The following is a 57,671-nucleotide window of genomic DNA, read 5'->3' as shown; positions in this document are numbered from 1 at the left end:
AGTTCCTGTCGTCAGATTCTCCCATTTGGCTGCGTTCCATATAATGATGCCGGGCTGGCTGCGTTCAAAAGCAATTTTGGCGCCGTCAGATTCTCCGTAGCCCTCGAATGGAACTGGAATGCCTAGCACCTCTGAGTAGAATGCCGCCAGTGCCGCCGGATTTTTGCTGTACAGATTGATGCCGTCAAATGTTGTGATCATAATGATATCCTTCCCTTCACTCGCTTGTGATGTGTCCGGGCTGGTGTCAGCCGTTCTATCCTCATTGTAATTCTGTCTGCATGGCTTGTATTGCAAAAAAACGACATCAGCGCCGGGCATGGCTCAGCGCATCCAGCGGAGTTTTGCCCGCGAATTTCTTGAAATTGTTGATCAAATGGGACTGGTGACTGTACCCGTAGGTGAACACTATATCCTGCATTACGCCCTTCGTCTGCGGTGAACGGTACAGATCCAGCCAGACATTCTGAAAGCGGATCAGATCGGCCACCTTTTTGGGCGGAAGGCCGATATGCTGCCGGAACAGCCGTTCAAGCTGGCGGCTGCTTAAGCCCGAGCTGCTCTCCAGCGCCCCTGCTGTCATGATTCCGCGTGAAGTAAGCAGCCTGTGGACTGCATTCATCATCCCGTCACTGGTACGGTTTCCCCGTTCCAATCTCCGCAGAAGGAAGTCTTCAGCAGCAGCGATGCGCTCCGTCATGGTACGGATATGCTGGAGCCTGTCTCCCAGCTCCTTACGGAAGGTCCGGAAATAATACTCCACCGGAACATGCACATTCAGCACCTCCGTCAGCGGCTCGTCTACGAACAGATGAACGGCCCAGAAATGAAACCGGATGGCGAACCGCTGCACCGGCACAGGCTGTGCTGCTTGTCCTGTCTCGAACGGAGTGTCGTTAATCCCGCAGAAAATCCCGCTGGACTCCCCTGTCCGCTCATCCCATTCCCATATGATGTCCATGCAGCTGTCTGGTATGATGGTCTCCGTCCGCTGCGGCGGCGGCTGTGCTCCTGATCCCCAGTAGCAGCGGATATAAGGCTGAAGCAGCCTGCCCGGCAGATACTCGCCGCCTCCGGCCGGATTGGCCGTAATCGGATGATACAGCGCCGAAAGATTATACATCCGAGTGCAGCCTCCTTCCTTTGCTGTAACCTTGTATTCAGATCATACACAATCTCTGTAGGAAGTGCCAGAACGCATGCTTTTCCAAGTGGACTACGCCCCATGCTTATCGAATGATTATGTTGCAAAATGATCTGTCCTGCGTTTCCTGGTAATATTATACGCCTGCTGCTTGTTGGCTACACTGGGAATAGTCGCAGCTTTGCAACCATTTTGTTTGTAGCTGCGGGCTTAAATGTTGTACAATAAAGGCTAAATGACTTTTTGAAGGATGGATTAATAATGTATATAGCCAGTGATTGGAAAGACTATGAAGTGATCGATACCGGGGGCGGGGAGAAGCTCGAACGGTGGGGCGATATTATCCTGCGCCGTCCGGACCCGCAGATCATCTGGCCGCTGGCCAGCGAGAGCGCCAAGTGGCGGGATGTGCACGGACATTATCACCGCAGCTCCGCCGGAGGCGGTCAGTGGGAGATGAAGAAGACGATACCGGAGGACTGGAAGATCAGCTACGGCAAGCTGAAGTTCCACCTCCGCCCGACGAACTTCAAGCATACCGGACTGTTCCCGGAGCAGGCGGCCAACTGGCGCTGGATGATGGACAAGATCGCTGCGGCTAACCGGCCGATCTCCGTACTTAACCTGTTCGCATATACCGGCGGAGCCACTGTTGCGGCAGCAAGTGCCGGAGCCTCTGTCGTGCATGTCGATGCAGCCAAAGGCATGGTTCAATGGGCCAAGGAGAATATAGCTCTGTCCGGTCTGGCTGACAAGCCGCTACGCTTCATTACCGATGATGTATTCAAATTCGTCCAGCGCGAACAGCGCCGCGGCAGCAAATATGATGCCATTATTATGGACCCGCCGTCCTATGGAAGAGGGCCGGGCGGAGAAATGTGGAAGCTCGAATCCAGCCTCTATCCGTTCCTGGAGAGCTGTATGGAGATTATGAGCGACCGTCCGTTATTCATGCTGATTAACTCCTACACGACCGGCATCTCGCCAACCGTACTGCGCAACATGCTGTCGATGACCATGGGCAAGCGCTATGGCGGCAAGCTGAATTCCGGTGAGATCGGCTTGCCGATTACAGCCTCCGGCATGAATCTGCCTTGCGGGATTCTGGGCCGCTGGGAGGCGTGAGCCATGACCGCAGCGAATAACGGCGCAGCAGGAGAGTCCGGCAGCAGCCCCTCCCGGTTCGAGATTCTATATGAGGACAACCATCTGCTCGGGATTGTGAAGCCTGTCAATATCCCCGTTCAGGAGGATGCTACAGGCGACCCGGATCTCCTGACCCTCCTGAAGGAGGATGTGAAGGAACGCTATGCGAAGCCGGGCAACGTCTTCATGGGACTGGTTCACCGGCTGGACCGGCCTGTAGGCGGTGCGATGATCTTCGCCAAGACCTCGAAGGCAGCTTCCCGGCTATCCGAGAGCGTCCGCACCCACGCCTTCCAGAAGGTCTACCTGACGGTGGTGCATGGTCAGCTTCCGGGCGCAGAGGGCCGGCTGGAGCATACCCTGCTGAAGGACCCTAAGAGCAATACCGTCCAGGCAGTCCGGGAGGGAACGCCGGGCGGCAAGCAAGCGATCCTTGATTATACCGTGATTGGTACCGCAGAAGGCTATTCGCTGGTGAGGATTGACCTGCTGACCGGCCGCTCCCACCAGATCCGCGTTCAGCTCAGCAACGTTGGCTGTCCGCTCTATGGAGATCAGAAGTACGGCGCGGCCGTGAACAGACCGGGGCAGCAGATTGCCTTATGGTCTGCACTCACACGGTTCCCGCATCCGGTGACCAAAGAGGAAGTCGAGCTGCTCTCCCTGCCTCCCCGTTGCTATCCGTGGAATCTATGGACTCCGCAAATTCAAAAGCAGGCTATCCTTTAACGGACAGCCTGCTTTTTTGCGTTATCCTATATATAGGTTCTCAGTTGGTGCTTATACGGACTGTACCGAAGCTGCATCATCCACGGCCGGGGCAACCGCCATCTTCCCCATTAGGTACAGCAGCAGCTGCTGGTTATGGGAGGAAATGGGGTCCAGCGCTTCTGCAAAAAAGTCACTGCGGACCTTGAGTCCGCGCAGCGTCTCCCGCTGGCCAGTCTCGGTGATGCTCACCCAGACAATTCTGCGGTCCGAGGCATCGCGTTCACGGACAATCAGATTATGCTTCTCCATCCGGTCAAGCAGCATCGTCACGGCCGCCGGGCTGGTCGCCAGATGAGGGGCCAAATCAGAAGGCTTCATCGCATCACGCTCCTGCAGCAATTCCAGTACGGTTAGCTGGGCATCAGTCAGTGTAGGGGCAAGCTTGCTGTCCATATGTAGCTTATAGTCCTTTAATATCTTATGCCAGATTTTACTGAATTCAGTGGAGTGCACACTTATTCCTTCCTTTCCTGCGGATCTCTATCCGGTATATTTACTTTTTCGCCAGAAAAATTCCAAATCCTTCAAGGACGAAAAATAAAATCTTATCTGCAGCTATTCCCCCCTAAATAAAAGCGCGGGCAGCCCGTCACTCCAGAGCTGCCCGCGCCATTCCATGCGGTATTATGTTTTTACTTGACGGCCTGAAAAAGAATCGCGATCTCGTCCTTCTTCTCGACAGCAACCAGCTGCTTGCCTGTAGAACGGCGTTCAGCAATCGGCGCGGACTCGGAAGAGAAGGAATGTACCGCGCCGCTCTGGGTGATGGCGGTCACTTCCAGCGGCTCCTTGCAATAGAATGCGCCTGCCAGTCTGCTGCCGTTCGGGCGGACACGCTTGCCTTCCTTGAACTCGAAGGTTGGCATCCCTTTGCCTCCGCGGCTCTGGGAAGGATAATCCACCAGCAGGGAACGCTTGGCATAGCCGATGTCGGATATAGCCAGAATCTCGCCTTCATCCTCACTGACCCAGAAGCAGGAGACGACCTCATCGCCTTCACGAAGCTGTATTCCCCTAACTCCTGTGGCCACCCGGCCCATAGGATTCACTTCATTCTCGCGGAAACGGATGCTCATACCTTCACGGGTGACCAGCACGATGTCCTTGTCACCCCTGCTCAGCGCCACTGTAATGATCTCATCGCCTTCAGCCACCTTACAGGCGGCAACGGCGCCGGAACGGCTTGTAGAGTACTCCTTGAGCTCGGTACGCTTCACCTGGCCCTTGCGGGTGATGAAGACCAGACTGGCCAGCGGGTCCTCCAGATTGGTGACCGGCAGCACACTGACGACACTGTCTCCCTTATTCAGTCCGATGACGTTGACGATGGCCGTCCCCGGCTCTTTCCATTTGAACTCTGGAATCTGATGCACGGGAAGCAGGAAGTATTGACCCTTGCGGGTGAAGACGAGCAAGCTCTCCCGGGTATTCAGATCCAGCAGCTTGACGATATGATCGCCATCCTTAACCCCTGAAGAGTGGCGCTCCCCGCCTGAGCGGGTGAAGGACAGCATGCCGGTCCGCTTGATATAGCCGTCCGCAGAGAGTGCAACCAGTACATCCTCCGCATTGACCAGAACCTCCATGTTGACCTTAAGCTCCTCCACCTCGCCCTGGATCAGGGAACGGCGGTCCATCCCGTATTTATCACGAATCTCCAGCAGCTCCTTGCGGATGACTGCGATCAGCTTCTTGTCGCTGTCCAGAATCCCCTGGAGCACAGCAATCCGGGCCAGCATCTCATCCAGCTCCTTCTGCAGCGAATGAATCTCCAGATTGGTGAGACGGTAGAGCTGCAAGGTAAGAATGGAATCCGCCTGCCGTTCGCTGAAGCCGAACATCCAGACCAGATTATTCTGGGCATCCTGGCGGTTCTTCGAGGCCTTGATGGCGGCGATCACTTCATCCAGAATGTTCAGCGCCTTAACCAGTCCCTCCAGGACATGGGCACGGTCCTCTGCCCGTTCCAGATCGAACCGTGTACGGTGGGTAACCACTTCACGCTGGTGGGCAATGTAGGCTTCAAGGATCGCTTTAAGCCCGAGCTGCTGTGGAGCCTTATTAACAATCGCAACCATGTTGAAGTTGTAGGTGATTTGCAGGTCGGTTTTTTTGAGCAGGTAGGCTAAGACGCCTTGTGCATCTGCCTCCTTCTTCAGCTCCACCACGATGCGCAGGCCCTCACGGCCGCTCTCATCGCGGACCTCCGCGATCCCTTCGATCTTTTTCTCCAGACGGATGTTCTCCATGGAGGTTACCAGCCGTGATTTCACGATCTGGAAAGGCACCTCGGTAATCACGATCTGCTGCTTCCCGCCGCGCAGGTTCTCAATCTCCGTCTTGGAACGCAGATAAATACGGCCTTTGCCGCTGCGGTAAGCATCCATAATGCCGTCACCGCCCATAATGGTTCCGCCTGTCGGGAAATCCGGCCCCTTGATGAAGGTCATGATATCCTCCAGGGCAATGTCCGGCTTCTGCATGACAGCGATACAAGCGTCAATGACTTCCCGCAGGTTATGCGGCGGTATCTCCGTGGCGAACCCGGCCGAGATCCCGCTCGTCCCGTTCACCAGCAGGTTCGGATAACGGGAGGGAACCACCACCGGCTCCTTGGCCGTATTATCGAAGTTGTCCTTGAACAGAACGGTGCGCTTCTCAATATCGCGCATCATTTCCATGGCAATCGGAGACAGACGCGCTTCGGTATAACGCATCGCTGCTGCCGGATCATCATCCATGGAACCCCAGTTTCCGTGTCCGTCGACCAGCACATGCCCCATCTTCCACGGCTGTGCCATCCGCACCATCCCGTCGTAGATTGAGGAGTCTCCGTGGGGATGGTAGTTACCCATGACATCACCGACGGTTTTGGCTGACTTGCGGTATGGCTTATCCGGCGTATTACCGGAATCGTACATGGCATACAGAATCCGGCGCTGCACGGGCTTCAGCCCGTCGCGCACATCGGGGATCGCCCGGTCCTGAATGATATATTTGGAATACCGGCCAAACCGGTCACCCACGACCTCTTCCAGAAAAGCCGGCAAAAACTGCTCTGATAAACTGCTCATATCCTCTTCACCTTCTGTTCCTCATTCTGTCCGCGTTTTTAAAGATTGATGTTCTGACGCTTGGCGCTGAGATATTCAACCAATTTGCTTCAAAACGAGATCGTAATCTGAATAGAAGGGATGAGCGTAACTGCGGTGATTTTGGACTTCCGGCCGCTGTTGTATTTAGATTTCTAATTCATACGCTTTAGCGGATGAAATCTAAATACAAAGGCGGACGCTGACGCTCCTCCAGTTCCAAAATCCCCTCCGTTACTTCCCCTTCTATTCGATTAACAATTCTTACTTCAGCATACCGTGAGTAACCCAACCGCTTCGCTTATACAGATCATCAAAAAATTAAAAACGCGGAAGGTATCGTCACTTCCCATTTCACTTGCTCTACTCCTACTCCACGATTTCCGTGAAGTCGACGTTCTCGACAATCCAGCGCTTACGCGGATCGACTTTATCGCCCATCAGGGTGGAAACGCGGCGTTCCGCCTTGGCGGCATCCTCAATCTGCACCTGAAGCAGCGTACGCGAATCGGGATTCATCGTAGTCTCCCACAGCTGGTCCGGATTCATCTCACCCAGTCCCTTGTACCGCTGCAGCTCGAAATTCTTCCCGAATTCCTTCAGATAATTCTGCAACTCCTCATCGCTCCAGGCATAACGGACCGTCTCCAGCTTGCCCGATTTGCGTGTCAGCTTATACAGCGGCGGCTGGGCGATATAGACCTTGCCGGCATCGATCAGAGGCTTCATGTAGCGGTAGAAGAAGGTCAGCAGCAGCACCTGGATATGCGCACCGTCCGTATCGGCATCGGTCATAATGATGATTTTGGAATAATTGCTGTCCTCCACGGCAAAATCAGGCCCGATTCCCGCACCGATTGCCGAAATGATCGCCTTGTATTCGTCATTCTTCAGGATATCCAGCAGCTTGGCCTTCTCGGGGTTCATCGGCTTGCCCTTCAGCGGCAGGATGGCCTGAATCTTGGAATCCCGCCCCTGCTTCGCGGAGCCACCGGCCGAATCGCCCTCTACGATGAAGATCTCGGTACGTGTAACATCCTTGGACTGTGCAGGCGACAGCTTGCCGCCCAGATTCGAGCTCTCACTGCGCTTCTTGCCGCTGCGGATCTCATCCCGGGCTTTGCGGGCCGCTTCACGGGCCTTGGAGGCCTGAATCGACTTCTTCAGCAGGCTCTGTGCGACCTGAGGGTTCTCTTCCAGGAACCGCGCCATCCGCTCGGAGACAATGAAGTCCACCGCGCTGCGGGCAGATGCGCTTCCGAGCTGATCCTTCGTCTGTCCGACAAATTCCACATCCGACATCTTGATGCTGATGACCGCCATCATGCCCTCACGCAGATCGTTTCCTTCCAGATTCTTGTCCTTCTCCTTAAGCAGCTGCGTCCGGCGGGCATAATCATTCAGCACACGGGTATAGGCTGTCTTGAAGCCTGTCTCGTGTGTTCCCCCGCTGCGGGTAGGAATGGAGTTGACAAAAGAAGCGATCGTCTCCGTATACCCCGCATTATACTGCAGCGCGATTTCCACCTCGATCTCGTCCTTCTCGGAGCTGAAATGGATCACATCGTGCAGGACGTCCTTGCCTTCGTTCAGGAATTGCACGAACTGGCTGGCGCCGCCTTCGTAGAAGAATTCATCCTGGCGTCCGCTGCGCTCATCGGTCAGGACGATCCGCAGGCCGGAATTCAGGAAAGCAATCTCCTGGACCCGCTCTGCCAGCGTATCATAATTAAGCGAAATGCCTGCGGAGAAGACGCGAATATCCGGCTTGAAGGTAATCTTCGAACCGGTTTTATTCGTATTTCCCAGTATCTCAAGACCGGTTACAGGCTCACCGACATGCTCTTTACCGTTCTTGTCGATCCAGTATTCAAAGCGCTGGCGGTGGATTTTACCTTCCCGGTAGATCTCAACTTCCAGCCACTCGGACAACGCATTGGTTACCGAAGCACCGACACCGTGCAGGCCGCCCGATTTCTTGTAGCCGGAGCCGCCGAATTTGCCGCCTGCGTGCAGAATAGTGAATACCACCTGCGGCGTTGGGACTCCAGTCTTGTGCATTCCAGTTGGTATTCCGCGTCCGTTGTCAATTACGGTCACCGATCCGTCTTTACGGAGGGTGATATCAATCTTCGAGCAAAACTTCGCCAAATGCTCATCTACGGCATTATCTACTATTTCCCATACTAAATGGTGCAGACCCGAGGAACTCGTACTGCCAATATACATGCCGGGCCGTTTGCGGACCGCAACCAGACCTTCGAGCACCTGAATGTCGTCAGCATCGTATCCAGTCCGGCCTGCTTCGCCGTTCTTAGAGACTTTTGCAAACATATCGATCTGTTCGAGCATTCATGCTCCTCCTTCACTTGTCTTCCTGTCTCTCTAAAAATGCAAACAAACGTTTTCGTTCACTTTGTACATTCTAATTCAAAATATCCCGTTTCGTAAAGACGGCGAATGAAATGATTACGGCCGCAAGCCCCCAAACGCCCAGAACCGCCATCGAAAAGCCCAGCGTCATGCCCTCAATCGGCGCGGGAGTGCCCGCTAAATAAGTCGTCAGCTCCATGTTGACCATAAATAAATATTTGGCCGCCGTCCAGGCTGAAGCCATATTGGTCAGGATCGTTCCGGCAATCAGCGCCGCCATCATCACTACAATGCTCGCAGCCGTGCTGCGGACCAGCACCGACACCATGAAGGCCAGCAGGGCCACCACGATGCTGACATACCAGATCAGCCCGCCCTGCATCAGCAGATACTTCCACTGCTCCACGGCATGAACCTTAGACATATCTACAGTGTCACCGTTTAGCTGAAAGCCTGTGAACACCGGAACGTTGAACCCCTTATAGCCAAAAGCCAGCCCCGAGACCAGATAACTGATTACAAATACAGACAGGACGATCAGCGAGACGAACATCAGCAGCGCTGCCATTTTGCTGAACAACACCTTCCAGCGCCTTACAGGGCGGGTCAGCAGCATTTTAATCGTGCCTGTCGTCCGCTCCCCGGAGACCAGGTCGGAGGCAACCGCCATGATCAGCAGCGGAATGAAGAGGGAGACAGAATTATTGACAAACTCCCGGGTGAACGTTACTCCGCTCGGCTCCTTCGGATTCACATCATGATCCAGATAATACTGCAATTGCTGGAGAAAAATCCGCCGGTACGACTTCCATTCCTCCGGAATCCGGTCGCTGCCGAGCGAGTTCTGATTGTCGGTAATCTGCTGCTGGATCTCCAGTCTCCAGTCAGAGTTAAATTTGTCACGGCTACGCTCGGCTATGCGCATTTGCGCATAGGTAAATATTGGAACCAGCACGAGCAGGATCAGCAGGATGATATAGAAACGTTTCTTTTTAATAATCTTCAGGCACTCATTTCGGATGAGCGGCAGCAGGTTAATCAATGGCTTCACCCTCCGTTAGCTTCAAGAATAGCTGTTCCAGTGTAGGGTTGATTTTATGCACAGCCCGGACTTCCACCTCTTGTGCAACCAGCACGGCGACAATCTCCGGGATCAGCTCCTCATCCATTGCCGTAACCAGGGAATTAATGCCCATGCCTGCGATGACCGAGTCATCCAGGGTAACCTCGTCCAGATGAAGCAGCGCGATATCCGGCCGCCCGGCCATGATGTCTCTTGCCCGCTGAAGCGGCTCCAGCTCCCACAGGACATACGGTGAGTTACGGGCAACCAGTTCGTCTACAGCGCCTACAGCGAGTACGCGGCCTTTGCTGATTATGGCTACGCGGTCGCACAGCAGCTGGATTTCGCTCAGCAGATGACTGGACACAAAAACCGCCAGCCCTTCGTCTGCCAGCTTGCGGATGAATTCACGCAGTTCCTTGATCCCCTTCGGATCCAGGCCGTTGGTCGGCTCATCGAGAATCAGCAGCCGGGGCCGGCCGAGAAGGGCTTGGGCAATACCGAGCCGCTGGCGCATCCCGAGTGAATACGTGCTGACTTTATCTTGAATGCGCTGATCGAGCCGCACGATCTCAACAACCTCGGCAATCCGCTGCGCGTCTACTCCGGGCTGCATACGGGCAAAGTGCTGCAGGTTCTCCCAACCGGTCAGATACGTGTAGACCTCGGGATTCTCGACGATGGAACCGACGTATTGCAGCGCTTTTTCCGGATTCCGGTTCACATTGAAGCCGCAGACGGTAATCGTCCCTTCGCTCGGGCGGATCAGGTCCACCAGCATGCGGATGGTTGTGGTTTTGCCGGCTCCATTCGGACCGAGAAAGCCGAAGATCTCGCCTTTTTTCACATCAAACGTAACATCATCTATAATCCACTTGCGGCCGATTTTTTTGCGAACTCCCCGGGCGGACAGGACGACTTCTTCCCCTGGTGTCTCATGAATAGTTCTCGCCATCATATACAGCTCCTTGCCACAGTCATTTCTGTTCCAAAAATCCTCTGATCAACGAACGGCTTGTACAATCCGCTCGCTCATCCGCTGATAACCGTCCCCGTTCGGGTGAAAATGATCGCTTGACAGGTATTTCGCCAAATGGCGGTCAAACAGGTCAAAGGTCGGGACCAGTGTCATGTTCTGATGTCTGTTGATGATATCCATCGCCGCATTATTCCAAGCCGTCACCGCCTGATTACCGGGAATTAGCAGCCCCTCAATATCTCCGAAGGGATTATAAAGTCCGATGTAATAGACCTGGGCCTGCGGATTCACTTCTGCAACGGTATCCAGTATGCTTCCCAGCCGTTTAGCAGCCCCTGGCAGAGCAGAGAGGAGCGATTCCGGAGTCAGATCGCCGGCAGATGCGGTTGGAACCGGCGCCACGCCTTCTACTTTGTTATTCGCAGGGACTTCTGTGCTCTGAGGTGCCGCCTGCTCCGAAGGCTTCGCTGAAGCGGCTGCTTGTCCGCTGCTCCCGCCTGTGCCCATAATATCCGAGCCCCGGAACAGATCGTTCCCGCCGATGGAGATCAGGATCACATTCGCCTGACGCAGCGCGTACTGCACCCCTTCCTCCTGAAGCTTGCTCTGCAAGGCAGCTGTAGTCAGGCCGTTAATGCCCATATTGCCCAGCAGCTCTGCCTTTCCTCCATTGGCCGACAAGGCATCGACGGTCCGCTTAACAAACCCCTGCCCGGAGTTGTCGCCGGTCCCTTTGGCCAGAGAATCGCCAAGCGCCAGGATCTTGTATTCATCACTTGCCGCGGCTGTCGGTGCCGCCGTCTCCTGCTGAAGGGAGGAGAGGAATTGCTCCCCCTTCGGGTTCATAATATCGCCTACTGCATACACAAATCCTGTAATCAAAAGTAAAGTTGCCAGGATGGACACCAGGCTCACTGTCCTCCAGGTCCATTTGGAATCCTTCAAAGCTATCCCTCCATCTGCCGTACTCTTCTGCTTAGCCCATCATTCACAGCATTATTAACTATGTAGATAAACATAATTCTTCTTTGGAGAATTTGCAAACGGAAAGGGTTTGTTTAGGTGAGGGGCGCGGCTGCGGTGATTTTGGACTTACGGCCGCTGTTGTCTTTGGATTTCCTGATTCAAACCGCTACTCGCGGTAGAAATCCAAAGACAAAGGCGGACGCTACCGCTCCTACAGTTCCAAAATCCCCTCCGCCGCTTCACACCTAAACGGTGAAAGCAGCAAAGGCGGCACGATAGCGCTGCGCTGATCGTGCAAAGACCGCGTACTGCGGCAAGATAGCGCTGCGCTGATCGTGCAAGAACGCGTACTGCGTGCGGCACGATGGCGCTACGCTGATCCTGCAGGAGCAATATTACTTTTAGCTACTTTGGCTGAACTTCATTCGCAGCATAAGATTCGTCCTTTGTGCTAAAAACATAAAAACGCCCCCCGGCAATGCCGGAGGGCGGAGTTAATGTTACTTACTTTGAATTACATTAAGTTACTTACCGATGAATTCCTGGACCCAGTAGTTATTATCGAAGCCAACGCCGATGTAGTTGAAATTGGCGCTCAGGATGTTAGCCTTATGACCCGGGCTGTTCATCCATGCGGTCATGACTTCCTGAGGAGTCTTCTGGCCCATAGCGATATTCTCGCCAGCCGCCTTATACGTAATGCCGAAGGCCGACATCATATCGAAAGGTGATCCGTAGGTCGGAGAAGTGTGTGAGAAATAGTTGTTCGAGCGCATATCCGTAGCCTTCGCCGCAGCCACTTTGTTCAGGCTGTCCAGTGCAGAGACAGGGGCTAGTCCAGCTGCAGCGCGCTCTTTATTCACCAGTGCAACTACTTGCTGTGTGTAGCTGGAGGCGTTGTTACCAACCGCAGGCACTGCAGATGGAGCCGGGGTTGCCACAGGTTTTGCAGTGGCAACGGGTGCCGGTGCTGGCTTAGCAGTGGCTACCGGTGCAGCCGTAGCCACTGGTGCTGCTGTAGCAACCGGCTTAGCTGATGCTACAGGCTGTGCTGCCGGGGCAGCTGCAGCTGGCGTTGTGTATACAAAGGTTTTAGTGACAGTGTACGTATTGCCACCAAGTACGAAAGTCTTCGAATTGTTCTGTGTGAAATATTCCATGAGCTGTGCGAAATTCATATCTGATCCGGTTGCCGCTGGGGCTCCGGCTGCTGCTGCGTTTGCTTGTAATGGAAGAGAAATGCCAAGCGCCATAACAGCGGCTACGCTTCCACCTATCATTCTTCTCAAAGTCTTGCTTTTCATTCTGCCATCTCCTTAATCTTCGTTGTGGTCTATCGTGCTGCCAGGGGTGCCCATCTACAAATGTTACAAAGTTGTAATTTGTTCCTACGTCATTGTAACATAAAACTATCAGCTGTGCGCTTCTAAATTCTGTAATTTTTGTAGATTGAGAGGCTTGTCCCCTCCAGCAGCGGCACAAGAAACAGCATTGCCGTCCTTTTCAGGACGGCTGTGTCTATACTATATATCGGCGCTTCTATAGAGATTGAACATAGAAAATGGCCAAACATTCTCTGGAGTCACGCCCACCCCTATAAGAAAACTTCAAAGTACAATCGATATAATATTTACTTTAATGAAAAGACTGCCAGAACTCCCCTTCGGTCGAAATCAGGCCCATAATCTCTGCATAGGGAATGCGGAAGGTTGGAAATCCTGCTGAATAAGGAGCAATCTCATAAGGGGCAAAATACAGGTAAAGCGCCTGCGCATCCACATAAAAGGGCTGATCCGCTGTAATGCCTTTATACGTGTCAGGGAAAACATAGGAATACTGCGGATCATTCTTAATCTGCTTGCCGACGATGTCACTGAGCTTCTGCACATATTTGCTGCCGGGCTTGAACAGATCACTGAGCGTGTAGAATTTACCGGTGCGCAGGTTGATATGCTCATAGATCCGGGTAGGCATGCCGTGCGCAGCGCCGAACGGAAAATGATAACCGCTAAGCTCAAGCACCAGCAGATTCTTACGGAAGAAGGAGACGGCGAAATCCCCCGTATAGCTGAAATCCTGTGTGCCTCCTCCCGTCCCCGCCCCGTATGGGAGCGACAGAATGCGCAGCTTGTCATTTACCGCCTTCGAGACCTCGGCAACCGCAATCCCTTCCACGACCGGATAATAGACCAGATAGTCCCGGTTCGGCTTGTATTTCTTCTCCAGCACAGAGTATGGCGGTCTGAGCGGAATGACTCCGTTTTGCCGCCAGACCTGCTTGCCTTTACGGTCATAATAGGAGGTGCGCAGATCAATATCCGCGCGGATCAGGCTGCCGCTGAAGGACAGTGATCCAGAGCCTGCGATGACCGGAGGCTGGGCAGCCTTTTTCCCGCTGGTGTCAATAAAATACGTATCCTTGGCATCATACACCGACGCGAGTCCCTGCTGATAATTGTTCACGCCCAGCAGCGGGTGGGTGCTGAGAATTCGTCCGGTCAGCGCATCAGCTATGACGTAGCTGGAGCCTCTATAGGGCTGATCCGCATACAGCGGGGTTCCCAGCGCCACACGGTTCTCTCCCAGCTGCTGCACCTCATAATAGACGGCGGGAATAATCATTTTACCCTGCTTGTCGATCAGACCGTAGGCGTTGCCATAATCCGCAGCTGTGTTAATCACCGCACGGCCCTCTGAGAACGGAAGTGCTGCCGTATACTGTGGCTGGATAGCAATCGTGCCGTCCGTGTGGAGATAACCGTATTTTCCATCCTCCGTTGCCTGAAAGGCCAGCAGCCCATCCCCCGGATACCCGACAAAAGGATGTTTGTACGTATGCAGCACCGCGCCATGAACATCAATCAGCGCATATTCCCCTTCGGCTATTTTGACCAGTGCAGTCCCGTTCGAGAAATCCCCGGCATCCAAATAGACGGCTGGCAGCACCTCTTTGCCCTGGGCATCCAGGTAACCATACAGCGAGTTCCCCCCGGTAGTATTCTGCTTGGAGAACAGCGCACGGCCTTCGTGCAGCGAATTCAGATAGTCATAGCGCGCGGACGTCACTTCTTTGCCTTTTTCATCAATAAAAGTGTAGCCCTTCGCATCCGATACCACGGCCCGCCCCTCGGAAAAAGGACCAATGAAAGAATAGACCGGTTTGACCCGCTCCCGCCCGGAGCTGTCAATCAGCCCGCTAACATCCCCCCGCTGCACCACCGCCAGGCCATTCTCCTGAAACTCCTCCGCATAATCATATCTCGGCTCTATCACAATCCGGCCGTCGTTGTTGATATATCCCCACAGCGTCCCGTCCTTGAGTTTAAAAGGAGCCGGATGCAGCAGCTCCGCCCGCAGGCCTATGCCGTCCTCCGGGAACACAATGAGCGCCTCCAGCGGCTTTTTGGAATAGTCTACGCGGTATAAGCCCGCCTCTGCCGGGATCGTCACGAACAGGTCTTCTTCCGCCCGGATGAAATCCTCCTCCTGCTGCGGAATACACTCATTCCAGCCGATGCCGTCCCACCGCCATACCTCTGTGTGAATCAGACCGTTGTCATTCCCTTTTCCCAGCTCGTTCAGCTTAATCCTCAGCATGCTGTCGTTCTCCTTTACAAAGGCTTTTGCCTATAGGATATGAATGTGAGGGGGAAAGGGTGTGTCTGTGCTTAGGAACGGCGGCTGAAGTTGAGGACTGGAGGCGTTTAGGGATTAAAAATTATAAAGGCGATGTCGTAACTGCGGTGAGTTTTGGACTTCCGGCCGCTGCCCAGTTTGGATTTCCTGATTCGGACCGCTGCTCGCGGTAGAAATCCAAACCAAGCCTATGCTTTCGAAGCGAGCTTTCCTGCGGAAAGCTTTCAGGCGGACGCTCCCGCTCCTCCAGTTCCAAAATCCCCTCCGTTACTGCTGCCTTTCTGTTGGTAACCTTAAGGGCAACACAAACACACCCTTTCGGAGGGTGTGTACCGGAGATACAAGGGCTGCTTCGCCTGCCCTTGAAGAATGAGAATAACCCTTCTGCTGGGCGGGCAAAAGTTTATTTAAAATCTATAAAAGAAAAACATAAAACTCTATTCAGCGGACTGGATAAATACGTCCGCAAATAACCGTGCTAAATCTGTCTGTTGCCTATTATCTGATGGTAACTGCTTACCACCTGCTCTCTGCCACTAACTGCTAATTGCTGCCTACCGCCTGCTGAACTACTTACCTACGCTGTCAGTTACCTAATTGCAAGCTGCTTGACTCCTGCTGCCTGCTGCTTCCCTTCTACCACCTCGGGAACAGAATAAAAACTATTAATTGGTAACGGGTAGCTGCGAAATCCTGCCTAAAATGCAACATTCGGCTACCGGCACTGACTTTAAACTAACATTGTTGTATTAAATGCAGCATTTTACCGCCCACAAGCCAATTAGAAGAGAAAATGTTGTAATTCGTGCAACATTCACCCTGAGTTACCCTGTTCCAGCTCGTCGGAGTTGCATTTATTGCAACAAACCATGATCACCTGTCCGAGTAGCGGAGGGAATTCGAGAACTGGAAGAGCAATAGAGCCCAAAAGTCCCCAAATTCATAGCAGGTGCAGGTACTCACATCATTTGGAGCAACGCTGCGACAAATCCGGGGCAGCCAAAAAACGTTTGCGGGATACCGCAAACGCTCTTTGGCTGCCTACCCCACCCTTGGTGAGGTGATAGGAGTACCGGAGGGGATTTTGGAACTGTAGGAGCGATAGCGTCCGCCTTTGTCTCCGAATTTTAACCATATAACGGTTCATTCAATAAATTTGGAGACAACAGCGGCCGGAAGTCCAAAATCCCCGCAGGTACGGCTAATCACCGAACCTTATTTCTTCGATGAATATTTCCGCATATCAAACGACACCGCAGCGATAATGATCAAGCCTTTGATAATCAGCTGGTAGTACGGGCTAATTCCGATGAAGGTCAGGCCGTAGTTGATCAGGGTGAAGATAATCACGCCGACCAGGACGCCTGGAACGGTACCGATTCCGCCTGTGGTGGATACGCCGCCGACGACGCAGGCTGCGATGGCATCAAGCTCGTACATGTTCCCGTAGTTATTGGTGGCACCGCCGGTTCTTGCCGCTTCAAGCACACCGGCCAGACCGTACAGGGCACCAGCGATGGCGTAGATGTAGATCAGGTTCTTGGAGACATTGATCCCGGATACCTTGGCTGCCTGCATGTTGCCGCCGATGGCGTACATGTTTTTGCCCAGCTTGGTTTTGTTGAACAGCACCCAGACGATCGCCGCGATTCCGAGGGCTATGAGTACGATGTAAGGAATGGAATATTGGCCGCTGCCGATGAAACCGGAGCCGATGTTGGTGAAGTCCTGGCGCAGACCGCCGATGGGCTGGGATTGGTTAGGGTCCATATCGAAGTACAGGGAGTTCAGGCCATATACAATCAGCATCGTGCCCAGGGTGGCAATAAACGGCGGAACGTTCAGCTTGGAGACGATAATTCCGTTGACGAGACCGCAGAGCAGACCGGCCACAATGGCGATCAGAATCGGCAGCCAGACCTGCACCTGCGGCAGATCAGGGAAGAAGCGGCGGGAGTAATCGGGTATCTGCAGCATGGAAGCTGAGATCACCGCTGTGAAGCCGACCACCCGGCCTGCCGACAAGTCGGTCCCGGCGGTGATCAGGATAAAGGCTACCCCGAGCGCAATAATAACGCGTGTGGAGGACTGGATCAGTACATCCCGCAAGGTGTTAATGGACATGAAGCTTGGCTCGTATATGATAATCCCCATAATCAGCAGGACCAGCACGATGTAGATTGCGTTTTGAGTCACGAAGGACTGCGCTCTTTTAATAGTCATAATTGTGTTCCTCCTTAATTGTTACGCGAAGTTTAAGCATTCATTGCTAAGCTTCTTCAGCCTTGCAGCTGCCTTATGGTCTTCGCCGTCCTGTGAGTGTAGCTCCTGATTAATGCTGTGCGGCGAGACGCATCACTTCGGTTTCCGTAGCCTGCGCACCTTCTAATATTCCTGTCAGCCGTCCTTCGGACATCACCATAACACGGTCGGACATCCCCAGCAGCTCGGGCATCTCCGAGGAGATCATAATGATGCTCTTCCCCTGCTTCGCCAGGTCGGCAATGATCGTATAGATCTCGAACTTCGCACCGACGTCAATCCCGCGTGTCGGCTCATCGAGCAACAGCACCTCAGGCTCAGTAAGCAGCCATCTGGCCAGCAGCACCTTCTGCTGATTCCCGCCGGAGAGATTCATAATCTGCGTTTTGGTCGTTGGCGTTTTGGTGCGCAGCTTTTCAATCATTTTATCCACTTCAACCTTCTTCTTGCGGCCGTTCAGCAGCAGATAAGGCGTCTTGTAGCGGTCCAGGTTGGCGATAGCTCCATTCTCATGCACAGACAGCACAGGGAAAATCCCCGTCACGCGGCGCTCCTCAGTCAACAGGGCCAGTCCGTGTTTTTTGGCATCCTGCGGAGAGTTGATCTTCACATTCTTGCCGTCAAGCGAGATGGAGCCGGATTTCACCGCGCGCAGTCCGAACAGCGCCTCAATAACCTCGGTTCGCTGTGCGCCGACCAGACCGCCGACACCCAGAATCTCCCCGCGTCTTAACTCGAAGGAGACATCCTTGAAGGATCTGGGCTCGGGTGAGGTCAGGCCTTCCACCTTCATGAACACCTTGCCTGGAACATTGGTGCGCTCCGGGAAACGGTTCGTCAGATCGCGTCCGACCATCTTGGAGATAATCAGGTCCGTGGTCAGCTCGGCCGAAGGCCAGGTGCCGATCTTTTTACCATCACGCATAATCGTCACTTCATCGGAGATTTCCAGGATTTCTTCCATTTTGTGAGAGATATAGATAATAGCTACGCCTCTTTTTTGCAGGTCCCGGATGATCCGGAACAGATGCTCCACTTCCACACTCGTTAAGGACGAGGTTGGCTCATCCATGACAATAACACGGGAGTGAAAAGAGACCGCCTTCGCGATTTCGATGGATTGGATCTTGGATACAGATAGCTTGCCCACCAGCGTTTCGGGATTCAGGTCGATATCCAGATCTTTGAACAGGTTTTCTGTGTCGGTAAACATTTTTTTGTGGTCAATGAACTGAAGCGGCCCGATACCCTTGGTTGGAAAACGTCCCAGCCAGATGTTCTCCATCACGCTGCGGAAAGGTACAGGGTGCAGCTCCTGATGGATCATCGAGATGCCGTGCTTCAGTGCTTCGCTCGAACTTGAAATGGAGGCCTTCTGGCCATCCAGAAAGATCTCACCGGCATCCGGTGAATAGATTCCAAAGAGACATTTCATCAGTGTGGACTTACCTGCCCCGTTCTCGCCCATAAGTGCATGAACCGAGCCCGGACGAACCTTAATGCTGACTCCATCCAGCGCCTTCACGCCGGGAAATTCTTTGGTAATGCCGTTCATTTCCAGCAAAAATTCCGTATTTGCCATGTTGTTACGCCCCCTACGCTTTTTGTCTTTTTCCATGAGAGGCACAGCGGTTCCATCCTGCTCCCTACCCGTAAGGAATTCCGGAGAGCGCGATGCAGCGCCCTCCGGGACTGGTATCTATGTTACGTATCTGTATTTGTAGCCTTGCACCCGGTAATGGATTATTGCGCGTCCGCTACGTTGTCTTTGGTGATCTTTTTGTAGGAGATCCATACAAACTGGTTGTCTGTGATGTCGAAGCCTACGTTCTCTTTGGTCGGCGTTTCGCCTTTGGCCAGCAGAGCGGCCAGGGTGATCGCTGCTTTACCTTGGTTGTTGGCATCGTTCAGTACGGTGCCGAGCATCGTTCCGTCCTGCAAAGCCTGAACCGCAGGTGCTGTTGCATCCACGCCTACAACCGGCATGTATTTGTCGCCGCTGAAGTAGCCTTGAGCCTTCAGAGCTTCGATGGCGCCGAGTGCCATGTCATCGTTGTTGGCCAGTACGGCTTCAATCTTGTCGCCGTGGGAGCCGAGGAAGGCGGCCATTTTCTCTTGGCCTTTTACACGATCCCACATCGCGGTATCTTCAGCCAGCTTCTCTACCTTGATGCCGGCATCTTCGATTGCCTGGATGGAATACGTGGTGCGCAGCTCGGCATCCTGGTGTCCCGGTTCGCCCTTCAGCATGACATATTGCAGCACGCCGTCGCCGTTCTTGTCCGCTTCAGGGTGTGCCTTCCAGTAGTCCACAATCAGCTGGCCGGACATGGTGCCGGACTCTTCAGCCTTGGCGCCTACATAGTAGACCTTATCCCATTTCTTCATATCTTCCGGCAGCGGCTCGCGGTTCAGGAAAACCACTGGAATGTTCGCTGTCTTGGCCTTGTCAATGATGACGCCGGCAGCAGTACGGTCTACCGGGTTAATCAGCATGCCGTTATATTTCTTGGTGATGAACAGATCCACCTTATCGTTCTGTGTCGGCTGGGAATTCTGGCTGTCTACGATATCTACCGTGGCAATGCCCTTAGCAGCAGCGTCGATGGCGTTGCGGACACCCGTCATGAATGTGTCGTCGAATTTGTAGATCGCTACCCCGACCTTTGGAGTCTCAGCAGAACCGGAATTCGCCGTGTTAGCCGCAGTTCCTGTGTTAGCAGCATCAGCCGCCTTGTTATTGTTGCCGCCGCAGCCTGCGAGAGCCGCACCCAGCAATGCACTGGCAAGTAAAACGGAAGTGATTTTTTTCATGTCTAATTGACCTCCTGAGGATATTTCTTTATTTGGATGATCCCGGTGTGTCCCGGGTACATCCTTATTATGCCCTACGTGAAAACGGTTGCGAATATAAAATCCTACTCATTTTCATGAAAATTCTACTATCAATTTCTGCTATCTTACAAACGGGAACAGCAGCTTCTGATTCTCCGGCCACAGCATATTCGCAAGATCTATGAGCTTGGTGCCGGTGTCCACGCGTTCGGGAACATCCATGCCTTCGAGCGCCTCCACAGCATATTTCACTGCCAGATACCCGTTGCTGAACGGATTCTGGATGACGGTCGCCTGCACAGTGCCATCCTGAAGCGATTCCATCATGGAGGGTGAGCTGTCAAAAGCAATCATTTTCACACTATCCCTCTTCAGACTCTGAATCACCCTGGCCGCGCCCTGTGAAGCAATCTCATTCAGGGTGGCAATACCGCGCAGCTGGGGATACTTGTTCAGCATCTCCCGGGTCAGATTCTCGGCGTCGGAGGTGCTGGAGGAGGTGTAGGCGATCGGTACGACCTTAACGTTAGGGAAGCGCGCGGCATAATTCAAAAAACCCTTTTCCCGCTCATCTGCATCCCGCGCACCATAGTCGATACTGCCAGTCTTGCCGGAGTCCGGGGTAAGCGACGAATTGGTGAAATTAATGATTCCGATCTCTCCATAGCCCCCCAGCAGCTCAATCAGCCGCTCAGCGGACTTCTGTCCGGCCTCGTAGCCGTTCGATCCCACGTATGTCCGAACCTTAGCCGAGCCAACCTCCGCATCGACTGAGATCACCGGAATTCTGGAATACGCCGCCTGGTCCACGACCTGCGCCAGTCCCATATAGCTGCTGGCCGCGAGAATAATCACATCCGCCTTCTCCTTAATGGACTCCTCCACCATGACGACCTGTTCCTCAATATCACTCTCCGAATCCGGCGCCTTGAACGTCAGATTGACATTGAATTCCTTCGCCGCAGCCTCTGCCCCGAGCTTCAGGGTGTTCCAATAATCCCCTTTGTTCATCTTGACAATCAGGTGGATATTCCGCGTCTTGCTGGTGCTGATATAAGCTGGCGAGGCATTAAAGCAAGAGGATACAGAGATCCACAGCACTCCGCACAGCAGCACGGTGAGCCATACACGCAGGCTTTTCACAGGTTCGTCTCCTCCTTCTGCTCATCCGTAGCCTCTCCCGCCGGGAGGGCCGGGAACACAATCGTAACAACCGTCCCCTCTTCCAGCTCACTCTCAAAAGCAAGCCCGTACTCCCGCCCGTAATACAGGCCGATCCGTTCGTGCACATTCCGGACGCCGACCCCTGATCCGCTGGTGCTTTTGACGCTTCCGCTTAGAATGCCGTTCACTGTCTCCTTGGACATCCCGAGGCCGTTGTCGCTGACCCTGATGATGATTACCCCGTCCTGAAGCCCGGCGGTGATAGAGATCAGCCCCTCGTCCGGCAGCATTTCAATCCCGTGATAAAGCGCGTTCTCCACGATAGGCTGCAGAATCAGCTTGATCGTCTGGCACTCCAGGACCTCCTCCTGCGCCGTGATCTCATAACGGAATTTATTCTTGAAGCGGAAGCTCTGAATCACCAGGTAATGGCGGATATGATCCAGTTCTTCCTGAATGGTGATAATATTCTTGCCTTTGCTGAGACTGATGCGGAAGAATCTTGAAAGTGACTGGATCATGGTGACGACTTCATCCGTTTTGCCGCGTTCGGCCAGCCGGATAACTGAATTCAGCGTATTGTACAGAAAATGCGGGTTGATCTGCGATTGCAGCACCTCAAGCTCACCCTTACGCTTCGTCTCCTGCTCATAAATGATCTGCTCCATCAGCTGGCGGATACGCTGGAGCATCATGTTGAAGCGCCTCGACAGCTGCTCTACCTCGTAGGCTCCGCTGACGTTAATCGGCGTATTCAGATCGCCCTCCGCCACCTGCTTCACGGTACGCTCCAGCTTGCGGATGGGGCTGGCAATCAGCCAGGACAGGAAGACCGACACTGCAATGACGCAGACGAGCACAACACCAAGAAACCACGCCAGGAACTGATTGAGATCCCGCTTGGTGGTGACAATCTCATCGTAATAGGCTACCCCGACAATCTTCCAGCCGGTCTGCGCCAGTGTGCGTACGGTAATGAACCGCTTCTCCCCGGTCGATTCGTCCAGATAGCTGCGGTAGGCATATTCCAGCACCGGCTCCACATTCTCGTATTTCAGCCCGGCGTAAATGAGCTGCTGCTGCGGGTGGTAGACGATATTCCCGAGTGGATCGAGGATGTAGGCGTAGCCTCTTTTGCCCAGCTTGACCTGCTTGCTGAGCTGATCAATCGTTCTAAAGTTGAAGTCCAGCAGCAGCACACCGGTTCTCAGCTCCCCGTTCTCTCTGTACTGAATCAGCTTGGAGATGGAAACCACCCAGGTATACCTGCCCTTGAACAGATTCTGGATATGCGGGGCAGAATAGGAGATCTCCGAGGTACGCTTGGCTGTAGTGAACCAGCTCTGGCTCTCCAGCCCCGTGTTCATGCGCATCGTCTGCCCCGGCGTCCCAACCACATACTGCCCCTGCGGGGTAAAAACAGCCACTGACACCAGATCCTCGCGGCTGCTCATCAGTGTATCCATCCGTTCATAGAGCAGCGGGGAATCGATGGAGGGCGTAGAGGTAATCTGCTTCTCGGCCGTCGCAAAAATACTGCCCATCCCTTTCACATACAGCTCCAGGTTATAGTTCACCTGTTCAATAATTTGCTGCATGTTGAGATTGGCATTCTCCTCCGCCGTGTTAGCGAACTTGCCGTACAGCATCACACTTACGATCACCGCCACCGCTGCAGTGACCGCCATGAACGTCAGCGTGATAATCAGCTGAATGCTCCGCAGCTTCGAGGACAGGCGCAGCCTGCCGCTCTTGCCGGGCCCCGGCCGCAGCGGGAAGAAATAACCCTTCGGCTTGTTCATGGTTATTCTCCCCGCGCGCTGTTCTTATACTCTTTGGGGGATTGTCCGTATTTCTTGCGGAAGCAGAAGCTGAAATAATTCGGGTCGGCAAAACCAATCCGCTCGGCGATCTCGAACGCCTTCAGCTCGGTGGAACGCAGCAGCTCCTTCGCGGCTTCCAGCCGGATCTGCAAGAGATAGCTGACGAAGGTCATCTTCATTTCTTTTTTGAAAATGCTGCTGAAATAGCCCGTGCTGATATGCAGATGCTGGCATACCCTGCCGATGGACATATCGGATTCTTCATAGTGGCTGCGGATATATTCCTTAGCCTGGTCTATGAGCTGCTTGTAGCTCGACTGGCGCTCCGAAGCAATGGAATCCATCAGCCGGGTACATACGGTAATAATCCACTGCCTGGCTTCTTCCAGGTTGTTGAATTTGTTCATATCGCTTAGCGAGGTCAGGCCGGGTCCGATAAAATCATTCGTTCCGCTCCCGGATTCCTTCGCCACCCGCAGAATGGAGGTGATGATCTCCAGCAGATAAATCTGGTAATCCTGCGCCGAGACCTGCTCCGTATCCAGTCCCCGGAACAGCTCGTCCACGACCTCGCGCAGCTCCTGGACGGTCCCCAGCTTGATCGTACGGATCAGCGACTGCTGAGTCAGTTCATCAAAGTCCAGCATCCGGCTGGAGCGGGACTCCACATCCTCAATCCAGATGACCCGGTTGTTGCCGAGAATCAGCCGGTAATCAAGCGCTTGCAGCGCATCCCCGAAGGAATGGAACAGCATGGACGGTGCCCGGCAGACGGTTCCGGCCCCGGCGGTTACGGTCAGCTTCAGGAAGCGCTGCACATTCTGGCAGATCTCTTCGAGAATGGCGAAGGTTCTGGCGGTGATGTCGCTCTCCTCCGGGCTCTCGCTGACCGAGAGCAGCACAACATCATCCCGGTGGATGAATACCTTGCCGAAGTCATGCTTCTGGCAGATCTCCTCCGCGATGTTCAGCACAGCATAGAGCTGGAGATTACGATCCCCGGTATCCCGCAGAGATACGGGCCGCTGAGCTTGAACAGCGAAAGAACGGTCCGGGCGGATATAATCAATGCTGATCACCGAGGACTGGAAACATTCACCGGTGAGGGGGATGCCGTACTCTGTGCTTTTCTCAGCGATCTCTGCGCAGCGCAATCGGCGGGACACCAGGGTGGAGAGGAACTGCTCGCGCAGAAGCGGCAGGCTCTTGCGGTAATGCTCGCTCAGCACGAACACATTCTCCTTCTCGGCGATCTCGGTCTCGATTGTGGCGCGAACCTTAAGCAGAACGTCAATCAGCTCCCGGGACGAGAAGGGCTTCAGGATATATTCATCAATCTGCAGCTTAATCGCCTTCTGGGCGTATTCGAACTCATCATAGCCGGTTAGAATAATAATCTTCGTATTCGGATGGCGGCTGCGTATCCATTCTGCGAGCTGCAGGCCATTCATAAAAGGCATCTGGATATCGGTAACGACCACATCCGGCAGCAGCCGGTCGATTGCATCCGCCGCTTCCCGCCCGTTCTCGGCCTGCTCAACGACCTCGAAGCCGTACTCTTCCCAGTCAATCTGGGCGATAATGCCTTCTCTTACATCTTCCTCGTCTTCGGCGAGTATTAATTTGTACATGCTTCATCCCTCTTCGGCATAGGATATGGAGGTTCACAGAACTATAATAGCTGATTCAAATAGCCCGATCTACGTTTATAAAGAGAAGGCTGCGGATCAGGGGGCAACTCTAGTGAGTGATAGAGAGTGATAGGAGACTGATAGAGCGACAACTAACATGGCTGATAGAGTGACAACTGTAGTGAATAGGAGCAATTTACTATATAGCAATGGCCTTATATAACGCAAGGGGAAATTATGTACATAGGTTAGAGGTATTTAAGAAATTAACAAAAAGCAAAAAGAAGCGGAGGGGAAATTTGGCACTGGAGGAGCGAAAGCGTCCGCCTTTGTATTTAGATTTCTACCGCGAAGAGCGGTTTTAATCAGGAAATCTAAATACAACAGCGGCCGGAGGGCCAAATGTTCACCGCAGCGACGACCACGCTTTGAGTTCTAATCTTTTTAATCAACAAGTGGATTTCGTACACTTAATTTGATTATTTTAACCAATCAGGCTATTTTAAGTGGATAAATGACATTTATTACTGCGGATTTGCTCATAACGCGGGGAATCTGGACGAATAGATGTACTTTTTCCAACTGCTAGTTTGGACACGGGAATTTCGGGTGAAATAGATGCTCTTTTTCCACTAAATTCCTGGGCCAACCTCGGGGAAAAGGCGGAGCGGAGAGCATTCCAGACAAGCGGCTGCGGATTGGCTGCAATGTACCAAAAAAAAAAAAAAACCATCCCGATTACGCCGGGATGGGGATGTTCGGTTACACGTATAGGATTATAGCAGGGCTTTGTTGAAGCGGTAGCCAGTTGTCTTTTCAAAGCCGATATGGCGGTAAAACGCATGTGCAGGTGCACGTTCCACGCGGTTGCCGCTCCGCAGGAACAGCTGGCAGCAGCCCTGATTGCGCGCCCATTCTTCCGCTGCAGCTACGAGTCTTTTGCCAAGGCCTTGTCCTCTAAGCTCCTCTGATACGATCAGCGCGGTGATCTCCGTAATACAATCGGCATGCTTGTAGTAGGACTTCACCTGCCGTAAACCGATCATTCCCACAACTTCGTTATTGAGCTCTGCGACCAGGGTGCAGTGGAACGGATCATTCTCCATGCCTTCCATTCTCTCTTTCATCACGCTAAGCGTTGTCGGATAGCCGAATTCACGCAAAAGGGCTGTCACTCTCTCCAGATCATTCATGCCGCATTTGCGAATTTGCAGTACCTGCTCCTGAGTACTACTGTTCATCCTTGTATACCTCCACTTGTAGCTTAGACGCAGCCTGCTTGGCTGTCATCCGCGCGATTTCAATATCTTCCGCTGAACTGAGTGTTACTGCCATCCGCCGTCCTGGGCGGATCTCCGGCTTGCCGAATACCCGGACCTGCGTGCGGGGAAGGGCCAGTGCCTCTTCAATCCCGGTCACCGCAAAAGCTTGTCCGGCTCTATCCGTCTTCAGGGTGGCCGAAGCTCCCGGTGTCAACAAACGTACCGCTTCCAGCGGAAATCCAAGAATGGCTCTGACATGCAGAGCAAATTCCGACAAATCCTGCGTAATCATTGTAACCATACCTGTGTCATGCGGCCGGGGGGACACTTCACTGAACAGAACACCATCCGCGGTGAGGAACAGCTCCACACCAAAAATTCCATAACCGCCAAGCTGATCGGTAACCGCCCGGGCGATGGCCTCAGCCTCTTCCAGCTGCGCCCCGCTCATCTGATGCGGCTGCCAGGACTCTACATAATCGCCATCCTGCTGAATGTGGCCGATCGGCGGACAGAATACGGTTCCGCTAACCGAACGGACGGTAAGCAGTGTAATCTCGCTCTCAAAGGTAACAAAGGCCTCCACGATGACGCGTGTCCCCTTCGCACGTGCGCCTTCAAGCGCCGTATTCCAGCAGCCTTCCGCATCCTCCGGTGTTCTGCACACGCTCTGGCCTTTGCCGGATGAGCTCATAATCGGCTTAATCACACAAGGCGTTCCCAGCTCTGAAACGGCCTGGCGCAGTTCATCCAGACTGTCTGCGAACCGGTAAGCCGCCGTAGGCAGCCCCAGCTCTTCTGCCGCCAGACGGCGGATGCCTTCGCGGTCCATGGTCAGCCGAGCAGCACGGGCGGTAGGAACAACGAGGAAGCCTTCTTCCTCCAGCTCCACCAGGGCCCCGGTAGCAATGGCTTCAATCTCCGGTACAATCAAATCCGGCTTCTCAGTACGGATAAGCTGCTTGAGTGCCTCTGCATCCAGCATATCCAGTACATAAGAGCGGTGGGCCACGCCCATCGCGGGTGCCGCTTCATAACGATCCACAGCTACGGTCTCTACGCCAAGGCGCTGAGCTTCGATAATGACTTCCTTACCCAGTTCACCGCTGCCGAGCAGCAGCAGCTTTTTACTCCGGGCTGATAAAGGAGCTCCCCACATTGTCGACTCCAACCTCTTTTCGCAAATTTGTCTGCTGACTTCTCTGTTTCTGTAAAATGTCGCAGTTTGATTGTAAATTTTCAGTCTTCTTTATTTTCATCCATCATCCACCAGATTGCAAGTGTTCTTCGACATTTTCCTACAAACTTCACAGATGGCTGTTCAACAGACAAGTGAAAACGGTTTATCACGTGAAGCTAATAAAAACTTATATTTCAGCGAAAGCCTGCTCCTGAAGCCGTAATTCCTCGGCGATCCGGCCCCAATGCTCCGCACCATCACCCCCTTTCAGCAGCGCCGACATGGCTGCCTCCTGTTCAGACAGGCCTTCACGCAGCTGGTCTGCGGCCTGGGACAAGGCCGTTGCTGCTGCATCGGTGTAGAATGTCAACAGAGAGTCCTCCTGTCCTTGCGCCGCCGCAGCCACCGCTTCTTTGAACCACGGCTCGGCAGCCGCGCGGATCTCTGCCCGGCCCGGTCCCTCGAAGAAGTGGCGCGGAGATTTGAAGCGGCTCCACAGTCCGGCCCAATCCAGCGGAGCCAGAACACAGTTCAGCTTCGCAGGTGCCGGCCAGCGCTCATCCGGATTCTCTAGCAGCTGAAGCTCCTGATCCGGGATGGACAGCTCAGCTGCAGCCGCTGTGGCCGCCTGGGTCACGAATCTGCGCCCTGCCGACTCCAGCCGCAGGGTCGTTGCCCACAGCTCCTGCTCCAGTTCACGCAGAATACTGCGCTCAAGCTCCCGCCCGCAGGCGATGAAGATGTCTTTCAGGTTCCCTCCGTCTTCCCGGAGAATGGATGGATGGAAGGACTCCTGGAAGGAACGCCCGAAGGAAAAGGCAATCCGCTGCCGGACATGATAGAGCAGCTCCGCACCTTCACGGCGCAGGTCCCGGAGCGGCCGGTCTTCCTTAGCAAGTGCGGCCAGCCGCAGTTTCGCCGCTTCCTGGCGTTGCCGGAACCGCTTCATTCCTTCCTCCTGCTGGTCTGCCTCCATCAGCGCAAGGCGTTGCCACTCTTCGGCGCGCCCACGCACCGAGCTTAGACTGTCCTTGGCCGCTGTCAGAGACAGTCCCGGCAGTTCATCACCGGCGAACGCGGAGAGTGCGGCTTCAAAGCTGCCGAATCCTGAAGCCTCGTAAGCCTCCCCCGCTCCGCTTGACTTGCCCTCCAGCGCAAGCAGGCTGGACACGCTGTAAATCCGCGGTGAGGTTAGGCCTCCGGCACGCAGATTTTGCGCCACATGCTGCTTCACCTCTTCAAGCTCGGCCTCATCCGCCGCGAGATCTGCGGCGTTGATGATGAAGAACATTTTGTCAAGCGCAAAGCTGTCCTTGATTCTACCCAGCTGGGCAAGGAGGCTGCGGTCAGCCTTGGAAAAGGCGTGGTTATAGTAGGTCACGAAGCAAATGGCATCGGCGTTCTTCATATAGCCAAAGGTTACACCGGTGTGCCGGGCATGTAAGGAATCCGCACCCGGTGTGTCCACTAGTACAATGCCGCTTCGTGTCAGCGGACTATCATAATACAGATCTGTGCTCTGTACGAAGCAGGCGCGCTTCTCATCTGCAACCAGGCTGCGGTATTCCGCCAGGCTGACCGTCCGCTCTGTTCCGAGCAGCGGACGGGATTCCTCCCATCCGGCGGCAGCTGCCCGCAGGAAGCCGGCATGCGGCAGTGCGGACGGATGAAGCCCGCCGGTCTGCAGCCGGGCCACGGCTGCGGGCCACGAGTCGTGCTGCGGCGGCGCCAGCTGCAGCACGCTGAAGGAATGGAGGATGTCCTCCCAGACCTCCTCCGCCCGCTTCATGGTGATGGCCGCCGTCCCGTGGGCGAAGCCGCCCTCCGGCGCCAGAATCCGCCCGACGGCCGCCGTTGCCGGATGCGGCGACACGGGCAGCACCTCTTCGCCCAGCAGGGCGTTGGCGAAGGAGGATTTGCCGGCGCTGAACGCTCCGAACAGCGCCATCGTGAAGCGGCCGCCGGCGAGATCCTCCGCCCGCGCCGCCAGGCTGCGCGCCGCCGAGGCCATGGCCGGCTCGCTCCGCAGCACCCCGGCCGCTGCGTGCAGCGCCGCAGCGGCCTGCGTCAGCCGGCGGCGCCCGCCCGCCGGCTGTGCCGTGCCCGCCGCCCAGGCCTGGGCAGCGCTAGGGCTTGCCGCCGCTGCTGCGCGCGGCGGCTCCGGGCTGGCGGCGCTAGGCGCGCCAGCCGCCAGGGGCGGCACCCCGGGCCGCGCCGGGGGTGAGGGTGCGGCGCGGCGGCAGCAGCGCCGCAAGGGCGTCCGCGCGGGCGGCAGCCGCGCGGTCCAGGGCGGCCAGCGCGGCGAGCGCCTGCGCCTGCCGCTGCAGGGCCGCCCGGCGGCGCGTGAGCTCTGCGCGCCGTTCCTCCACCAGCGGCGGCAGCGCATCCAGCAGCGGCTCGCCGAAGGCCAGGACCGCGCGGCGGAACTGCGCCTTAATCTCAGCCGCAAGCGTGCGGCAGAAATTAAGCAGCGCCTCGCCCGAAGCCCCGGTTCCCGGCTTCACCTGATCTGCCAGCCACTGCTGGCTCACCGCCGGGAAAGCCTGCTTCAGCAGGGGCTCCGCCTCCTCCTGCCACAGCTCCAGGCCTTCAGCCCATTCGCGCACCAGCTGGAGAGTGTGCCACTCCAGCTGGGCAGTGATCTCTCTCTGCTGAAGGCTGTGCCAGTGCAGCAGCCGCGCTCCCTGCTCCTTCTCCCGCTTCGCAGCGGTGAAGAGCAGGCCGCGCCGGAAGCCCGGCTGGAGACTCTCGATGTATGCTCCAGCTGCATCCCGCAGATCGGCCGGCATCAGATTCGTGTTGCCGAGCAGAGCGTCCAGCCTGCTGCGCAGATCCATCCGCGCCTCTTCAGGCAGTGCATCCAGCGAGGATTCCTCCTGGCTCGTTGCCAGTAGCTCTGCTTCCACAGCTTCCGCCGCTGCACCGCCTGCTTCTTCCAGCAGCGCAGCCCGCTCCTCCTGCTGCTCTTCACGATAATCCGCCAGGACAGCATCCGCAGTATGATGGATGGAACGGGACAAGCTGTATTCAAGCAACTCCTGCCGCTGCTCCAGCAGACCGGAGATCAAGGCCAGCAGATCCTTCCACTGATTCAGCGGATGTCCCTCCACCTTAAGCGAAGTGAACAACAGCCCCGCAGAATGAATACCCCATTCCCGGAGAGCGCTTTCCACTTGCTGCCGGTATTCTTCCAGCGGGATTTCCTGTTCCCTGTGCTTGTCGATCTGATTGATAATCAGATAGAGCGGCTTGCCCCAGTCGCTTAGACTTTTGGCAAACGCCAGATTATTCTCCGACTGCACATGATTGTAATCCATCACATAGAAGACGGCATCCGCCAGATGCAGCGCCGAACGGGTCGCCGCCTGATGGCCCTCATCAGTCGAATCTACGCCGGGAGTATCCATCAGCACCCCGTGCTCCCCCAGCACCGGGACATCCTCCCACACCTCTATCGCAGAATATTCGGTACCCTGGCGGCAGTAATCCTGAAGCCGGTCAGGTGTGGTCTTGATTACCCCGGGATTGCCTCCGGAGCTTCCGTCCACCGGATGCAGCAGCACCTGCGGTGCTCCGCTGCGGATCGATACAATATTTGCACTGGTTGGAACCGGACCCGAAGGCAGCACCGCCTTCCCGCAGAGCTTGTTAATCATGCTTGACTTCCCTGCTGAGAAATGTCCGCAGAATGCAAGCGTCAGCTCATCTGCCTGCTCCTTGACCCTTAGATCCGCCACGATCTGCGCACTCTTCTGTTCTCCCCATTGCCTCAGACGCTCCTCCAGCAGCCTAAGCGCTAATACCCCCGCTGCAACCTGCTCCACTCTTTCCCGTTCTGCTCCCACTACATCCCCGCCTCCGCTGCAATCTATAGCTTCTTTCATTATTATTACATTTGTATGATTTATCTCACTGCAAGAATAGAATAATTATATTTTATCATCAGATCGTCACAAATCAAATATCCACATTTACAAAATCGGCTATAAACCTTCACGAAAAACAAGATTTCGCAGATGGCATTCCAGCCTCGCCCGCAAATCCTGCTCCGATGGGTTCGGAGCAACATCATCCTAACGGATGAATAAGATTAACTTTGCGCGAACACTATGTATGCTGTTTTTCACATACATTTGCTCCGCCCACCCCGTAGTTGCACAATGTATGCTGTTTTTCATATACATTTGGTCCATATGCCTGATTGTGAACACAATGTATGCTGTTTTTGATATACATTTGGTCTATATGACCGATTGCGAGTACAGTCTATGTTGTTTTCCACATACATTCGGCCCGCACGCCCGCACATCAGCAAATGTATGTTGTTGTCAGCATACATTCGGACCGCTCCCCTCGCTCCTGCCCAATGTATTCGTTTTTTAAGGTGACTAAGTAGTGCCGGTTTCACATACAATTGGTCATATGCCGCTGTACCAGACAATTATATTCGGTTTTAAGCGTACCTTCAGCCTTCAATCATATTCAGCATTGAAGTCATTCTACGAATCATTTAAAGAAACAAAAAAAGAGGCTGCCCCGTCAGCCACTTCATGGCTATGGGACAACCTCTCTAATGAATTCCAATCAAATTAAGCTGTTTCCAGTACGGGAAGCAGGATTTCAAAGACTTTACCGTGCTGCAGAATAGTCAGACCACGGGACTTGTCTTTCATTACGACAACCTCTGGCTTCGCAGACATACGCTCAAGATAGAACTCAGGCACATCGCCGGAATGGCTGATGGTGATGCCTTCCACTTCCTGCTCTTCGTTCTCTTCCATCGGGCTGTCCACTACGCGGTCAAAAATATCGGAAAATGCTTCAAAATTATCGGTATATACAGAAATGCACTTCATCTCTATCCCATCCTCTTCTTCTCTAATTCTTGGTTAGCTTTCGTATGATCCTTAGCTTTCCTGATTACAGCAGTTTTCATACGTTTTTTGCCCTCCCGGCATACATCCAGCAGCGGGCAGATCTGGCATGCGGGATTCTGAGCCTTACAGTGATATCGTCCGAAAAAGATCAGCCGGTGGTGCGTAAGCGTCCATTCGTCACGCGGCACCGCCTTCATCAGCTTCTTCTCCACTTCCAGCACGGAATCTTTCCAGCCCGCAAGCGCGAGCCGTTTGGCTACCCGTTCCACATGAGTATCCACCGCAATCGCCGGTACTCCGAAGGCATTCGATACGACCACATTCGCAGTTTTGCGTCCGACTCCAGGCAGAGTTACCAGCAAATCATGGGCCTGCGGCACTTCACCCCCGTACTGCTCAATCAGGATGGTGCAGAGGTTCTGAATATGCTTGGCCTTATTGCGGAATAGACCAATCCGCCGGATATCCAGCTCCAGCTCTTCCAGCGGTACTGAGATATAGTCGATCGGAGCCTTGTACTTCTGAAACAGGTCCTCGGTCACCTTGTTCACTGTTGCATCCGTACACTGGGCTGAGAGCAGCACAGCTATGGTAAGCTCAAAAGCGTTGCTGTGATTCAGCTCGCAATGTGCATCAGGGAACATGCCTCCGATAGTATCCAGGATGTGGCGGACCTCTGCAGCTTTCATAGTGTCCCCTCCACGGAGCAGGTATGACTGCAAGTCCACTTACAGCATATCTGCTAAAGTTCTGACGAAATATAAGCAAAGATACATTATATCGTATACTTTCGTAGCGTTCAAGCGAACACCGTGCTGCCCTTATATTTCAAAAAAAACGCCTTGATCCAAGGTAAACCAAGGATCAAGACGGTGTTTCACACGGAAAATCACCAAAACGATTATTGTTTCACAATTTCTACAACCTTGTCGTTGTTGAAATACATTATAATATTATCATTTTCTTTGAGAGATTGCACGGGTAAAGTCGTGTCACCTTGATGAATATATACATTTGGAGCAAGCCCAAACTTATAATTGTCAGTCAACGTGGCGCGTTTGGTTAATATTTCATTCGTTGCGCTCTCATAACGGGCGAACGTCCGGTTCAGCTGACTGAACACGGAGATGATCACTACACCGCTGGCATCCTTACGCACCAATACCCGGTCTGCTGTGGTAAGACCGCTTAACGCGTTCGTTGTAACACCGTCCCGGAGTATTCTCACTCCGCTTGCAGCAGTGAACGGCTGTGAGGCTCCTGTATAATCCTTCACTGTGAACGTGCCTGATGCCGCATCTACTGCAGTTACCTGTCCGGCAACCTGTTTAACCGACTGCAGGGTCAGGGGTGTGGTACCGTCGAAGCTGAGGTTCACGAAATCTCCGGCCTTCAGCTCAGTCAGGGCGATCTTCTGGCCCGCTTCGTTGGTAAGCGGAACATTCGCCAAGTTCAGCTCGCTGCTGATGCTGCCTCCATCAAGCTTCACGGTCATCTTGCCCGCGCCTGCATTAATGGTAGCAATCTCGAACTGGGATGACCCGTTCACCCGCAGCACGGAGATGAACTCCTGAGTGCTGCTAAGCACTGCTGTTACCGGCACATTAAGCGGAACATCGGTGATGACTGCGCTGCTTTTGCCAATCATTTCAATGGCCTGCGGATAAGACAGCGTCAGCAATTGTCCGTTGCCCTGCTTAATCACAATCGTTCTGGCCGTAGTATTGATAGCCGTCAGGGTGCCGGAATATTTGGTGGTCAATTCAACAGACATTGCACGCTCATTAATTAAGGTCACATCAATTTTGCGGTTCTCAACCAGTCTGAACCCCATGGTGCTGAGCGAAGTGGTAATCAATCCGCCGTAAGACATCTTTGTTTTCTCATCCATTTTGACCACATGAGCCTTACCGTTATTGTCTGTAAAGGTCAGGTACTGGGTCTTGGCGTTATAATCCACAACGGTAGCCGCTGCATACTGTTCGATCTGACGGCTGAGCACTTCTATCTTGGTCACCTGATCATTACCGTTCAGCGTAAGCTGTACATTGTCTCCGCTTGTTTTGTCAGCGATAAGATCGTCGATTACCGGATTTACGGCGTTCGGAATCACAATGGCCGGGGTAGCAGCAAGCAGATGAACCTCACGTGTGCCATCGCTCTTCTGATAGACAATCGTTGAATCTGTCAGCTCATAGATGAAGCCCTTCACTATGCGCTCCACTCCTGAGGTTACTTCCACGGAACGGATCGTATTATCCTTGATGGTATACGCGACAGCAGCACCGGCTTTCAGCTCTGAGGGCTGGATAATAGAATTCGGGGAGCTGAACAGCGTAGTCCCATCTTCCCATTTGAAGGTTTCTACTGTGCCGTCAGCATTCTTGAACGCGATGCTCTTGGCAGCAGTGTCAACGCTTTGAATCGTACCTTTAGCCGTCTTGTTCACAATACCGGAAATGACCTGTACCTTCACAACCTTCCGGGAACCGGTGAAGGTCTCACGCAGCAGCGTAAGCTTGCTGCCGGCGATGATAGAGGCTGGCTGAATCACCGCTCCGTTCGCATCCACGAAGGCCGTGCCTGAATCATAGGGATACTGATCGTATCCGTTCACGGAATCGACCCAGATGATACCCGGTGTATGCTTGGTGAACACACCCTCCGCCTGCTCAACCTGAACTGCCGGATCTGTCAGCTCTACATAAGCTGCGCTATAGGTGGCTCCTATTACTGTTACTTTCGTGTAAGGCTGGATCTCGTTCAATGAGATGCGGTTCTCTGAGGTACTGGTATAGTAAGCGGTATTGGCATTCAGATTGAATTCAAGCGTATTGCCGTTAGTGTACAATCCCAGCTTCCCGTCCTTGAGTGAGCTGACCGTTCCTTTGAACGTATTATCGTATTCCAGGCTAGTATGCGCTTCAGCACGGCTGAAGAAGGTAGCCAGCTGCGCACGGGTCACAGCGCCTTGTGGATCAAAGCGGTTGCCGGTTAGCCCGTTCGCGAGTCCCAGCTCCACCGCTGTGTTAATGTAGCCGCGTTTGTTCGCGGACACTTTGGCGTCATCGGCAAAGCCTGTCGGCCGGCTTGCGGCCGCAGAAGCTGATGCACTCTGGCCAAGCGCACGGATCAGCAGCTCAGCCACCCATTCACGGCTGGCCTTGCGCTCGCCCCAGGAGCTTTTTAGATTATCTGCAGCCATCTCAGTGGTCTTGTCCAGCAGACCTTGCTGGAAGGCTAAGATTACATATGGCTTGTAATAGTTCGTAACTGCAAAATCATTAGGCAGCGCAACTTCGGTACTGGTGTTCACATTCCCCTGCTGCTTCATAAACCGCAGCGCCATCAGCACCGCTTCCTGCTGGGTCACAGAATCGCCGGGACGAAACAGGCCGTTATTGCCGACCACAATCCCCTGGGTTGCCAGCTTATAAATATGCTTTTCGGCCCAGAAGCCCGTCTTGACATCACTGAAGATTCCTGAACCAGTTACAGCCGTCTGCGGAGCTGCAGCAGCAACGGTTGCTCCGGTTGAAGCGTTGTCGGCAAAGGCAGCCCCTGCCCCGCCAAGTACCATCGCACCGGCCAGAACGGCAGAGACCGCTTTTACAGAATAAGATTGAACCGTACGCTTTAATCGTTTTGGACCGGACAATTTGATATTCCCCTCTCTATGGCTTATCTGGATTTCTATGTTGGTAATTTCGTCAGCCATTCGGCTTATTCCTGCAAAACAGCCTACAATCCGTTGTTCTCACGGGTGATTGGATGCACAAGATCCACATGCCCCATCAGGCTCTCCACCTGTTCTCCATCTACCAGCACATCGATATTCTTCACTTCATCGAACTGGAAGAACATCTGGGATAATGCGCCGATTGCCAGAGATTCGCCGCCTGCGCCAAGCTGTGCGTCATCCGGCTTATGAATATCCATCACAATCTGTCCGTTAGAGAATTCAAGTGACTTCAGTTCAATCTTGTTCCACAGCGGAATCTGGTCGGCATTACCGCTCTTCTGGAGGGTTTTGAAGGCTTCCGTATATTTCTCCTTCGCATCCTTGAAGGTGATAGAGACTTCAGCAGGAATCAAGTCGTTCTGTTGCACATCTGTATAATACGTCTTGATCTTAAGGCTCTGCTTCTCAGGCACCGCTGGTGCCTCCGTAGCCGCCGGAGTCACAGTTGCTGTAGGCTCAGGCGTGCTTGTAGCTGCCGGTGTGGCAGTGGGAGTGTCCTTCCCGGCATTATTGCCTTCAGCGCCGCTGGATACCGAGGTTGAATCCGGACCGGATGCATCCGCCGGTGCAGCAGTAGGCTTATCGCCGCAGCCCGAAATTACGAGAAGCAGCATCGCAGCGATCCCTGCATATGTCAATTTTTTGTTCATTTGATTAACCCCCTCAGATGAATATGGGCAGGAGGGACCGCAAAGTCCTTTTGACCGCAATATTGGGTCTTTATCCGACTCTGCGGCCCCTGCTGCCGCCCGTTGTTATTGAATCCCGAGATATTCTTTAATTCCGCGCACCATCGAAGCGGCCACATTGTTCTGCAGTGCTTCAGTGAACAGCAGAGCTTCGTCCTTCTTATTGCTGAGATAGCCAACCTCAAGCAGCACCGCAGGCATCTTCGTTTCGCGTATCACATGGAAGTTGCCGTAACGCACTCCCCTGTCGCTAAGTCCGGTGGCCTGCACAAGATACTTGTGCATCACATTGGCCAGAGCCTTGCTGGCGTCCCGCTGATAGTAGGTCTCTGTTCCGCTTGAAGCCGCTGATCCGCTGCTGTTGGCATGGACGGATATGAATAAGTCTGCACCGAGATTATTGGCCATTGCCGCCCTCTCCTTCAGTTCAAGGAAGGTATCATCGCTGCGCGTCAGCACCACGTCAATCTTGTTCTCCTGCCTGAGCAGCGCAGCCGCCTTAAGAATCACAGCGAGGTTGAAATTCTTCTCGTATTTGCCGGTAATGCCTACAGCTCCTGAATCCTTCGCACCATGTCCGGCATCTAGCACAACCAGCTTGCGCCCGCTGTTGCCCGGCTGCGTGGAAGTATCGCCTGGAGCCTCTGCATTCAAATCAATGACAATGAGCTTTGAGGAATCTCCCGATACCTCTACGCTATAATTTTTGGGGGTATTAAGATCAATTACAAATCGGACAGTATAAGGATTAGTGCTATACAGCGAATAGCGGATACCAGAGACATCCGGATAATCCGTAACTGACAGGCTCCCGTTCAGGTCAGGGTCAAGGATTTGTCCTGTTCCGAAAATATCCGAGAACGTGGCATTCGGCAGATCAACGATGATCCGGTCCGGTCCGCTGATCTTGGAGACCTTCGGCTCGGCATTGCCGTCTATGGCAATCGAGAACCGGTTCTCATTGAAGCTGATGCCGTTGATCATGCTCAGGCTGCTTGAGGGCTCTCCCGGCGGCACTACAACCGTCCCTCCGTCCCCATTGCTTTGTCCCGGGTCAATGTTAGGCTCGGGAATGGACGGGGTAATAAGATCTACAATCTTCTTCGTGTTGTCCCATTTGACCGTAAGTCCGAACTGCTCACCGATGAACCGGATCGGAACGAGGGTCGTGCCGTTCCGCAGGAGAGGGGCCGTAGTCAGGACCGCTGTCTTGCCGTCAACGGAAGCCGCAGTCTGACCTACGATCAGTTGAATGGCCTTTCCCTGCTGTTCAATTTTGATGGTCTTGCTTGTCTGATTCCAATCCACCTTGTATCCAAGGTTCTCAGCGATCATTCTTAGCGGCACCATGATGGAGTTATTTACATTTTCCACCGGAACGTCTTGTCCTGCATTCAGTTCCTGGCCATCCAGGAAGATCTTGTTCTGGCCAGCAGCGGCTTGTCCATGCCCTGGCAGCACCACAACAAAGAGCAGCAGCAACAGCATAAAAGCAAATTTCTTCATTCTTCACCTCTAAGACTCTAGTATTCCGCCCCAATCGAGCGTTCTTGATGGCATGCCAACTGACAACCTTCGACATAGTGTAGACGTTCGTAGAACTTAAAAGTTGCGAATAAATCCCAACTAACGTGGAAATGTCTGTGTATTCCCTATAGCTAAAAGGTATGTAGTGCGGTTACAGACAGCTTCGCTTATGCAGTGTTACAACCCTAGATATTCCTTAATTCCTGCTACAATCTCCCGCGCGAGGTTATCCTGCATCTGTTCGCTGTACAGGGCTGCTTCATCTCCCGGATTGGTCAGATACCCGGCCTCCAGCAGAATTGCAGGCATCCGGGTCTCCCGGGTCACATGCAGGCTCTTCGAGCGCACTCCATTGTCTTTGAGGCCGGTTCCCGCTACCAGATGCTTTTGCATAATCTCGGCAAGCGGCAGGCTCTCACTGCGGCTATAGTACGTCTCACTGCCATTCACTTTGCTCCGGTTCGGATAGGATACATCGAGTGAATTGGCATGAAGGGATACGAACAGTGTAGCATTTGCCGCTTGGGCAATTTTCACACGATCCTGGAGGCCCAGGGTAATATCCGATGTACGGGTGTAAATGACATCAGCCCAGCCTTCCTGCGTCAGAATAGCTCCGGCTTTGAGGATGACCGCGAGATTGAAGGTCTTTTCCAGTTTGCCTGTAAGGCTGACCGCACCCGATTGCTTGCCCCCGTGTCCGGCATCAAGCGCAATAACCGGTCTTCCGGTAAATACCGGATTCACAGGAGCACCCGTTTCACTGCCTGTTACATTCAGATCGATTGTCACTAGTCCTGTACTCTCATCCGTACTAACCTGATAATTCTGGTAACCTGTAGTCTGGATTACGAACCTGACCGTCGGCGGATTCGTACTGAACAACGCATAACGTACTTCAGATACAAGCGGGTAGCCGCTCACATCCAGCTTGCCCTGCGGACTTCCTCCCGTGGATACGCCAGGGAAGCTCCCGCTGAAATCAGGGGCAAATGCCGCTCCGGCAAAATCCACTACAATCCGGTCGGGTCCGGTCACTCTCGTAACCGTAGCCTTGGCTCCTCCGGCAGCTGCTACAATCAGCCGGTTCTCGCTGAATACCGCCCCTTTCACCACAGGTGATGTAGCTGGCGGAGTTGGAGTAACTATAACACTTCCGTCCAATTCCTCCAGAGTCTCTGTGCCGCTCTGAGGCGGAGTGGTCGGTGCAGGAGACTGAACAGCCACTGGAGCGGCTCCTGGTGACACGGATGGAGCTGCAGTGGCTGACGGCTGCGGTTCTGGAGTGACTGGCGCAGCCTCCGTTACCCCTCCGCTCAAATACAACGTCTTATCCGTATTGTCCCAGCCGACGCTAAGACCGAATTGCTCGCTGAGAAAGCGGATAGGCACCAGTACCGTTCCGCCTTTCTGCTTAGGTGCAGCATTAAGAGTCAGGTTAACACCATCAGCTTGTGCAGTAGTGCTGCCGACTGCAAGCTGTACAGACTTGCCGTCCTGCTGGACAGTTACCTTGCGGCTGCTCTGTTCCCACAGCACTTCGAAGCCCAGATTCTCCACCACTACACGGATCGGAATCATAACGCTTCCATTCACGTTCTCGAGGATTACACCCTTGGGCAAGGCAAGCTCCTTGCTGTCCATCACAATCTTACCGGGGGTTGTTCCGGCTGCCGCAGCTTTGTGGCCGGCGAATGACAGGAGGAGCAGTGGCAGCAGCAGTAGCAGCAATACCCGTTGTCCGGCTTTCTTCATCCTTTCCTCTCCTTTGGTCATTGATAAATTTGCAGATAAGATTAAGACGACACTAATCCCCAAAAGTTGCCTTCGCAGGCAATAATATCTCGATTATAGCAAAAAAACTTCTATTTCCGACACCCGGAAATAGAAGTTTTGTGTAAATACTAAGAATAAATATGCTTCAGCCGTTAACTTATCTTAGCTCTTAAGCAAAAAGCTTGGCTGCATGACGCTCTTCATAAGCGGCAATCTCATCAGCATGCTGAAGTGTCAGGCCGATATCGTCCAGCCCCTGCAGCAGGAACTGGCGGCGGTGCTCATCCAGCTCAAAGCTGATGGCAAGTCCATACTCATCACTCAGCTTGTTGTTCTCCAGATCCACTGTAAGTGTGTATCCCTCATGCTCTGCCGTGCGGCTGAACAGATCGTCTACCTGGGCTTCCGAGAGCTTAATCGGCAGAATGCCGTTCTTGAAGCAGTTGTTATAGAAGATGTCGGCGTAGGATGGTGCGATGACCACTCTGAACCCGTAATCCATGATGGCCCAGGGCGCATGCTCCCGGGAGGAGCCGCAGCCGAAATTCGCGCGGGAGATCAGCACAGAGGCTCCCTCATAACGCGGTTTGTTCATTTCGAATGCCGGATTATCATTCCCTGCTTCATCAAAACGCCATTCGTAGAATAGAAATTGTCCAAAGCCTGTGCGCTCGATCCGTTTCAGGAACTGCTTAGGGATAATCGCATCCGTATCTACATTAACCCGGTCTACCGGGGCTACAATTCCTGTTAACTTCTTGAATTCTTCCATTGCTGTATCCTCCTGCTCTCTCAATTTTCTATGAGTTGACGGCTTCCGTCTTGTAGTTCCAGTCACGCACATCCGTGAAGCGTCCCTTGATGGCTGCCGCAGCCGCCATGGCAGGAGAGACCAGATGCGTGCGTCCGCCGCGTCCCTGGCGTCCTTCGAAGTTACGGTTGGAAGTAGAGGCGCAGCGCTGTCCCGGCTGCAGAACATCCGGATTCATTGCCAGGCACATACTGCAGCCGGCTTCACGCCATTCAAAGCCCGCTTCGGTGAACACTTTGTCCAGACCTTCCTTCTCGGCCTGCATCTTCACGCGTCCGGAGCCCGGCACAACAATAGCTGTAACCTTGTCAGATACCTTATAGCCCTTGGCTACTTCAGCTGCAGCCCGCAGATCCTCAATCCGGCCGTTGGTGCAGGAGCCGATGAAGACATAATCAATTCCGATCTCGGAGATCGGCGTACCTGGAGCCAGATCCATATATTCAAGCGCCTTCTCGGCTGCTTTGCGTTCATTCTCGGTAGTGAAATCGGCAGGGTTCGGTACGGCGGAGTTGATATCCGTTCCCATACCAGGGCTAGTTCCCCAGGTAACCTGGGGGATAAGTGTCTCTACATCGAATTCGACCACAGTATCATACTGGGCGCCTTCGTCACTGACAAGGCCCTTCCAGGTTTCAACAGCGGCATCATACGCTTCACCCTGAGGTACATATTGACGTCCGCGCAGATAGTTGAAGGTTGTCTCGTCCGGTGCGATCAGGCCTGCTCTTGCTCCGCCTTCAATCGACATGTTGCAGACGGTCATGCGCTCTTCCATCGACAGCTCGCGGATAGCTTCGCCTGTATACTCGATAACATAGCCAGTTGCAAAGTCCGTTCCGTATTTGGCAATTACGCCGAGAATCATATCCTTGGCGGTCACTCCCGGATTACGTTTGCCAGTGAAGCGCACTTCCATGGTCTTGGCCTTGGACTGCTGCAGACACTGGGTAGCAAGCACATGCTCAACTTCGCTGGTGCCGATCCCGAAGGCCAGTGCACCGAAGGCTCCGTGAGTGGAGGTATGGCTGTCCCCGCAAACAATCGTCTTGCCGGGATGGGTCAAGCCAATCTCGGGACCCATGACGTGAACAACACCTTGGTCAATATCATTCAGGTCAAACAATCTTACGCCGAAATCACGGCAGTTCTGCGAGAGTGTATCAATCTGCTGCTTGGAGATTGGATCGGTAATATTGTAACGGTCCTTGGTAGGCACGTTATGATCCATTGTCGCAAAGGTAAGTCCCGGACGGCGTACCTTACGGCCGCTCAGGCGCAGTCCTTCAAACGCCTGCGGGGAAGTCACTTCATGAACCAGATGCAGATCGATGTAAATAATGCTCGGCTTGCCTTCTTCCTGATGAATAACGTGATTGTCCCAAATCTTCTCAAACATTGTCTTGTTGCCCATGAATTTCACCTCATAATAGTAGAATCGTTCCTATGAAGAGAGCGTGGAGTCTCTCTTGAATGTTCTAAATATAACATCGGTGCGTTTATAATTCCAAGATATGATTTCTATAGGGTTTATAGGTTATACTTATAAACAGATGATCTACTCATTAAAGGAGCTTATGTATGGAACTCAGACAATTGCAATACACGCTGCAGATTGCTGCAGAGCGGAATTTCTCCCGCGCGGCGGAAAAGCTGCACATCGCCCAGCCCTCGCTCAGCCAGCAGCTGTCAAAGCTGGAGAAGGAGCTTGGCGTACTCCTCTTCCAGCGTAATACCAGCTCGGTGGAGCTGACCTATGCCGGCGAGAAATTCGTTGAACAGGCCCAGGGAATCATTGATGCTGTTGAACTGCTGCGGCAGGAGATGTCCGATATCTCCCAGCTTCGCACAGGACGCGTAATGGTCGGCAGCATGCCGATCACCGGCGCACATCTGCTCCCGCATGTGCTGCCCGTGTTCAAGAGCAAATATGCCGAGGTTGAAATCACCCTGCTGGAGGACTCATCCATGAATCTGGAGAAGCTGACAGCCAGCGGCCAGACCGATCTCAGCCTGCTCTCTCTCCCGCTCGAAATTCCGACCCTGGCCTACGAGGTGCTCGGTGAGGAGAGGATCGATCTTGCCGTTCCGCCGGGACATCTGTTAGCCGGCCGTGAACCGCAGGGCATCCGTACCAGCCTGGCCGAGCTTAAGGATGAACCGTTTATCGTACTTAAGGAAGGGCAGGGCTTCCGTAAAATGACCGTGGAGTTATGCCGTGAGGCCGGATTTGAGCCGCGGATTGTTTTCGAGAGCAACAATATGGAGACCGTCCAGTCGCTGGTTGCTGCCGGAATGGGCGTTACCCTGGTGCCCCACTTTATTGCACGCGCTGCCAGAAGTGAATTCGTACCGGTCTATCTTCCGCTGGCTGAGCCGGTGCCCGGCCGGACACTGGTCATTGCCTACCGGCGCGGACGTTACTTGTCCCGTGCAGCCGAAGCTTTTATCGAGACCTTCAAGGCAACCGTGGCCGGTCTGACCGATAACTAGCCATAGCAGTCACAAGGGTGCTCCTCTCATCCGCAGGTCCTCTGCCCCACAGGAGAAACATAAATCTTGCTGTCTGCACAGCATGAAAAAATTTATCCGCGGCTCTTTGCAAACCCTGCTGCCCCATGGTATCCTAAGTGACAAATAGTGAAACGTGCTGACGGGACCAGTAAGAATGGACGTATATTCGTGTGCAGAGAGTAAATTCCTGAAGGCTGGGAGAATTTACCGCGAAGGTCCTTTCCGAATCCTACCCCTGAGCGGCCTGCCCTGCAGGACGGCTACTCCCGTTATGAGAATGAAGTCGGATGAACCCTCATCAATGAAGGTGGTACCGCGGAAGTTAATCAAGCTTTCGTCCTTTGCTAGTCTAAGGATGGGGGCTTTTTGTCATTTTCGGGCGTTACAGGCATTTTAATTCGAGAGGAAAGTGAAAGACAATGACGTCAAGAATTGTGGTCAAAATCGGCAGCAGCTCGCTCACGGGTCCCGAAGGCGGCCTCCATCGTGAGGCGGTCGCCTTCTTCGCCGCCGAGATCGCCGCGCTCCGCAAGGACGGCTGTGAAGTGCTGCTGGTCACCTCCGGGGCGGTCGCAGCGGGATTCCGGGGCATCGGCTATGCTTCCCGCCCAAGGCTGCTGCATGAGAAACAGGCGGCGGCGGCAGTAGGACAGGTTATGCTGATGCAGGCTTATCAGGAGGCCTTCGCAGGCCACGGTATACCCACTGCCCAGATTCTCCTGACCCGTACGGACTTCTGCAGCCGCCGGGCCATGAACAACGCCATGATGACGGTGGAAGAATTGCTCCGCCAAGGCGCCGTGCCCGTATTCAACGAGAACGATACCGTATCGGTGGATGAGCTGAAGTTCGGTGACAACGATACCTTATCGGCGCTGGTTGCCAATCTGTTGAAGGCCTCGCACCTGCTGGTGTTGACGGATATGGACGGCGTCTACAGCGGCGATCCCCGCAAGCATCCAGATGCTGTACGGTATGAGCACATAGAAGAGATTACGCCTGAGATCTATGCCATTGCAGGCGGTGCAGGGTCAAGCGTAGGAACCGGCGGCATGCGCTCTAAGATCGACGCGGCCAAGATTGCCACGCGGGGCGGCGTTCCGGTCTTCGTGGGCCAAGTGAAGGAGCCGGGGGATTTATCACAGGCCGCAGCCGGAACGGGCAAAGGCACTTATTTTGCCACCACCCTCTCTTCTCTGCCGGTCAAAAAGCAATGGCTGGGCTTCATGTCCACCCCGCTCGGATCACTGTATGTCGATGACGGTGCTGTTGAAGCGCTGCTCCACGGAGGACATAGTCTGCTGCCAGTAGGGGTTAAACGTATTGAGGGCAGCTTCCATTCCGGGGATGTCGTTGAGGTGCTCGGCCCGGATGGGCAGCTGCTTGGACGGGGTATCGTCAATTACGATGACACCCAGCTCCGCAGCATTCAGGGGCTTCCCAGCCGCGAGATTGTGCCCAAGCTTGGTGAAGTACACCGGCTTGAGGTTATCCACCGGGACGAATGGATCACACTTCGTTAATTTACGAAACAAATTGTATCTCCATATGCCAACATAATTTTTATTAGGAGGAATTGCCATGAGTGAAGTGGTTAACAAGACGACGCTGGCCAAAGCAACCACAGGGGTACTCGCAAGCTTGACTACCGCCCAGAAGAATGAAGCCCTGCTGGTGATGGCAGCCGCTTTGCGCGCCGAAGCTGATTACATTATTGCCGCCAACGCAGAAGACCTGGAGCGCGGACGGCTGAACGGGACACCGGAGTCGATGCTCGACCGGCTGGCCCTGGATGCTGGACGGATTGACAGCATTGCCGAAGGCTTGCAGCAGATTGCCGAACTGCCTGATCCGGTTGGAGACAATCTGGAGACGATCGAACGGCCGAACGGCCTGCACATTGAGAAGGTAAGGGTTCCGCTTGGAGTGATTGGCATTATCTATGAAGCACGCCCCAACGTCACCGTTGACGCTGCCGGACTCTGCCTTAAGACCGGCAATGCTGTGGTGCTGCGCGGCGGCTCCTCCGCCCTCTCCTCCAACCGTGCCATCGCTGAGGTGCTGCACCGCGCACTTGCGGGTACCGCCCTTCCGCCGGATGCCTTGCAGCTGATTGAAGATCCTAACCGCTCCTCCGTGGATGAAATGCTGAAGCTGAACGGACTGCTGGATGTCATTATCCCGCGCGGAGGAAGCTCCCTGATTCAGAATGTGGTTCTTAATGCCACCGTACCGGTTATTGAAACAGGGGCAGGCATATGCCATACTTATCTGGATGCGAGTGCCAATCCGGAAATGGCCCGGCGCATTAGCGTGAATGCGAAGGCCCAGCGGCCTTCGGTCTGCAATTCAATGGAGACACTGCTGGTGCACCGTGCTTACGCCCAAGAACATCTCACCGCACTTGCTGAAGCCTTCCGCGAGGCTCGTGTGGAGCTGCGCGGGTGCCAGGATACGGTTGCTCTTATTCCTTGGGCTGTGCCTGCCACACCAGAGGACTTCGCTACAGAATACAACGATTATATTCTCAATATTCGTATCGTGGACACGCTGGAACAGGCTCTTGGGCATATCGCAGAGTTCGGAACCAAGCATTCCGAATGTATTGTGACTGAAGACGCAGCGAATGCTGCACGCTTCCTGCAAGAGGTTGACGCTGCGGCAGTGTACCACAACGCATCTACCCGGTTCACGGACGGCTTTGAATTCGGCTTCGGCGCCGAGATCGGAATCAGCACCCAGAAGCTCCATGCCCGCGGGCCTATGGGACTGCCTGCACTCACTTCAAGCAAATACATGATTCACGGCTCCGGCCAAATCAGAGGTTAACTCACTCAACTTATAGGGGGACTGCCAGCCATGTGCCAGCAACCAGCAATTCCGCTCATCAATCATAATATTGTTTTTTATGGCGCAGGCTCGATGGCCGAGGCCATTGTGCGGGGATTGATCGCCCGGAATGTAGTGGAGTCGGGCCGCATTATTATGCTGAACCGCAGCAGCAGCGAACGCCTCGCTGAACTACGCAGCCGTTACGGCGTGCTCGGCTATAACGCTCCCGAGTCCAAGCTCGAGGCTCTGCGCTCTGCGCCCGTCATCGTTTTAGCCATGAAGCCCAAAGACGCTGCTGAAGCGCTCCGTTCACTGGGGCCGCTGCTGTCGCCGGATCAGCTCATCATCTCCGTGATTGCCGGGCTGACCATCCGTACGATGCAAGGCTTACTGGGTAAAACGCAGCCTGTGGTCCGCACCATGCCGAACACCTCCAGCTCCATCGGCCTCGGGGCTACCGGGATTGCCTTCTCCAAGGAGGTTGGCGAAGAGAGCCGCCGTACAGCGCTTAATATCTTCGAAGCGGTTGGCCTGACGGCAGTCATTGACGAAGAACGGATGGAGACCTTAACCGGGATCTCCGGCAGCGGACCAGCTTACATCTACTACATGATGGAAGCGATGATTGCCGCCGGCATCCGCGGAGGGCTGCCGCTGGAACAGAGCCGTGAGCTGACTGTCCAGACCGTGCTGGGCGCAGCGCGGATGGTACAACAGACCGGTGAAGAGCCTGCCGCCTTGCGCAAGAAGGTCACCTCACCGAATGGCTCTACCCAGGCCGCCATTGAAGTGCTGGAGCGCGGCGACTTCTTCGAGACTGTCATTTCCGCCGTCAACCGCTGTGCGGAACGTTCCCGCGAGATGGGCTCGGCTCTGGAGCAGGAGCTGCACTAATCTTGTTCTAGTTTTTGATATTCTTACTGCAACGTAACAGCCCGCAGTCCCTTCCATGTGAAGGGACTGCGGGCTGTGTGCTGCCAGTGGCGAAATCAAGTGTATTTATACCCCTCATTTTGCTCATTAAGCCGCTTTTGCTCAAATCAGGTGTATTTATACCCTTCATTTTGCCCATTAAGCCACTTTTACTGAAATCAGGTGTATTTATACCCCTCATTTTGCCCATTAAGCCACTTTTACTGAAATCAAGTGTATTTATACCCCTCATCTACTCATTTAGCACACTTTTCCTGATTTCAGGGATACTTTCTGCCGCTCCCCCGCCCACTTTCAGCTAACTCCCAATCCTAAGTAACAAAAGCAAGTGGTAACGGCTTTGCCGTCCTTTTAAGGACGGCACCCGTTTCAGCGAGAAATAGATAGAACAGTTATCTTGTGGAACATATAAATTCTTATATTTCAAAAAAAGTGCCCCTTAAGCCACATACATGACTTAAGAGACACCTTAAACGGCCGGGCCTTGCCCTGGACCGGCATAAATCTACCTTGCTCCGCTCATCTGCCGCCGCCCCGGAATTTCTGGGAATAGGCTTTGACATCCTGGGCATTCTTCACCCGATTGCGGGCCCATTCCAGCAGAATGCGGTCAATGTAACGGAAATGAACCTTTCCTGCAAAGACCGACTCCTTCAGTGCGAGCAGGATCAGCTCCTCGGGATATCGGTCTTCATCCACCCAGCCGGAAATAGATTCACATTCCATGGGGGATAGCGGACGCCCGAATTCCTTCTCGAAAATGCTGAACAGACTGCGTCCATCCTCTGACTCCTTGGCACCCGGCACAGCCGGGCGGCCATAGCCGCCGTCCGGTGCATTAGCCCCGGAGTGATGAGCCACTGCCCGGGCCCCCGGCTCCCGTCCGCTCTGGCTGGGCTTCTCCTGGACAGACTCCCGTGAGAGTTCAGCCAGATAAGCTCCGAGCTTCGCGTATAGGCCGGAGAAGTTGTAGCGCTCATAATGAATGTCCCTCAACTCGTCGTTATCTCCGTCGATGCTGATGAACCCTTCCTTCATAAGCTTCTGCAGCTCTCCGGCAATCACCGGAATACTGCGCCCGGTTACTGCCTGCAGCTCCTCCAGGGAAGGGAAGTCTATTCCCTCCACCTGTCTGAAGGAGAGCAGATGAATCAGCAGCATGGACTCGCTGCCGCTCAGATTCAGCTTCCGGTAATATTTCAGGAGTGCATAAGGAATGACGGCCATTCCGTTCTCCAGGCCGAAGGCTACGCCCTCGCCCCAGGTATTCCAACCTTTTCCGTCCATACTTAAGCCCCCTTTCCCTATTCTTTAAGGGTAAAGACGGTACAGTGTACGAGGGAAGGCAATGGTCTCACGGACATGGTCCAGACCGCAGATCCAGGCTACGGTACGCTCCAGCCCCAGACCGAAGCCGGAGTGTGGAACTGTGCCATAGGTGCGCAGATCCATATACCATTTGTAGGTATCCATCGACAGGTTATGTTCCTTAAAGCGGGCTTCCAGCAGTGCCGGATCGTCAATACGCTGTGATCCGCCAATGATCTCCCCGTAGCCTTCAGGAGCGATCATATCCGCGCACAGCACCACTTCAGGACGATCAGGATGCGGCTTCATATAGAAAGCCTTAAAGGAAGCCGGGTAGTGGGTAATGAAGACCGGTCTGTCGCTCATCTCGGCAATCGCCGTTTCATGAGGAGCCCCGAAATCATCGCCCCAGGCAATTTCATAGCCTTTTTCGTTCAGGAACTTAATCGCATCGTCATAGCTGATACGCGGGAATGGTGCTTTGATGTTCTCAAGCTTCGAGACATCGCGCCCCACCGCTTCCAGCTCAGCACGGCAATTTGTAAGCACGGACTGCACGACGAAGCTGATGAAATCCTCCTGCACGCACAGGCTCTCTTCATGATCGGTGAAGGCCATTTCCGGCTCAATCATCCAGAACTCGATCAAGTGGCGGCGGGTCTTGGATTTCTCTGCACGGAAGGTAGGCCCAAACGAATAGACGCGTCCCAGAGCCATGGCTGCTGCTTCCATATACAGCTGTCCGCTTTGGGTAAGATAGGCGTCCTCTTCGAAGTACTTGGTGTGGAACAGGTTGGTCGTGCCTTCTGCAGACGTTGGTGTCAGAATCGGCGGGTCCACCTTCGTGAAGCCGCGCTCATTGAAGAACTGTTGAACCGCGCGGATAATCTCCGCACGAATAACCATTACCGCCCGCTGCTTGGAGGAACGCAGCCAGAGGTGACGGTGATCCATCAGGAAGTCGACGCCATGCTCCTTAGGTGTAATTGGATAATTCTCGGTAAGATGCAGAACTTCAATGCCCGTAACCGTCAGCTCGTAGCCCGACTGGCTGCGGGGCTCCTCACGGATGATTCCTGTCACATACAGAGAGCTCTCCTGGGTGAGGCTCTTGGCATCATCCCAGACCTGCTCAGGGACTTCTGATTTCACCACAACCCCCTGGATATAACCGGTACCGTCGCGAAGCTGCAGGAACTGAATTTTACCGCTGGAGCGTTTGTTGTTGACCCAACATCCGATGACAACAGTCTCTCCGACATGCTCATTCACGTTCTTGATTACACTCTTGTTAGCCATGCCTGTAATCTCTCCTCTAATTTAGCCGTTAATTCCTTGCACAATACGATAGGTATCGCGTGCAATCACCAGCTCTTCGTTCGTTGGAACCACAAGTACCTGTACCTTGGAGCTTGCAGTAGAGATACGGCGCGGATCGCCCGAACGAACCTTGTTGGCTTCCTCGTCCAGCTCAATACCCAGGTAGGACAGGTTGCGCAGGACCTTCTCGCGAAGCAATGATGCATTCTCCCCTACACCGGCAGTGAAGACGATAATATCTGCACCGTTAAGTGCTGCGGTGTAAGCCCCGATGTATTTGCGGAGACGGTATTCGTACATTTCGAAGGCCAGCGAAGCATTCGGCTCGCCCTTCTCGTATCCTTCGATAATTTCCCGCATGTCGCTGCTGATCCCGGAGATCGCCAGCATACCGCTGTGCTTATTAAGCATAGAGTTGACTTCACCATGAGTCAATTCTTCCTTGTTCATGACGTAAGGAACAATTGCAGGGTCAATGTCACCGCTGCGTGTACCCATCATCAGACCTTCGAGCGGAGTCATCCCCATGGAAGTATCTACAGAGATACCGCCGTCTACAGCCGTCAGGCTGGCACCGTTACCGATGTGGCAGGTAATGATCTTCAGCTCTTCCAGCGGACGTCCGACAAACTCAGCCGCAGCCTTGCTTACATAATCATGGGAAGTCCCGTGGAAGCCGTAACGGCGGATCTTGTATTTGCTGTACAGTACTCTAGGAATAGCGTACAAATATGCTTTTTCAGGCATCGTGGAATGGAAGGCTGTGTCGAAAATAACAGTCTGCGGCACACCCGGCATATTGCTCTCGGCAGCCAGAATACCAAGCAGCGCAGCAGGGTTATGCAGCGGAGCCAGGTCGAACAGACGGCGGATCTCGGTCTTGGCTTCCGTAGTAACAAGCGCGGATTCTTTAAAGCTCTCTCCTCCGTGTACTACGCGGTGGCCTACAGCATTAATCTCGTTAATGGATGCAATGACGCCGTGTTCCTTGTCTGTCAGATTCGCCAGAACCTTGCGGATCGCTGTAGTGTGTTCCAGAATTTCGCTAACCTCTGTCACTTCCTGTTTGCCGGTTGGTTTGTGGGTCAGAATGGAGGAATCCATGCCGATACGCTCAACCAGACCTTTGGCAAGTACGGATTCATCCGTCATGTCATAGAGCTGATATTTCAAAGAAGAACTGCCTGCGTTAATTACTAATACTTTCATACCCGGTCACCATCCTTGTCATACTTGAAGAAGCCTTCGCCCGATTTCGTACCCAGTTGTCCTGCACGTACCATCTTCTTGAGAATTGTCGAAGGACGGTACTTGAGCTCGCCGTATTCACGGAACATGTTCTCAAGTGCGGCAAGAACGGAATCCAGACCGAAGCGGTCTGCCATTTCAAGCGGCCCGTTCTGGAACTGGTAACCGATGCGCATAGCATCATCAATATCTTCAGGAGAGGCAACCCCTTCCTGGAGCACATGCATAGCCTCGTTAATGAACAGGCAAATGAGGCGCGAAGATACAAATCCGGGGGATTCGTAGATCATAACGCCTTTTTTCTCAACAATCTCATCGACAAAGGCTTTGGTATCTTCAAATGTGCTGTCCGAGGTTTTAAGACCGCGCACGATTTCAACCAGATCCACCTTACCTACAGGGTGTATGAAGTGCATGCCGATAACGCGTTCCGGATACATTGTAGAGCTTGCAAGCTCAGTCAAGCTAAGCGTTGACGTATTGCTGGCAAGAATAATGTGGCTCGGACACACCTGATCGAGCTGATTGAATACCTTTTGCTTCGCTTCCAGATCTTCAACGATAGTCTCAATGACCATATCGCAGGAGCTCAGTTCAGCGAAGTGTGTAACCTTCTGGATGCGGGCCAGGATCAGCTTTTTCTCCGCCTGGGTAATCGCCCATTTCTCCAGCTGCTTGTCGAGACTGGTCTCGATCATTTCGTAGGAGTAGTTCAATCTTTCTGCCGTCTTCTCCACCAGCATGACATCCAGGCCTTTGGCTGCCAGCATTTCGGCAATCCCTTGTCCCATTGTGCCTCCGCCGATGACACCGATCTTCTTAAAATTCATGTAAAAGTCTCCATCCTTTCAGGTATCTATACTTCTGTATTGTACCTTGTCTGTCGAAAAAAATAAGTAGCCCGACATATAATGATATCTTAGCATGTCTGAAAAGTAAAAAAAAATAACCGGCATAAAGAATTATGCCGGTAAAAGGACACTGTCACGAAATTGACAACGAAATTGCTCTCCGGAGAGAACTTCTTCCTTCATTAAAATGTCAAGGGAGTAATCAAATATATTTCTCTGCTTCTCCAGCAGGTCATTCGTGCGGATCATCAGCTCGTCCAGTATTTTACTGTTTTCCTTCATTAATTCTTCAGTGGTAACCATTTGTAGATTCGCAATCCCGAGCGAGGTGAGCCCTGACTTCATCATAGTCTCGACGATATTCAGCGCCTGATCGAAGTCTCCACGGGAACCGGTACTGCGTCCGCCGTAATACATCTCTTCGGCAGCCGCTCCGCCCAGGGCAATCATGATCTGGTTCTCCAGATAATCCTTCGTGTACAGATACTGCTCAGTCTGCGGATTATGCCGGACATAGCCCAGAGCCTGACCCCGCGGGGTCAGTGTTACCTGGCTTACGCTTCCGGGGCGCAGCAGCTCAGCCATAATAGCATGTCCAAGCTCATGGATCGCTACCCGCTTCTTCTCTTCATGGTTGGTCTCACGGTCCGTCTTCTCGCCCATCATGACCTTGTCAATCGCCATCGACAGATGACGCTGCTCCACCAGGGTCAGATTCTCGCGCATCATGTAGATCGCGGCTTCGTTCATCACGCTCTCCAGCTGTGCACCCGAGAAGCCGTAAGCTTCTTCGGCGATTTTATCCAGATTCACGGTGTCATGCAGCGGCTTGTTCTTGGCATGCAGGTCGAGAATCGACTTGCGGCCCTTCTTATCAGGCATATCGACCTGAATATGGCGGTCAAAACGGCCCGGACGCAGCAGAGCAGAATCAAGCATCTCCTTGCGGTTCGTTGCGGCTACCAGCAGGATACGCGGGGTATCATTGTTGTAAATCCCGTCCATCTCCGTCAGCAGCTGATTGAGCGTCTGATCATATTCACGCTGCTGTCCGCCTTCGCGCTTCCCGCCGATAACGTCAATTTCATCGATGAAAATAATGGCGCTTTGCTTATTCTCCTTGAGCGCCCGCGTGCGGGCATCCTTGAACAAATCGCGTACACGTCCCGCACCCACACCGACATACATCTCAACGAATTCACTGCCTGAGGCAGCTACGAATACGGAGTTAGTATAATGCGCCGCAGCCTTGGCCATCAGCGTCTTTCCTGTTCCCGGAGGCCCGGTAAGCAGAATTCCCTTGAGCGGACGAATCCCGAATTTGCTGATTTCCTCATGCCGGATCAGAAAGTCCAGCGCTTCACGCAGCTCCTGCTTGGCATTGTCCTGTCCGCCGATCTCTTCAAAGGTCAGCTTGGAGGGGCCGTTCTTCTTGCGCTTCTTATCTGCACCTGCATTGACGGCCAGACCGCCGCGGGCATGGGCAATGAACAGGAGCGCGGCAACCATACCCAGCGCAATAATGACAGGGAAGATATTAATCCCCACAAAAGCCATAAAAATCAGCATGACCGGAACGAATCCGGCTACAACCTCTTTCCAGTACTTAGGCATTGTTCCACACTCCCATCTTGGCTGCTGCACGCGGCAGAATGATGAATTTGCTCTCTGTGCCGTTGCTCAGGCTTACATACACATTGTTGTCGTCAATCTCTGTGGCGGCTGTAACCCCGCTGTACTTGCTGTCCTGCTCCTTCAGTCCATCCAGCTTCGCTGGTATCAATGTATACTTCCGGCTCTCCATCGCTTCTGCTACAGAGAACATCGCTTTATCCCAATACTCATCCAGCAGCTCACTCGGCTTCTGTTCCACATCCAGCTTCAAGGTCCGGCCGTCAATGGCGGTGCTGCCTTCTCTCGATACATACTGCACCAGCTCACGTAATTTCGTGCCCGGCTGCAAATCCAGTTTCAAAGTGACCTCATTGCGTTTAATAGTAATATGGGAATCCTTCACTCCCTCGTAGGATGATACCAGCTTCTGCAGCGGCTCCTGCACCGCGAATTGACGGTAAGAATACCAGCCACCAAACAATAATGCAGCAGACAGCAGAGACGTTAGCAGCACAGGCATAAGACGCAGTTTCAAGAAACGTCCTCCTCTCAATAATGACCGAGCATAACTCTATAATAAAGACCATCCAGCGTGTCTAGCGCCCATCCGAGACTGACATGCTCTTAAGCATGTCTTAATACAAGTAGTAGTATATCACAGGTGTATATACGATTTTACATAAAGTTGTGAATATATTTAAAATTTTTGATACTAATTTCTGGATGTTTCATGCGGCATGAAAAAACGGCAGCTCAGATTCATAGCCTGAAATGCCGCTGCTACATTCATATTCCGGTGTCCCCTACATCCGGCTAACGCCAATTTCAGCCATCATAAATTCCGCAAAATCAGTTAACTGCTCCGGTTCATAGCCATCGGCGACGGCCGCACCGCTATATTCCTTCAGACACCGTCTCAGCAGCCCGTGATAGCGTTCCGGCAAATGCTGCAGTCCCCACTCCCCGCCCTCCTTCTTGGAAGAGACATGACCTTCCTGCACATAGTAGAGTACCCTGCATAGATTCAGGGTGTAATAGAGTGGAGCATTCCCTATATTCTGCTGCGCATCATCGATATCCCGGATAATAGAATCCAGATAATACCTGCGGTCTACCGGCGCAAAGGCCTCGCGGATCGGTTCCCCGTACAAGATAAACCCGCGATGGTAGACTACTGCAAAATGTGCCGCCAGATCAGCATCCTCAAACCCGCCGCACAGATAATTCTCATCGGTTCTATACCGCTCTAAATGAGCTTCTGAAAAGTGAAATTCAAACGGCGTAGGATACACGAAATTGTGCAGGTATGTCTTCAGGACGATAGACAGTTCAACTCCGCGCTTATTCGGCAGACTGTCATGAAAGGCTACGATACGCCCGGCAAGTCTTTGACTGACCTCTGCTGGCAGCTTGTCCTCTACGACAATCAGCAGATCAATATCGCTTGAATCCGGGTGAAAACAACCCATCGCCAGGGAGCCGTGCAGATAAATCCCCGACAGATTCTCCCCCAGCTCTTCCTTAAACAAATCCACTGCCTGATCCAAATATGCTAAAACTTCCAATTCAATCATCCTCCTTGAGAGACATTTATGTATGTTGGCGATAGCATTCGAGGTATACAATCAGTATATCAATTCAAGTATATTCATCGATGTATCTCAAACCATATATCTCCATTTAGCCACAGTTCCGCCCCAAGAAGAATACCCTGACAATACAGCGGTGTTGCCCCGTGACCGTCTGCCACCAGTCCAAGAACAGCTCCAGATTATTTTCAACATGATGGATACAAAAAAAACGGAAGAACAGATCATCTGTTCCTCCGCAATTTAGTTCTGCCGCTGAGTCCTTAGCTTAACGGTTCGGCAGACTGTACCCTTCACCGATGGCGCTGCCATCCTTGAAGCGGTAAAAGTTGTAATAGAATCGCCCGTCTTTTTTGTAAAATAGCTGCCAGGCATATTCCCCGTTATATACACCGGGCAGCAGCCGTTCAATCTTAACGTCCGGCAGCTGTGCGGCTATGATTTCGCGCATCTTCTCTTCCGAGGTGCCTTTGCTCAGCTCTTCGGCATACAGGCCGTTGTCGCCTCCGGCAGGCTTGCCCTCCAAGGTGAAACGGACCCACACCATCAGCTCGGTCCCCGCTTCATTTTTACCGGTCAGCACCCAGTAGATCTCATTGTCATTCCAGACGGATTTCTGGGCCTTGGTTACCTCTGTCAGTCCGGCTCGCGCCCGGGCCAGCTCCTTGGCTTCACTCCGCTCGTTCCACTGGTCCTTCATAATGTAGGCATAGAACTGGCTTAGTCCGAACAGAAGGAGCAGCACCACGGTAATCCCCAGCCAGATCCATTTTCTCCTCTTCTTCTTCACCACACTGTTTCCTTTCCCGTTCCCCTGAATTACCGTTTAAGCAGGCTCTCGAACGTCTCCTGTGCTTTGCGGCGGATAGCTTCTTCATCCAGTGTCAGGCATTGTCCATGCTTCACTACCTGCTGGCCGTTCACCCATACATGCTCTACATCCTTGGCGCTTGCCGAATAGACGGCATGGGAGAGCAGATCGGTATGCGGCAGCAGATGAGGCTGATCAATATCCAGCGCGATGAAGTCGGCCTTCATCCCTGCTGCAAGCCGGCCTACCCCGCTCAGGAAAACAGACTGCGCCCCGTACTCCGTAGCCATCAGCAGCGCCTCAGGAGCCGGTACGGCTGTAGGATCACCGCTTACGCCTTTATGGATCAGAGCCGCCAGCCTCATCTCTTCAAACATATCCAGGTTATTGTTACTAGCAGCGCCGTCTGTACCCAGGGAGACCTTAACCCCGGCTCTCAGCAGCTCAGGAACACGTGCAACCCCGCTGGCCAGCTTCAGGTTACTGCCGGGATTATGCGACACACCAACATTATAGCGGGCCAGAATCCCGATCTCCTCATCGTTCAGATGAACCCCGTGGGCAATGAGCGAAGGACGGGTGAACATTCCCAGCTTCTCCAGATGCGCGACTGGACGAAGACCGTAGTCGGCCACGTTCTGCTCCACTTCATGGCGCGTCTCGGACATATGGGTATGCATCGGCAGATCCAGATCATGCGCAGCCTCCACGAACTTCATGAAAAACTCTGGAGGACAGGTGTACGGGGCGTGCGGCGAGAGCATGGTAGTGATTCTGCCGTCAGCCTTGCCGTGCCAGTTACGGGCAAAAGCAACCGCTTCAGCGAGCTTCGCCTGCTGCACCTCTTCCGGACACAGCCCAATCACGCCGCGCATTAGCACCGCTCGAATACCGGATTGCTCTGTTACTTCCGCAACACGGTCCATATGATCATACATATCGAGGAAGGTGGTTGTGCCGCCCTTCAGCATTTCCAGCACGGACAAAGAGGTTCCCCAATATACATCATCACCAGTGAATTTCTCTTCCATCGGCCACATCTTCTCCTGCAGCCAAGTCTGAAGCACCATATCATCGCCGTATCCGCGCAGCAGCGACATGGCCGTATGTCCATGGGTATTGACCAGTCCCGGCATGAACAGCAGACGGCTGCCGTCTACGACCTGGGCGCCAGCCTCCACTACCGGCTCAGCTTCACCTATGTAAGTAATCAGATCATTCGCCAGGGTCATATACCCGCTCAGAACCGGCTTATCGCTGCCCGGAACCAGAAAGTGCCCGTTCTTGATTATCGTGATCTTACTGCTCATCTTCAGCCTCATCCTTTCCATCATGCAAATAATAGGCCAGGCTCTGCAGATCTGTGGTGAAATCTGCGGCATGAATCCGGATATTGGCAGGCGTCTTGAGAATAACCGGTGCGAAGTTCAGAATCGCCTCGATGCCGGAGTCCACAAGAATATCAGCTACATTCTGGGCTTCGCTGTCAGGTACGGTAATAATCCCGATCCGGATGCCCTGGGAGCGGATGGTATCGCTCAGCTCCTCCATCGGCTGCACAACCAGCGAGTTGATCTGCTGGCCCACCTTCGGCGGGTAGGCATCGAAGATCGCAGTAATCTTCATCGTATCCTTCAAGTAAGCGTTATAGTTAGACAAGGCATGACCGAGATTACCGGCTCCAACCAGTGCAACATTAATTTGCTGATCAAGCTTGAGAATATGGCGGATCTTCTCAATCAGATAGGATACATCGTAGCCGATGCCCTTTCGGCCGAAATCACCGAAATAAGCGAGGTCCTTACGGATCTGGGCGGGATTCAGATCAAGCTTCTGGCCCAGCTCCTGAGAAGAGACTGTGGAAATTTCACGTTTTTGGAGATCGTTCAGGAAACGCAGGTA

Annotated in this window: 44 protein-coding genes (2 of these 44 only partly in view); 6 read left to right on the top strand and 38 right to left on the bottom strand. The window is 53.6% G+C overall.

The window, feature by feature from the left end:
- Positions 1-201: the 5' portion of a VOC family protein gene (locus tag MKX63_RS16725; RefSeq protein WP_341018443.1), read on the bottom strand. 165 nt of this gene lie to the left of the window's left edge; only the first 201 of its 366 coding nucleotides appear in the window; it begins with the start codon at positions 199-201; its stop codon lies beyond the left edge, outside the window.
- Positions 202-307: 106 nt separating this feature from the next.
- Positions 308-1,123, bottom strand: a complete 816-nt coding sequence (locus tag MKX63_RS16720; protein WP_341018441.1) for a helix-turn-helix domain-containing protein — start codon at positions 1,121-1,123, stop codon at positions 308-310.
- A gap of 282 nt (positions 1,124-1,405) precedes the next feature.
- On the opposite strand from MKX63_RS16720, the gene MKX63_RS16715 reads away from it, so the two are divergent.
- Positions 1,406-2,269 (top strand): class I SAM-dependent methyltransferase, encoded by an 864-nt coding sequence (locus tag MKX63_RS16715; protein ID WP_340979699.1) that lies wholly within the window; start codon positions 1,406-1,408, stop codon positions 2,267-2,269.
- Between the two features lie 3 nt (positions 2,270-2,272).
- Positions 2,273-3,019, top strand: coding sequence for an RluA family pseudouridine synthase (locus tag MKX63_RS16710; protein ID WP_341018439.1), 747 nt, complete (start codon positions 2,273-2,275; stop codon positions 3,017-3,019).
- A gap of 51 nt (positions 3,020-3,070) precedes the next feature.
- Here the strand turns inward: MKX63_RS16710 and MKX63_RS16705 are convergent, their stop codons facing one another.
- The 26 genes from MKX63_RS16705 to leuC all read right to left on the bottom strand — a co-directional run bounded on the left by MKX63_RS16705 (position 3,071) and on the right by leuC (position 42,163).
- Positions 3,071-3,514 (bottom strand): MarR family winged helix-turn-helix transcriptional regulator, encoded by a 444-nt coding sequence (locus tag MKX63_RS16705; RefSeq protein ID WP_036732955.1) that lies wholly within the window; start codon positions 3,512-3,514, stop codon positions 3,071-3,073.
- A 179-nt stretch (positions 3,515-3,693) separates the two neighbouring features.
- Positions 3,694-6,135, bottom strand: a complete 2,442-nt coding sequence (gyrA, locus tag MKX63_RS16700) for a DNA gyrase subunit A (RefSeq protein WP_341018438.1) — start codon at positions 6,133-6,135, stop codon at positions 3,694-3,696.
- A gap of 387 nt (positions 6,136-6,522) precedes the next feature.
- Positions 6,523-8,505 (bottom strand): DNA topoisomerase IV subunit B, encoded by a 1,983-nt coding sequence (parE, locus tag MKX63_RS16695; RefSeq protein WP_341018436.1) that lies wholly within the window; start codon positions 8,503-8,505, stop codon positions 6,523-6,525.
- 73 nt (positions 8,506-8,578) lie between these two features.
- A complete protein-coding gene (locus MKX63_RS16690; protein ID WP_341018684.1) occupies positions 8,579-9,568 on the bottom strand; it encodes an ABC transporter permease in 990 nt (329 codons plus the stop codon).
- A complete protein-coding gene (locus tag MKX63_RS16685; protein WP_341018434.1) occupies positions 9,561-10,544 on the bottom strand; it encodes an ABC transporter ATP-binding protein in 984 nt (327 codons plus the stop codon). Before MKX63_RS16685 ends, MKX63_RS16690 begins: the two co-directional genes overlap by 8 nt.
- A 48-nt stretch (positions 10,545-10,592) precedes the next feature.
- Positions 10,593-11,513 carry a GDSL-type esterase/lipase family protein gene (locus MKX63_RS16680; RefSeq protein ID WP_341018432.1) on the bottom strand — a complete coding sequence of 307 codons (921 nt, stop codon included), beginning with the start codon at positions 11,511-11,513 and terminating at the stop codon, positions 10,593-10,595.
- 545 nt (positions 11,514-12,058) lie between these two features.
- Positions 12,059-12,838 carry a CAP domain-containing protein gene (locus tag MKX63_RS16675; RefSeq protein WP_341018431.1) on the bottom strand — a complete coding sequence of 260 codons (780 nt, stop codon included), beginning with the start codon at positions 12,836-12,838 and terminating at the stop codon, positions 12,059-12,061.
- Positions 12,839-13,169: 331 nt separating this feature from the next.
- Entirely contained in the window at positions 13,170-15,131 is a 1,962-nt protein-coding gene (locus MKX63_RS16670; RefSeq protein WP_341018430.1) for a WG repeat-containing protein, read from the bottom strand.
- A 1,254-nt stretch (positions 15,132-16,385) separates the two neighbouring features.
- Positions 16,386-17,393 (bottom strand): galactose/methyl galactoside ABC transporter permease MglC, encoded by a 1,008-nt coding sequence (gene mglC, locus MKX63_RS16665; protein WP_341018429.1) that lies wholly within the window; start codon positions 17,391-17,393, stop codon positions 16,386-16,388.
- A gap of 109 nt (positions 17,394-17,502) precedes the next feature.
- Complete coding sequence (locus MKX63_RS16660; protein WP_341018428.1) at positions 17,503-19,014, bottom strand: sugar ABC transporter ATP-binding protein; 1,512 nt, start codon at positions 19,012-19,014, stop codon at positions 17,503-17,505.
- 161 nt (positions 19,015-19,175) lie between these two features.
- On the bottom strand, positions 19,176-20,246 hold the full coding sequence (locus tag MKX63_RS16655; RefSeq protein ID WP_036732933.1) for a galactose ABC transporter substrate-binding protein: 1,071 nt from the start codon (positions 20,244-20,246) through the stop codon (positions 19,176-19,178).
- 141 nt (positions 20,247-20,387) lie between these two features.
- Positions 20,388-21,410 carry a substrate-binding domain-containing protein gene (locus tag MKX63_RS16650; protein WP_341018427.1) on the bottom strand — a complete coding sequence of 341 codons (1,023 nt, stop codon included), beginning with the start codon at positions 21,408-21,410 and terminating at the stop codon, positions 20,388-20,390.
- Positions 21,407-23,233, bottom strand: coding sequence for a sensor histidine kinase (locus tag MKX63_RS16645; protein WP_341018426.1), 1,827 nt, complete (start codon positions 23,231-23,233; stop codon positions 21,407-21,409). The genes MKX63_RS16650 and MKX63_RS16645 overlap by 4 nt, the downstream gene beginning before the upstream one ends.
- 2 nt (positions 23,234-23,235) lie before the next feature.
- Entirely contained in the window at positions 23,236-24,885 is a 1,650-nt protein-coding gene (locus MKX63_RS16640; RefSeq protein WP_341018424.1) for a response regulator, read from the bottom strand.
- A 776-nt stretch (positions 24,886-25,661) separates the two neighbouring features.
- Positions 25,662-26,126, bottom strand: a complete 465-nt coding sequence (locus tag MKX63_RS16635; RefSeq protein ID WP_341018422.1) for a GNAT family N-acetyltransferase — start codon at positions 26,124-26,126, stop codon at positions 25,662-25,664.
- On the bottom strand, positions 26,116-27,306 hold the full coding sequence (gene purT, locus MKX63_RS16630) for a formate-dependent phosphoribosylglycinamide formyltransferase (RefSeq protein ID WP_341018682.1): 1,191 nt from the start codon (positions 27,304-27,306) through the stop codon (positions 26,116-26,118). The genes MKX63_RS16635 and purT overlap by 11 nt, the downstream gene beginning before the upstream one ends.
- Before the next feature lie 208 nt (positions 27,307-27,514).
- Positions 27,515-29,530: a dynamin family protein gene (locus tag MKX63_RS16625; RefSeq protein WP_341018421.1), complete on the bottom strand. Its 2,016-nt coding sequence runs from the start codon at positions 29,528-29,530 to the stop codon at positions 27,515-27,517.
- Complete coding sequence (locus MKX63_RS16620; RefSeq protein ID WP_341018420.1) at positions 29,502-31,211, bottom strand: dynamin family protein; 1,710 nt, start codon at positions 31,209-31,211, stop codon at positions 29,502-29,504. The genes MKX63_RS16625 and MKX63_RS16620 overlap by 29 nt, the downstream gene beginning before the upstream one ends.
- A 705-nt stretch (positions 31,212-31,916) precedes the next feature.
- On the bottom strand, positions 31,917-32,183 hold the full coding sequence (locus tag MKX63_RS16615) for a hypothetical protein (protein WP_036697991.1): 267 nt from the start codon (positions 32,181-32,183) through the stop codon (positions 31,917-31,919).
- Positions 32,184-32,185: 2 nt separating this feature from the next.
- The gene (gene nth / locus MKX63_RS16610) at positions 32,186-32,893 is read right to left on the bottom strand and encodes an endonuclease III (RefSeq protein WP_340752932.1); all 708 of its coding nucleotides are present in this window, start codon (positions 32,891-32,893) and stop codon (positions 32,186-32,188) included.
- 212 nt (positions 32,894-33,105) lie between these two features.
- Complete coding sequence (locus tag MKX63_RS16605) at positions 33,106-35,922, bottom strand: S-layer homology domain-containing protein (protein WP_341018418.1); 2,817 nt, start codon at positions 35,920-35,922, stop codon at positions 33,106-33,108.
- A gap of 23 nt (positions 35,923-35,945) precedes the next feature.
- On the bottom strand, positions 35,946-36,596 hold the full coding sequence (locus tag MKX63_RS16600; protein WP_341018417.1) for a GerMN domain-containing protein: 651 nt from the start codon (positions 36,594-36,596) through the stop codon (positions 35,946-35,948).
- A gap of 105 nt (positions 36,597-36,701) precedes the next feature.
- Positions 36,702-38,141 carry an N-acetylmuramoyl-L-alanine amidase family protein gene (locus tag MKX63_RS16595; protein ID WP_341018416.1) on the bottom strand — a complete coding sequence of 480 codons (1,440 nt, stop codon included), beginning with the start codon at positions 38,139-38,141 and terminating at the stop codon, positions 36,702-36,704.
- A 198-nt stretch (positions 38,142-38,339) separates the two neighbouring features.
- Positions 38,340-39,917 (bottom strand): N-acetylmuramoyl-L-alanine amidase, encoded by a 1,578-nt coding sequence (locus MKX63_RS16590; protein WP_341018415.1) that lies wholly within the window; start codon positions 39,915-39,917, stop codon positions 38,340-38,342.
- A gap of 190 nt (positions 39,918-40,107) precedes the next feature.
- Positions 40,108-40,710 (bottom strand): 3-isopropylmalate dehydratase small subunit, encoded by a 603-nt coding sequence (gene leuD, locus MKX63_RS16585; RefSeq protein ID WP_341018414.1) that lies wholly within the window; start codon positions 40,708-40,710, stop codon positions 40,108-40,110.
- A 28-nt stretch (positions 40,711-40,738) separates the two neighbouring features.
- The gene (gene leuC / locus MKX63_RS16580) at positions 40,739-42,163 is read right to left on the bottom strand and encodes a 3-isopropylmalate dehydratase large subunit (RefSeq protein ID WP_341018413.1); all 1,425 of its coding nucleotides are present in this window, start codon (positions 42,161-42,163) and stop codon (positions 40,739-40,741) included.
- A 167-nt stretch (positions 42,164-42,330) separates the two neighbouring features.
- On the opposite strand from leuC, the gene MKX63_RS16575 reads away from it, so the two are divergent.
- From MKX63_RS16575 to proC, 4 genes are all read left to right on the top strand, one after another.
- Entirely contained in the window at positions 42,331-43,242 is a 912-nt protein-coding gene (locus MKX63_RS16575) for a LysR family transcriptional regulator (RefSeq protein ID WP_341018412.1), read from the top strand.
- 440 nt (positions 43,243-43,682) lie between these two features.
- The gene (gene proB, locus MKX63_RS16570) at positions 43,683-44,786 is read left to right on the top strand and encodes a glutamate 5-kinase (protein ID WP_341018410.1); all 1,104 of its coding nucleotides are present in this window, start codon (positions 43,683-43,685) and stop codon (positions 44,784-44,786) included.
- 58 nt (positions 44,787-44,844) lie between these two features.
- Positions 44,845-46,092 carry a glutamate-5-semialdehyde dehydrogenase gene (locus MKX63_RS16565; protein ID WP_341018407.1) on the top strand — a complete coding sequence of 416 codons (1,248 nt, stop codon included), beginning with the start codon at positions 44,845-44,847 and terminating at the stop codon, positions 46,090-46,092.
- A gap of 30 nt (positions 46,093-46,122) precedes the next feature.
- A complete protein-coding gene (proC, locus tag MKX63_RS16560; RefSeq protein WP_341018405.1) occupies positions 46,123-46,989 on the top strand; it encodes a pyrroline-5-carboxylate reductase in 867 nt (288 codons plus the stop codon).
- 558 nt (positions 46,990-47,547) lie between these two features.
- On the opposite strand, the gene MKX63_RS16555 is transcribed toward proC, so the two are convergent.
- The 10 genes from MKX63_RS16555 to MKX63_RS16510 form a co-directional block, all read right to left on the bottom strand.
- Entirely contained in the window at positions 47,548-48,315 is a 768-nt protein-coding gene (locus MKX63_RS16555) for a DnaD domain protein (protein ID WP_341018403.1), read from the bottom strand.
- A 24-nt stretch (positions 48,316-48,339) separates the two neighbouring features.
- Positions 48,340-49,635: an asparagine--tRNA ligase gene (asnS, locus tag MKX63_RS16550; RefSeq protein WP_076156680.1), complete on the bottom strand. Its 1,296-nt coding sequence runs from the start codon at positions 49,633-49,635 to the stop codon at positions 48,340-48,342.
- 21 nt (positions 49,636-49,656) lie between these two features.
- Positions 49,657-50,865: an acetate/propionate family kinase gene (locus tag MKX63_RS16545; RefSeq protein ID WP_341018401.1), complete on the bottom strand. Its 1,209-nt coding sequence runs from the start codon at positions 50,863-50,865 to the stop codon at positions 49,657-49,659.
- The gene (locus tag MKX63_RS16540) at positions 50,862-51,734 is read right to left on the bottom strand and encodes a 3-hydroxyacyl-CoA dehydrogenase family protein (protein ID WP_173128977.1); all 873 of its coding nucleotides are present in this window, start codon (positions 51,732-51,734) and stop codon (positions 50,862-50,864) included. The genes MKX63_RS16545 and MKX63_RS16540 overlap by 4 nt, the downstream gene beginning before the upstream one ends.
- A gap of 132 nt (positions 51,735-51,866) precedes the next feature.
- Positions 51,867-53,369: an AAA family ATPase gene (locus MKX63_RS16535; protein ID WP_341018399.1), complete on the bottom strand. Its 1,503-nt coding sequence runs from the start codon at positions 53,367-53,369 to the stop codon at positions 51,867-51,869.
- Positions 53,362-53,904 (bottom strand): hypothetical protein, encoded by a 543-nt coding sequence (locus tag MKX63_RS16530; protein ID WP_341018397.1) that lies wholly within the window; start codon positions 53,902-53,904, stop codon positions 53,362-53,364. The genes MKX63_RS16535 and MKX63_RS16530 overlap by 8 nt, the downstream gene beginning before the upstream one ends.
- A 268-nt stretch (positions 53,905-54,172) precedes the next feature.
- Entirely contained in the window at positions 54,173-54,943 is a 771-nt protein-coding gene (locus MKX63_RS16525; RefSeq protein WP_445323508.1) for an aminoglycoside adenylyltransferase domain-containing protein, read from the bottom strand.
- 283 nt (positions 54,944-55,226) lie between these two features.
- Positions 55,227-55,748, bottom strand: a complete 522-nt coding sequence (locus tag MKX63_RS16520; RefSeq protein ID WP_341018394.1) for a cell wall elongation regulator TseB-like domain-containing protein — start codon at positions 55,746-55,748, stop codon at positions 55,227-55,229.
- A 29-nt stretch (positions 55,749-55,777) separates the two neighbouring features.
- On the bottom strand, positions 55,778-57,079 hold the full coding sequence (locus MKX63_RS16515; protein ID WP_341018392.1) for an amidohydrolase: 1,302 nt from the start codon (positions 57,077-57,079) through the stop codon (positions 55,778-55,780).
- Positions 57,069-57,671 carry the 3' portion of a redox-sensing transcriptional repressor Rex gene (locus tag MKX63_RS16510; RefSeq protein ID WP_341018391.1) on the bottom strand. Its footprint extends 48 nt past the window's final position, so only the last 603 of its 651 coding nucleotides appear in the window; its start codon lies off the right edge, out of view; it ends in the stop codon at positions 57,069-57,071. Before MKX63_RS16510 ends, MKX63_RS16515 begins: the two co-directional genes overlap by 11 nt.

The sequence above is a fragment of the Paenibacillus sp. FSL R7-0179 genome (genome assembly GCF_038002265.1).
Lineage (GTDB): Bacteria > Bacillota > Bacilli > Paenibacillales > Paenibacillaceae > Paenibacillus_AQ.
Note: the sequence above shows the minus strand (reverse complement) of the source record. Positions and strands in the feature narration are given on the sequence as shown.

Bases quoted from the DNA above. Each gene is read 5' to 3' on its own strand.
- MKX63_RS16515 (WP_341018392.1), bottom strand. From the start codon at position 57,079: ATGAGCAGTAAGATCACGATAATCAAGAACGGGCACTTTCTGGTTCCG.
- MKX63_RS16545 (WP_341018401.1), bottom strand. From the start codon at position 50,865: ATGAAAGTATTAGTAATTAACGCAGGCAGTTCTTCTTTGAAATATCAG.
- MKX63_RS16605 (WP_341018418.1), bottom strand. From the start codon at position 35,922: ATGGCTGACGAAATTACCAACATAGAAATCCAGATAAGCCATAGAGAG.
- MKX63_RS16620 (WP_341018420.1), bottom strand. From the start codon at position 31,211: ATGAAAGAAGCTATAGATTGCAGCGGAGGCGGGGATGTAGTGGGAGCA.
- proB (WP_341018410.1), top strand. From the start codon at position 43,683: ATGACGTCAAGAATTGTGGTCAAAATCGGCAGCAGCTCGCTCACGGGT.
- MKX63_RS16535 (WP_341018399.1), bottom strand. From the start codon at position 53,369: ATGCCTAAGTACTGGAAAGAGGTTGTAGCCGGATTCGTTCCGGTCATG.
- MKX63_RS16675 (WP_341018431.1), bottom strand. From the start codon at position 12,838: ATGAAAAGCAAGACTTTGAGAAGAATGATAGGTGGAAGCGTAGCCGCT.
- MKX63_RS16600 (WP_341018417.1), bottom strand. From the start codon at position 36,596: ATGAACAAAAAATTGACATATGCAGGGATCGCTGCGATGCTGCTTCTC.
- MKX63_RS16590 (WP_341018415.1), bottom strand. From the start codon at position 39,917: ATGAAGAAAGCCGGACAACGGGTATTGCTGCTACTGCTGCTGCCACTG.
- MKX63_RS16640 (WP_341018424.1), bottom strand. From the start codon at position 24,885: ATGTACAAATTAATACTCGCCGAAGACGAGGAAGATGTAAGAGAAGGC.
- MKX63_RS16660 (WP_341018428.1), bottom strand. From the start codon at position 19,014: ATGGCAAATACGGAATTTTTGCTGGAAATGAACGGCATTACCAAAGAA.
- MKX63_RS16575 (WP_341018412.1), top strand. From the start codon at position 42,331: ATGGAACTCAGACAATTGCAATACACGCTGCAGATTGCTGCAGAGCGG.
- MKX63_RS16710 (WP_341018439.1), top strand. From the start codon at position 2,273: ATGACCGCAGCGAATAACGGCGCAGCAGGAGAGTCCGGCAGCAGCCCC.
- MKX63_RS16595 (WP_341018416.1), bottom strand. From the start codon at position 38,141: ATGAAGAAATTTGCTTTTATGCTGTTGCTGCTGCTCTTTGTTGTGGTG.
- leuC (WP_341018413.1), bottom strand. From the start codon at position 42,163: ATGGGCAACAAGACAATGTTTGAGAAGATTTGGGACAATCACGTTATT.
- MKX63_RS16685 (WP_341018434.1), bottom strand. From the start codon at position 10,544: ATGGCGAGAACTATTCATGAGACACCAGGGGAAGAAGTCGTCCTGTCC.
- leuD (WP_341018414.1), bottom strand. From the start codon at position 40,710: ATGGAAGAATTCAAGAAGTTAACAGGAATTGTAGCCCCGGTAGACCGG.
- MKX63_RS16715 (WP_340979699.1), top strand. From the start codon at position 1,406: ATGTATATAGCCAGTGATTGGAAAGACTATGAAGTGATCGATACCGGG.
- parE (WP_341018436.1), bottom strand. From the start codon at position 8,505: ATGCTCGAACAGATCGATATGTTTGCAAAAGTCTCTAAGAACGGCGAA.
- MKX63_RS16555 (WP_341018403.1), bottom strand. From the start codon at position 48,315: ATGGACGGAAAAGGTTGGAATACCTGGGGCGAGGGCGTAGCCTTCGGC.
- asnS (WP_076156680.1), bottom strand. From the start codon at position 49,635: ATGGCTAACAAGAGTGTAATCAAGAACGTGAATGAGCATGTCGGAGAG.
- MKX63_RS16635 (WP_341018422.1), bottom strand. From the start codon at position 26,126: ATGAACAGTAGTACTCAGGAGCAGGTACTGCAAATTCGCAAATGCGGC.
- MKX63_RS16540 (WP_173128977.1), bottom strand. From the start codon at position 51,734: ATGAATTTTAAGAAGATCGGTGTCATCGGCGGAGGCACAATGGGACAA.
- MKX63_RS16670 (WP_341018430.1), bottom strand. From the start codon at position 15,131: ATGCTGAGGATTAAGCTGAACGAGCTGGGAAAAGGGAATGACAACGGT.
- mglC (WP_341018429.1), bottom strand. From the start codon at position 17,393: ATGACTATTAAAAGAGCGCAGTCCTTCGTGACTCAAAACGCAATCTAC.
- MKX63_RS16615 (WP_036697991.1), bottom strand. From the start codon at position 32,183: ATGAAGTGCATTTCTGTATATACCGATAATTTTGAAGCATTTTCCGAT.
- MKX63_RS16645 (WP_341018426.1), bottom strand. From the start codon at position 23,233: ATGAACAAGCCGAAGGGTTATTTCTTCCCGCTGCGGCCGGGGCCCGGC.
- gyrA (WP_341018438.1), bottom strand. From the start codon at position 6,135: ATGAGCAGTTTATCAGAGCAGTTTTTGCCGGCTTTTCTGGAAGAGGTC.
- MKX63_RS16565 (WP_341018407.1), top strand. From the start codon at position 44,845: ATGAGTGAAGTGGTTAACAAGACGACGCTGGCCAAAGCAACCACAGGG.
- MKX63_RS16655 (WP_036732933.1), bottom strand. From the start codon at position 20,246: ATGAAAAAAATCACTTCCGTTTTACTTGCCAGTGCATTGCTGGGTGCG.
- MKX63_RS16525 (WP_445323508.1), bottom strand. From the start codon at position 54,943: ATGATTGAATTGGAAGTTTTAGCATATTTGGATCAGGCAGTGGATTTG.
- purT (WP_341018682.1), bottom strand. From the start codon at position 27,306: ATGTGGGGAGCTCCTTTATCAGCCCGGAGTAAAAAGCTGCTGCTGCTC.
- proC (WP_341018405.1), top strand. From the start codon at position 46,123: ATGTGCCAGCAACCAGCAATTCCGCTCATCAATCATAATATTGTTTTT.
- MKX63_RS16720 (WP_341018441.1), bottom strand. From the start codon at position 1,123: ATGTATAATCTTTCGGCGCTGTATCATCCGATTACGGCCAATCCGGCC.
- nth (WP_340752932.1), bottom strand. From the start codon at position 32,893: ATGAAAGCTGCAGAGGTCCGCCACATCCTGGATACTATCGGAGGCATG.